This is a genomic window from Kosakonia sp. WA-90 (genome assembly GCF_039871955.1).
Taxonomy (GTDB): Bacteria; Pseudomonadota; Gammaproteobacteria; order Enterobacterales; family Enterobacteriaceae; genus Kosakonia; species Kosakonia oryzendophytica.
This window is the reverse complement of sequence record NZ_JBDPLJ010000004.1, coordinates 172,434-230,104: the sequence shown is the minus strand read 5'-3', so window position 1 is coordinate 230,104 and position 57,671 is coordinate 172,434. Positions and strand designations below refer to the sequence as shown.

The window sequence follows — 57,671 nt, the reverse complement described above, 5'->3', positions numbered from 1 at the left end:
TTATTGAACAACGCGCTGACCCGTATATTCTCCGCCATGACAATGTTTACTACTTTATCGCCTCGGTGCCGGAGTATGACCGGCTGGAAATCCGCCGCGCCAGTACGCTGGAAGGGCTACGCCAGGCGGCCGGTGTGGTGGTATGGCGTAAACCGCAGACAGGGCCAATGAGCGAGCTTATCTGGGCACCGGAGCTGCATCATATTGATGGGAAATGGTATCTCTATTTTGCCGCCACATGGACGAAAGCGCTTGATGAGCTGAACATGTTCCGACATCGCATGTTCGTCCTGGAGTGTACCGACGCCGATCCGCTAACCGGTCGGTGGGTTGAGAAAGGTCAGGTAAAAACGCCGTTTGATACCTTCGCGCTGGACGCGACCACCTTTGTCCATCAGGGGAAACGCTGGTATCTGTGGGCGCAAAAAGCGCCGGATATTGCGGGTAATTCGAACCTCTATCTGGCGGAAATGGAAAATCCGTGGACCCTCAAAGGCGAACCGGTGATGTTAAGTAAACCGGAGTTCGACTGGGAGTGCAGGGGTTTTCTGGTGAATGAAGGCCCGGCGGTACTGTTCCACGGCGACAGGCTCTTTATCAGCTACTCCGCCAGTGCCACCGATGAAAATTATTGTATGGGACTGTTATGGATTGATATCGCGGCCAATCCACAGGATCCGGCCAACTGGCATAAAGCGCCGCAGCCGGTATTCAAAACCAGCTATGAAAACCATCAGTATGGCCCCGGGCATAACAGCTTTACACAGACGCCGGAAGGGGAAGATGTGCTGGTATACCACGCACGCAATTACACCGACATCGAAGGTGACCCGCTCTACGATCCAAACCGCCATACCCGCCTGAAGCTCGTTCGTTGGCAAGAAAATGGGATGCCTGACTTCGGCATCCCACCTGCGGACCATGCATGATACGACGGCGCGCTGACTACATCAGCGTGCCGTAAATGGTCAACAGTGCCACCACAACCACCAGCACCAGCGACGTTTTCTTCGCCATCGACACAGCCGCTTTTGGCGTTTCAACTTTATCCAGATGCGGCTCGCGCGCCAGTGAGAATTGCGCAAGGCGGGTCAGCACCTGATACTGCGATGTGTGGCGATCGCCAAGGGAGGCAAACCAGGCAGGCAAGGCTTTCTCGCCATGCCCCACCAGCGCGTACACCACCCCCGCCAGACGTACCGGCACCCAGTCCAGCACATGCAGGATCGCATCAATCCCGGATTGTTGACGCTCAGTTGGCGTCTGATAACGCGCCAGCCATGATTGCCAGGCGCGTAAAAAGGCATATCCCGCCAACAGCACCGGCCCACAGGAAGCCCCGACGATCAGCCAGAACAGCGGCGCAAGATAAAAACGGAAGTTGATCCATACGAGCGCGTTTTGCAGCTCGCGCAAAAAATCACGCTCATCACACCCCGGGGGCACACCGTGGATTAACGTCAATTCATTGGCCATCGCGTTATGGGCGTGGCTGTCGTTACGCGCCGCAGCTTTAAGATAGGCGTGGTAATGCAATCGGACTTTCCCTGCCCCAATGCACAACAGACTAATAAGGATCCACACCACCAGCAGCGGAACATTGAAAAACAATCCCGACAGTGCACGCAGGATCAAAAAGGTAACCAGCATCACCAGTGCCGCCATCAGCAGCGTTCTTAACATCGAATAGTGTGTTACCCGCCGGAACAGCCCTTCCAGACGGTGATCCAGTTGCCAGTGTTCTCCCAGTTTAAACAACCGTTCTGCTGCCAGCACCAGCAGCATGGTGAATAACGTCATGGCATCTCCTTTTCTGACAAACCGGCGACCAGCGCACGAAATCTCGCCCAGTCAAAAGCCGGTCCGGGATCCGTCTTGCGCACAGGGGCAATATCACTGTGCCCGGTCATATTGTCGGCAATCGACGGGTAAAGCTCAATCACCGTTCGTGTCACTTCCGCCAGTTGCCGATATTGCGCATCGGTATAGGGCAGCGTGTCCGTGCCTTCCAGCTCAATGCCAATCGAGAAATCATTACAGCGTTCCCGCCCCTGCCAGGATGAGACGCCTGCATGCCAGGCGCGTTTATCAAAAGGCACATATTGCACAACCTCGCCATCACGGCGGATCAGGCAATGTGCGGAAACACGCAGGTGAACAATCTCAGCAAAAAAGGGATGGGCGTTGGCATCCAGAGTGCCGGTAAACAGCGCATCTATCCACGGGCCACCAAACTCGCCGGGAGGCAGGCTAATATTATGTACCACCAGCAATGAAGGTTGCTCATCGTCCGGGCGGCAATCAAAATGGGGAGACGGTACATGCCGCGCTTCCACCAGCCAGCCCTTGCGTAGCTGCATAAGGAACTCCTTTTAGAGGATGGTGCTGAAACACGCTTCAGAGTAGCATGTTTGCGCTGTGTACCGTAATGGCATCCCCTAACAAGACATAGCCTAACTTTGTGATTCGTTACCTTTTTTGGAGTTTATCATGCCGCCTCGCCGCTATAACCCCGACCTTCGACGTGACGCACTGCTCAAACGTATCGAACTGGATATCCCTGTCGCCGTCGCCCAGGCATTGCGCGAAGATTTGGGCGGAGAAGTCGATGCGAATAATGACATTACCGCGCAATTGTTACCGCCAGAAAACCGCTCGCATGCGGTGATCATTACCCGCGAAGACGGCGTTTTTTGCGGAAAGCGTTGGGTAGAAGAAGTATTTATTCAACTGGCAGGCGATGATGTGACGCTTACCTGGCACGTTGCCGATGGCGACACTCTTCATGCCAATCAACCCTTATTCGAACTTGAGGGGCCGTCCCGGGTGTTACTGACGGGTGAACGCACCGCTCTCAATTTTGTGCAAACCCTGTCAGGCGTCGCCAGCGAAGTTCGCCGCTATGTCAAATTGCTGGACGGCACAAAAACAGAGTTGCTGGATACGCGTAAAACCCTGCCGGGCCTGCGCACAGCGCTAAAATATGCCGTCCTGTGCGGCGGTGGTGCCAATCACCGTCTTGGTCTTTCCGACGCCTTTCTGATCAAAGAAAACCACATTATTGCCGCGGGTTCCGTACGCCAGGCAGTGGAAAAAGCCTTCTGGCTGCATCCGGATGTGCCGGTAGAAGTGGAAGTAGAAACCCTCGAAGAACTCGACGATGCGCTCAAAGCGGGTGCCGATATCATCATGTTGGATAACTTCGATACCGACCAAATGCGTGAGGCCGTGAAGCGCACCAACGGCGAAGCACGGCTGGAAGTTTCCGGCAATGTGACGCAGGAAACCCTGCGTGAATTTGCTGAAACTGGCGTTGACTACATCTCTGTAGGCGCACTGACCAAACATGTGCGCGCCCTCGACCTGTCGATGCGTTTTCGCTAATCCCACTTGCATAACTAAACGGGCCGCAGGCCCGTTTTTTTGCGCCCTTCCTCTCAAACAATGTGTTGCGCTCTGCAAGCCTGTCAAAAAAGCAGGAAGGCGCTTTCCCGAAGTCCCTTTTGCACCTCGCCGTCCCCGTAACGTGCTGACAAAGTAGCGGCTCTACACAAGGAGCCAGAGATGAACAAACAACAAGGATTTACTTTAATCGAGCTGATGGTGGTAATCGGCATTATCGCCATCCTGAGCGCTATCGGCATTCCCGCTTATCAAAATTACCTGCGTAAAGCTGCACTGACTGACATGTTGCAAACCTTTGTTCCTTATCGCACCGCCATTGAGCTGTGTGCGTTGGAACGCGGCGGCATTGACAATTGTGATGCCAGCAACAATGGCATACCAGCCCCGACCACCACGCGTTACGTCGCCGCCATGAGCGTTGCAAAAGGCGTGGTCTCACTGACCGGACAGGAAAGCCTCAACGGACTCAGCGTAATCATGACGCCGCAATGGAGCGATGCCGAGGGTATGAAGGGATGGGCGCGAAGCTGTAATACAAATGCAGACAGCGCATTGCAACAGGCCTGCGAAGATGTTTTTCGCATCGGACGTCCGTAAGGAGCCGTGATGAAACACGATAAACTGATTGCGCTCTGTCAGCGTCATAACGCCGCATTGCTCAATTGCGCAGACGACGTTCTGACCATTGCCGTGGTGGATAATCCCAGCCCCATGTTAATGGAATCACTCAGCTTTGCCGTCCAGCAACGAGTCGATATCCGTTGCTGGACGCAAGATCAAATGGACAAGCATCAACAAATGGCAGTGCAAACTCACACCCCGGCACAGGGGGAAGAAAGCAGTGCCGCAGCGGAAATTCTCGATCAAACCCTGAAACAGGCGTTGATCTTACGGGCATCGGATATTCATTTCGAGCCCGGAGAAACCTGTTATGCCATACGGTTACGCGTCGACGGCGTTTTACACCCGCTCTCTCCCCTTTCCTGCGATTTAGCCGCAACGCTGACCGCAAGGCTGAAAGTGCTTGGCAATCTTGATATCGCCGAACGTCGCCTGCCGCAGGATGGACAGTTCAGTGTGGAACTCTCCGGGCAATCGATCTCATTTCGTATCGCAACGTTGCCTTGCAGACACGGTGAAAAAGTGGTGCTACGTCTGTTGCATCAGGTTAGTCAGGCCCTGGATCTGGCTGCACTCGGTATGACGGATGCTCAACTGGCACTCTTTACCGCAGCGTTGGCGCAACCTCAGGGGCTGTTGCTGGTGACAGGCCCGACCGGCAGCGGAAAAACCGTAACGCTCTACAGCGCGCTGCAAAAACGCAACAGACCGGAGGTCAACATTTGCAGCGTAGAAGATCCCATAGAGATCCCTCTGGATGGGCTGAATCAGACGCAAATCAATCCTCGCGCTGGGCTGACATTTCAGGGCGTACTACGCGCCCTGCTGCGCCAGGACCCGGACATTATTATGGTTGGTGAGATCCGTGATGGCGAAACAGCGGAGATTGCTATCAAAGCATCGCAAACCGGGCATCTGGTTTTATCGACATTGCACACAAACTCCACCAGCGAAACGCTGGTGCGTATCCAGCAAATGGGGGTGGCACGCTGGATGATCTCCTCGGCGCTATCACTGGTCATCGCCCAGCGGCTGGTACGTAAACTTTGCCCCCATTGCCGGAAACTGACCACGGAAAATACCCGACTCCCCGGCAACCTGTGGCCTCGACCGTTACCTCGCTGGCGCGCAGAAGGGTGTGATCGGTGCTATCACGGCTTTTATGGGCGAGTCGCCTTGTTTGAAGTGCTCCCCATTACCCGCGATGTCCGCCAGGCCATTACCAGTGGTCAAAGTGCGGCCGAAATCGAACAGTGCGCCCGTGCGGAGGGAATGACGACGCTGTTTCAGCATGGCTGCCTGGCGGTGGAACAAGGATTGACGACGCTGGAAGAGTTGGTGCGCATATTGGGTTTACCAAATGACGACTAAATACCTCTGGCAATGGTCCGGAATCGATAACGCAGGGGCATTACAACAGGGTGCGCACTGGAGCGAAAATCGTAATGCCGCAATGCAAACACTCTATCACCGGCAGATCCATCCCCTGACACTCAAGCGCAGGCCGGTAAGACGTTCACTGTGGCGTGCGGAACATGGCTGTACGCTCCTGCGCCAGCTTGCGACATTGTTGCAGGCGGGGCTCACCTTACCGGAAGGCTTGTTGTTGCTGGCACAGCAACATCCAGCCAGGCAATGGCAGGCATTGTTGCACCATCTGGCGCAGGCGCTGGAACAGGGAGAAACCTTTTCAACAGCGCTGCGCCAGTGGCCAGAAGTTTTTCCTCCACTCTGGGCAGCGATGGTCCATACCGGTGAGCTAACAGGAAAGCTGGATGAGTGCTGTTTTAAACTGGCCAGCCAGCAACAGGCACAGCGAGCGCTGGCGTTGAAAGTAAAAAAGGCGCTGCGTTATCCGCTCATTATTCTTTCTCTGACCGCGGCAATCGTGGTGGCAATGGTGTATCTGGTTCTGCCGGAGTTCTCGGCTATCTACCAGACGTTCAATACCCCCTTGCCTGCGCTGACGCGGGGAGTCATTGCCAGCGCTACACTGATGCAGCAAGGCGCTCTGCCATTATCAGCACTTACGTTGCTGGTGGTATGTACGATGACCTTGCTGCGCCGTCAGATGAAATGGCTGCACTACCGGCAGCGTCTGCTGCTCCGCTGCCCTGTTGTCGGTAAACTGGTGCGTGGACAACGGCTGAGTCAGATATTTACCGTGCTGTCACTCACACAACGTTCTGGAATCACCTTCTTGCAAGGGCTGGAAAATGTCAGGGATACCTTAACCTGCCCTTACTGGCGAGACGTGCTGCAACAGGCACACCAGGATATCACCCTCGGTGCGGCTATCTCTACGGCGCTGGCAAAAAGTGGCAACTTCACCCCGTTGTGTATTCAGTTGATCCATACCGGGGAGATCTCCGGGGCGCTGGATACCATGCTGGAGAATCTGGCGCGGCATCATAGTGAACAGACGCAGCATCAGGCAGATGAGCTGGCTTCCGTATTAGAACCGCTGCTACTGGTGGTGACGGGATTAATTATTGGCATGCTGGTGGTAGCCATGTACCTGCCTATCTTTCATCTTGGCGATGCGATGGGCGGTACAGGTTAATGCAGGCGCAGCACAGTGCGCCTGCAACCCCATTACAGGCTGTTGAAAACGCGGTTTTCCTGTTCCTGAACGCGGATAAAGGTCGTGCGTTTGGTCAGCTCTTTCAGGCGGGAAGCACCGACATATGTACAGGCTGAGCGCAGGCCGCCAAGAACATCACGCGCGGTGTTCTCCACCGGGCCGCGTAACGCGAGTTTGACGGTTTTGCCTTCCGCCGCACGGTAACCTGCAACGCCGCCAACGTGGCGATTCATTGCAGACTCTGAACTCATGCCGTAGAACAGCATGAATTTCTCGCCGTTTTCCTCCACGATGGCGCCGCCACTCTCTTCATGGCCCGCCAGCATACCGCCGAGCATCACAAAGTCTGCGCCGCCGCCAAACGCTTTTGCTACATCACCCGGTACCGTGCAGCCGCCATCGCTGACAATCTGTCCGCCAAGGCCATGCGCGGCATCGGCACATTCGATCACTGCGGATAATTGCGGGTAGCCGACCCCGGTTTTGACACGTGTGGTGCACACTGAGCCCGGACCAATGCCAACTTTGACAATATCCGCACCGGAAAGGATCAGCTCTTCACACATTTCACCGGTCACAACGTTACCCGCGCAGATAGTTTTATCCGGCCAGGCCTCACGTGCTTTGGCAACGAATTGCACAAAGTGCTCAGAGTATCCGTTCGCCACGTCGATACAGACAAAATTCAGCGACGGATGCAACGCAAGGATCTGCTTTGTCTTGTCGAAATCGGCGTCTGATGTCCCGGTTGAAACCATGACATGACGCAGTACGTCAGCCGGTTCACGCTGGATAAAGGCTTTCCAGTCTTCAACGGAATAGTGTTTATGCACGGCGGTAAGGATGTCGAACGAAGCCAGCGCTTTCGCCATTGCAAAGGTGCCAACGGTATCCATATTAGCGGCAATAACCGGTACGCCAGACCAGCGCATTCCTGAATGTTTGAAGGTAAATTCGCGCTCCAGCTCAACATCGGAACGGCTTTTAAGGGTGGAACGTTTAGGACGGATAAGAACGTCTTTGAAACCTAACTTCAGATCTTCTTCAATACGCATGTGCGGATTCCTGGGGTTAATGGCGAAAGTACAAACTCACAACTCCAGTGACGCTATCATACGCGCTAATAAGGGCCGCGCAAGACTGCGAAATTCTCTTTTTTTACGCTACAATCCTATAAATTTACCTGGTGAACAGGCAAGATTAGGCGAACGGGTTTTAATGTCGTTTGGTTAAATCACAACCTGTTGATTAAGCTCGTAAACATATTTAATCTTTTGCGTTTTCCCGTATTCAGGACGGTCGCGAAAAATAGTATTGCGGGCAGAATAAAGATCGCAGATTGTGATATGCGACAGACTATTTTGGGATTAGGCGTAATGGGGTATACGGTTGCATTAACCGGCGGTATTGGCAGCGGTAAAAGCACCGTCGCGAATGCCTTCGCAGCGCTTGGCGTTAATGTTGTCGACGCGGATATTATCGCCCGTCAGGTAGTGGAACCTGGCTCTCATGCATTAAGCGCTATTGCGGAACATTTTGGCGCTGACATGATCCTCGCGGATGGCTCGCTCAATCGACGTTTATTACGCGAGCGTATTTTCGCTTCTCCGGCGGATAAACGTTGGCTGGATGAGTTACTCCATCCGCTTATTCACCAGCAAACACAGAGTAAGATTGCCCAGGCGACATCACCTTATGTGTTGTGGGTCGTGCCGTTGCTGGTGGAAAATCAGCTGCATCACAAAGCCGATCGGGTTTTGGTTATTGACGTCTTACCAGAAACACAGATTTCACGCACCATGCAGCGTGATGGCGTCAGCCGCGAACATGCTAAAAATATTCTCGCGGCCCAGGCCACTCGCGAAGCGCGACTTGCCGTCGCGGATGATGTTATTGACAATAATGGCGCACCGGATGCGATAGCATCGGATGTTGCCCGCCTGCACACCGCATATCTGGCGTATGCCCGGCAGGCCGTTTCACAGGAAAAACCGTAATGCACACCCACATCCTTTTTGAACATCCGCTTAACGAAAAGATGCGTACCTGGTTGCGTGTCGAGTTTTTACTGCAACAGCTTTCTGTCCATTTACCGCTGAGTGACCATGCCGATGCGTTACACTTTTTCCGTAACATTGGGGATTTACTGGATGTGTTTGAACGCGGTGATACCCGCACCGAGCTTCTGAAAGAGCTGGAGCGCCAGCAGCGTAAATTACAGGCATGGAGTGATGTTCCCGGTGTGGATCTGAGCCGAATTGAAGCTGTCCGCCAGCAATTAAAAGCAAGCGGAGCCGTTCTGATGAGTGCACCGCGTATTGGCCAACAATTGCGCGAAGACCGTCTGATAGGTCTGGTACGCCAGCGTCTGAGTATTCCCGGTGGATGCTGCAGCTTCGATTTGCCGACGCTGCATATGTGGCTGCACCTGCCGCAGGAAATGCGGGATGCGCAAATCGCGGTCTGGCTGGACAGCCTGACGCCGCTGACGCAAACCCTGACGTTGATCCTCGATTTGATCCGCAATGCCGCACCGTTCCGCCGTCAGACCAGCCTGAACGGTTTTTATCAGGATAACGGCGATGACGCCGATTTGTTGCGTCTGCAATTGTCCCTGGAAGAGCAGCTATACCCGCAAATTTCCGGCCATAAGAGCCGCTTCGCCATTCGCTTTATGCCGCTGGACAGCGAGCATGGTGTGGTTCCCGAGCGTCTCGATTTTGAACTGGCCTGCTGTTAAGGAGTGAAAATGTCTGAAGAAATCACCGTAAACTGCCCAACGTGCGGAAAGCTTGTTGTCTGGGGAGAGAGCAGCCCGTTTCGCCCGTTCTGCTCGAAACGTTGCCAGTTGATTGATTTGGGCGAGTGGGCAGCAGAAGAGAAACGTATCCCCAGCGAGGGCAATCTGTCGGACAGCGACGACTGGAGTGAAGAACAGCACTAAGCACTGTTGCCTGCTGGCGCTTGCCTGGCAGGCAACATCAGGGTCAGCCAGCCAGTAGCCTGGCTATCACCGGCTCGTTTGCCGGGGGAAATTTGTCAGCATCAAGGGAGTGTTGTGCAACCCAGTGACCCGGCTGTCCCTCTTTACCCCATGGCTCTCCTTCCCAGCTTTCCACCAACCAGAACCACAGGGTGATGTGGCGATCGGGGAACTGATATTCCAGCTTATCAAACAGTTCGGCCTGAAGTGGCGTAATACCGACTTCCTCCTGAAGTTCGCGGATCATTGCCTGCTCCGGCGTTTCACCCGCTTCAATTTTTCCGCCAGGAAATTCCCATTTATTCGCCATATGCGCATCGGCAGCGCGCTGCGTAATAAAAATTTCCCCTTGCGGGTTACGAATGATCCCAACAGCGATGTTCAGTATTTTCATGATGCAGACTCCATAAAAAAGGCGCAGAGTTCTGCGCCTTTTTATTATTTTCAATGCGTTATGCCAGACGGCCGTGGCACTGTTTATATTTTTTACCGGAACCGCAAGGGCAAGGATCATTACGCCCCACTTTGCGTTCGCCCGTCTGCGCGGCAAGTGCGGCGGCAGCTTCAGTCTCATCATCCTGATGACTTAACTGTTGCATTTGCGCCAGACGCTCGGCTTCCTGACGGCGCTGCAGTTCCATGGCCTCGACTTCCTCCGGCATCCGCACCTGGACTTTGCTGAGCGTACTGATCACTTCATATTTCAGTGACTCCAACATCGCGGCGAACATCGCGAAGGACTCGCGTTTATATTCCTGCTTCGGATCTTTTTGCGCGTAGCCGCGCAGGTGGATGCCCTGACGCAGATAATCCATCGCGGCCAGGTGCTCTTTCCACAGCGAATCCAGCGTTTGCAGCATCACGCCTTTCTCGAAGTGACGCATCATTTCAGCGCCAACCACCTCTTCTTTACGCTGATAGGTTTCAATGGCGCTTTGTAGGATACGCTCACGCAGCGTCTCTTCGTGCAGATCCGGTTCTTTATCCAGCCAGTCAGCGATAGGCAGGTCGAGATCGAAATCATTTTTGAGGCGTTCCTGCAGGCCAGGAACATCCCACATTTCTTCGAGCGACTGCGGTGGAATATGACCATCGATGGTGGCTTTGAAAACATCTTCACGAATGCTGGCGATGGTTTCACTGACATCGGTTACATCCAGCAGTTCGTTACGCTGGGTGTAAATTGCACGACGCTGGTCGTTAGCAACATCGTCATATTCCAGCAGTTGCTTACGAATATCGAAGTTACGGCTTTCCACCTTGCGCTGCGCATTAGCAATGGCCTTAGTAACCCACGGATGCTCAATCGCTTCGCCCGGTTTCATCCCCAGTTTACGCATCATGCCAGAGACACGATCGGAGGCGAAAATACGCATCAAGGCATCTTCCATCGAAAGATAGAAACGGGAGGAACCCGCATCCCCCTGACGGCCAGAACGACCGCGCAACTGGTTATCAATACGACGAGACTCATGACGCTCAGTACCAATAATGTGTAAACCACCAGAAGCCAGTACCGCATCATGGCGCACCTGCCAGTCGGCTTTCACTTTGGCGATTTGCTCTGCGGTTGGCTCTTCGATTTCAGCCAGTTCCGCCTGCCAGCTTCCGCCCAGCACAATATCGGTACCACGACCTGCCATGTTGGTGGCAATGGTGACAGCGCCAGGGTAACCCGCCTGCGCCACAATATCCGCCTCTTTGGCGTGGAATTTGGCGTTCAGAACGTTGTGCTTGATGCCCGCTTTGGTCAACTCATGGGAAACCACTTCGGACTTCTCAATCGAGATCGTACCAACCAGCACTGGCTGGCCATTTTGGGTGCGTTCTTTAATGTCTTCGATGATGGCCTGGATTTTTTCCGCTTCGGTCATATAGACCAGATCCGCCATATCTTTACGGATCATCGGACGGTTGGTGGGGACCACCACGGTATCGAGTTTATAAATCGAACTAAATTCAAACGCTTCGGTATCTGCTGTACCGGTCATACCCGCCAGTTTTTCATACAAACGGAAGTAGTTCTGGAAGGTAATGGACGCCAGCGTCTGGTTTTCGTTCTGGATATCCACACCTTCTTTCGCTTCCACCGCCTGATGCAGACCATCAGACCAGCGACGCCCCTGCATGGTACGGCCGGTGTGTTCGTCGACGATAATGACTTCGCCGTCTTTCACAATGTAATCCACATCGCGGGTGAACAATGCGTGTGCACGCAGTGCCGCAGTAACGTGGTGCATCAGCATGATGTTGGCAGGAGAGTACAGTGACTCGCCTTCGTCCATGATGCCTTCTTTGACCAGCAGCTCTTCAATCAGCACCAGACCGCGTTCGGTCAGTGTAACCTGACGCGCTTTTTCATCTACAGAGAAATGGCCTTCACCCTGGAAAGTGTCAGAGTCTTCTTTTTCCTGACGAACCAGATGCGGGATGATTTTATTGACTTTTTTGTACAGCTCGGAGCTGTCTTCTGCCGGACCGGAAATGATCAGCGGGGTACGCGCTTCATCGATAAGGATGGAGTCCACCTCATCCACCAGCGCATAGTGCAGTTTACGTTGCACACGCTCTTCAGGGCTGAATGCCATGTTATCGCGCAGGTAGTCAAAGCCGTATTCGTTGTTGGTACCGTAGGTGATATCGGCAGCATAGGCTTCACGTTTGGCAACAGCAGGCATGTTCGGCAGGTTGATACCCACGCTCATACCCAGGAATTCAAACAATGGGCGGTTGTTCTCAGCGTCACGCTGAGCCAGATAGTCGTTGACGGTAACCACATGGACACCTTTGCCACTCAGGGCATTAAGGTAAGCTGGCAGGGTTGCCGTCAGGGTTTTACCTTCACCGGTACGCATCTCTGCGATGCAACGCTCGTTGAGAACCATGCCGCCCAGCAGCTGCACATCGAAGTGACGCATGCCAAAAACACGTTTACTTGCTTCGCGCACCACGGCGAAAGCTTCCGGGATCAGGCTCTCAACGCTTTCGCCTTTTTCCAGGCGCGCACGGAATTCTGCGGTTTTGGCTTTCAGCTCATCATCGCTGAGCTTTTCCATTTCCGGTTCCATGGCATTGATTTGGGCCACGACTTTACGCATACGGCGCAGTGTACGATCGTTACGACTACCGAAAACTTTAGTTAATAATTTGATAAGCATAATAAAAATCTCAAACGCCCCGCTCTGCGGAGCTAAAAAAATGAATAAAGGACTCTTTTTTTAGCTGAGGCGATGAGGGCCGGCACGAATACCCTGCACCTGACCTAACCAGGTGGAGATACGGAACGTGACGTCAGGTATAGCGGCTGTCTGGATTGCCAGGTGAACAATCGCCGGCGGTTTGCCTTCCTGATTCAGTAACGCGCTGAGCGTATCTAATAAAGCGAGATGGTGGGCCTGAATCGGCAGTGGCTCTTCCGTTGCAACCGGCAGTGTTTGAGGTGCCATGGCAAACGAAAGATGACGAATAACGGTGCGGATGGCATGTTGATGCCAGTAATCGACAGTAAAATTAGGACGGCGATTAGCTTCCAGCAGAGCAAGACTGGTGAAATTAACCCTGCCGGTGCTGTCGTGATTACGGGTGGTTTCACGTGGGGTTTGCGTGGGCTCGGCGCTACCAGCAAGCGCAGGCAAGCCAAGGCTCGCCGCGACCATCCCTAATAAGAGATGCGGCCAAAAATAGCGTCTACCAAATTGTCGCCAGCGCGTCAGTATTCCGCTCACTTGCTCCACCCAAAAATAACGCTTACCCGAATTAGCTTCTGTATGTGTCCTTTTGCGCACGGATTTTACCACTAAAGCCGCCTGTACCGCAGCAGTATTCCGGTGCCTGACGGATAAAAGTGGTTACGAAAACAGCGATCGCGCCGCAAGAGTTCTGATCAGAATGGAAGGGAATCAAAAGAGGGGTGTTGATAGCATACAAATAAAAACGACTGGTCTCCCTGACCGGAGAGAGTGCCAGGTTAACCAGTCGATTTTTGCAGTTATGGCGTTATGCCAGAACCGTAGACGGGGCTTTGAACGCCAGCGGCAATTCTGCTTCGTCTTCGAAAGTCACATATTCCCAGGCTTCCTGTTTTGCCAGAACAGCCTGCAACAGTTTGTTGTTCAGTGCATGACCGGATTTATACGCCGTAAACGCACCAATGATGTTGTGACCACACATGAACAGGTCGCCAATTGCATCCAGCATTTTGTGGCGAACAAATTCATCTTCGAAACGCAGACCGTCTTCGTTCAATACGCGATAATCGTCAACTACGATGGCACAATCGAAGCTACCGCCCAGGCACAATCCACGGGACTGGAGGTATTCGATATCACGCATGAAACCGAAGGTGCGCGCGCGGCTAATCTGGCGCATAAATGCGTCGGCAGAGAAGTTCATCGCGTAGCGCTGCGTGCTTGCATCAATCGCCGGGTGATTGAAGTCGATGGTAAAATCGAGAGAAAAACCATTGTGCGGTTTAAACTCAGCCCATTTATCGCCGTCTTCAACACGTACGGTGTTTTTGATGCGCACAAATTTCTTGGCGCTGTTCAGCTCTTCGATCCCTGCATCCAGCAGCAAGTAGACGAACGGTGCAGCACTGCCATCCATAATCGGAATTTCCGGCGCATCGACTTCAACAACAATATTGTCGATACCCAGCCCCGCCAGAGCAGCATTCAGATGCTCGACGGTCGAAATCCGCACGTCATGCTCGTTGACCAGACAAGTACAGAGCATAGTATCACGCACAGATTTAGCATCAGCCGGAAAGTCTACCGGTGGATTCAAGTCAGTGCGACGATAGATGACCCCGGTATTTGCCGGCGCAGGGCGCAACGTCAGGGTGACTTTCTTGCCGGTATGCAAACCGACACCAGTCGCCTGAACGATACGTTTAAGTGTCCTTTGTTTGATCATCGTTTAATCTCGCCTAATTACCAATCCAACCAAAGTGTATAACACAATCGGTGGGCCAGTTTAGCACAAAGAGCGAAGAAGCCCAACTTCCAGCAAATTCTTAGTCCGCTTGCTTACGCAGAAACGCTGGAATATCCAGATAATCCGGCTCTTTAGTGGTCTGCGGCGCATTGTCATTTACCACTTTCGCGGATTTCTGCTCCTGCTGCATCGGCTGCATGCCGTGCTGCTGGTAACGATCCATCACAGGCTGTTGCGCTTGTTTGTTTGTCACCAGCGTGATTTCCGGACGTTTGTCCATACCGATACCGGTCGCAACCACAGTCACGCGCAGTTCGTCGTTCATATCCGGATCAAGAGAAGTACCGATAACCACAGTCGCATTATCCGAAGCAAAGGCACGGATAGTATTACCCACAGTTTCGAACTCATCCAGACGCAGGTCAAAGCCCGCGGTGATGTTAACCAACACGCCACGCGCGCCAGACAGGTCGATATCTTCCAGCAGAGGGCTGGAAATCGCCATTTCGGCGGCTTCTTCCGCACGGTCTTCACCGCTGGCAACGCCGGAGCCCATCATCGCATAGCCCATTTCGGACATCACTGTACGCACGTCTGCAAAGTCAACGTTCATCAGACCCGGACGCGTAATCAGCTCTGCGATACCCTGCACCGCACCTTTCAGCACGTCATTAGCGGCACCGAAAGCATCCAGCAGAGAAATGCCACGACCCAGCACTTTCAGCAGCTTATCGTTCGGAATAGTGATCAGCGAGTCAACATGCTTCGACAGTTCAGTAATACCCTGCTCCGCGAATGCCATACGCTTCTTGCCTTCGAAGTTGAAAGGCTTGGTCACCACAGCAACGGTCAGGATACCCAGATCTTTTGCCACTTCGGCGACAACGGGCGCGGCACCAGTACCGGTCCCGCCGCCCATGCCCGCAGCGATAAAGACCATATCAGCGCCTTCCAGTGCAGCGCGCAGCGCTTCACGGTCTTCTTCTGCCGCGTTACGGCCAACTTCAGGGTTTGCCCCAGCGCCCAGACCTTTGGTGATACCACCACCGATCTGGATGGTTTGACCTACCGCCGTTTTACGCAACGCCTGCGCGTCGGTATTCACTGCGAAGAATTCAACACCCTCAATGCGCTCGCGCACCATATGTTCCACGGCATTACCGCCGCCGCCACCGACGCCGATGACTTTAATCACCGCGTCGTTGGTTAATTCCATTGGTTCAAACATAGTTTCTCTCCGTCTTGTGCCTGTCGCCTGAGACCGTTAATTTTCGGCGGTCTCTGAAAAAAATTAAAACTCTTTTCGCAGCCAGCTATTGATTCTTTTGAACCACGAGCCAACTGACACACGTTTTTCTACTTCCGCTTCACCACTCAAATGGGTCTCTTTCCCGTAATGAAGCAGCCCAACCGCCGTTGAATAGTAAGGCTCCTGGGCATAATCGGTTAAGCCAGTAATATTGAGCGGCGCACCAATACGCACCTGCGTATGGAATACGCGCTGCGCGCAGGCCGCCAGCCCTTCAATTTGCGCCGCACCGCCGGTCAATACAATCCCCGCCGCCAGGTGATGTTTCACCCCTTGCTGGCGAAGCTGTTCTTGCAACTGTAAAATTTCGTCGTTCACCAGATTGAGCAGTTCGGTATAGCGCGGTTCAATAACATCCGCTAACGTCTGACGCTGCAGACTACGCGGCGGACGTCCGCCCACGCTCGGCACCTCAACGCTCTCATCTTTACCCACCAGCGAACCCAGCGCGCAACCATGACGAACCTTGATCGCTTCTGCATCGCTTGGCGGTGTACCGAAAGCGTAAGCAATATCGCTGGTAACCACATTCCCTGCGTAAGGGATCACTTTGGTATGACGCAGCGCACCGCCAGTGTAGACCGCCATGTCCATTGTACCACCGCCGATATCAACAACGCAGACCCCCAATTCACGCTCATCTTCCGTTAACACGGAGTAGCTGGAAGCCAGTCCTGCGAAAATAAGTTGGTCAACTTTTAATCCACATCGTTCAACCGCTTTCACGATGTTTTTCGCCATGTCGTTGTGGCAAGTAATCAAATGCACCTTTGCTTGCATACGTACGCCAGACAGACCTACCGGGTTTTTGATGCCTTCCTGGTAGTCAATGGCATACTCTTGCGGAATGACATGCAAAACGCGGTGTTCATCACGTACACGTACCGACTTAGCGGTATGCACCACGTTTTCAACGTCTTCCTGCGTCACTTCTTCTTCTGAAATCGGCACCATACCAATTTCATTCTGGCAACTAATATGTTTCCCCGACAGCGCAAGGTAGACCGAGGAAATCTGGCAATCGGCCATCAGTTCAGCCTGATCGATGGCACGTTGCACGCACTTCACCACCGACTCCAAATCGTTTACGCCACCTTTGTCCATCCCACGGGACGGGCAACTTCCCACGCCAATGATATTCACAATGCCATCGGGCAGAACTTCCCCTACTAAAGCGGCTACCTTCGCGGTGCCAATCTCCAGTCCAACTACCAGTTTTCTGTCCGTCGCCTTGATCATTGTTGCTCTGCCTGTGCCTGATTCTGTTGTGCCTGATTTTGCTGCTGATTCGGTTCCTGAACAGGGGCCGCTTTCCAGCCTACAGCCGCGCCTGAGTCATAGCGTAAATCCACGTAGCTTATCTCTTTGCCATCCGTTTGCGCCTGCTGCTGAAGAACCGGGTAGAGTTCAACAAAGCGTGCCAGCCGTTTCATCGTATCGCCACGGCCCAGGTTAAGCTTGATGTCATTATTCAGCGTTAACTGCCATGAACGCCGTGCGGTCATCGCCGCTTCTTTCAACGTGAACTTATCCTTTGCCAGCACTTGTCCCATATCGCGGTAGCCCTGTAAAACTTCGCTTTCGCTGCCTTCGGGACCGTACAACATCGGTAAAACTTGTTTACTGGTTCGTTCGGCCGGCACGCTGAAAGAATTGCCGTCCACATCAACCATATGCTGATCATTCCACCGTGCTATGGGTACATATTCAACCAGATGAATCTTCAATTCGTCCGGCCACTGCTTGCGAACGCTTGCCTGTTTTATCCAGGGCAGACGCTCTATCTGGCTCTGAATAATGTTTACGTCTTGCGTCATAAAGGTGCCTGGCGCGCCCAACGCCAGAATCGTCTGGCGAATATCATCATTGCGCGTGTAATGGCGATCGCCCGTCACTACCAGTTTCGACAATGGCAACCGCTGCGCATCGTCCATCCAGCCCAGCACCACCCAGCCGCTAACAAACACGGTGCACAGCACCGCCAGCAGGAACACAATGCCTGCAAGACGCGTTCCATTGTTCCGTCGGGAAGCCGATAGCGCTTCCTCGTCACGGTTTCGCGTGTTCAGCGCAGCCTGAGACATATCACTCCGCCAGATCCAGAATGCGAACCACAAGTTGCGAGAAGGTCAGCCCAGCCTGTCGCGCCGCCATCGGCACCAGGCTATGACTTGTCATCCCCGGCGAGGTGTTCGCTTCCAGCAAGTAAAACTGACCGTCGCCATCCAGCATCGCATCAATTCGCCCCCACCCGCGACAACCTAAAACACGCCAGGCTTTAAGCACCAGGGACTGTAAAACCGCTTCACGCTCCTCTTCCAGACCTGATGGGCAGAAATATTTCGTCTCATCAGAGAGATACTTCGCCTCATAATCATAGAAGATTCCCGCCGGTTGAATGCGGATCGACGGTAAAATTTCATTTCCGAGTATCGCCACGGTAAATTCGGGTCCACTCAGCCATTTTTCGATCAGAACGTCATCATCATGTTGAAATGCAAGCGCTAAAGCTGCATGCAAATCATCACTGTTGTCGACTTTGGACATTCCAACGCTGGAGCCTTCGCGGCTGGGCTTGACAATAACGGGTAACCCCAGTTGGTCAATGCGTTGAATATCATCATTTTTTAGGCCTATTTCGAACGCATCACGCGTGATGTCAACAGAAGGCGCAACCGGCAGCCCCGCCCCTTGCCACAGCAGCTTGCTGCGTAATTTATCCATCGAAATCGCCGATGCCATCACGCCGCTACCGGTATAGGCCACACCGGTCAGTTCCAGTAACCCCTGCAGCGTACCGTCTTCACCACCGCGACCATGCAACGCGATAAACGCTTTGCTATAGCCCATCTCTTTCAGGCGAGTGACATCGACATCGCGCGGATCAACACCATGCGCATCCACGCCGCCTTCACGTAAGCCGCTAATTACCGCAGCACCGGAATTGAGCGAAACCTCACGCTCCGCGGAGGTGCCGCCGAGCAAAACAGCGACTTTCTCAGCCATTACTCTCCTCCGGGGTCTGCGGCTTCAGTTTACTCTCCGCCAGACTACGGGCGATTTTGCCGATATTGCCGGCGCCCTGGATCAGGATCAGATCGTTACCCGTCAGCACCGGTGCCAGCATTGCCGCAACCTGGCTTGGATCAGATACCAGAATCGGATCGATCTTGCCGCGACCACGAATCGTACGGCACAGCGAACGGCTATCCGCACCCGGGATCGCCGCTTCACCCGCCGGATACACTTCCAGCATCAGCAGCGCATCGACCTGTGTCAGCACATTGGCAAAGTCGTCATACAGATCGCGGGTACGGGTATAACGATGAGGCTGAAATACCATCACCAGTTTTTTATCCGGCCAGCCCGCACGCGCTGCTTTAATGGTGGCATCCACTTCGGTCGGGTGATGGCCATAGTCGTCAACCAGCATGGCGGTACCCGGTTTGCCATTCACACCTTCCAGCGGGAATTCACCCAGGAAGTCGAAACGACGCCCGGTTCCCTGGAAACTTTCCAGTGCACGCAGAATAGCCTCGTCTTCAATACCTTCTTCTGTCGCCACGGCAACTGCGGCGGCGGCATTCAGGGCGTTGTGACGGCCCGGCGCATTTAGCGTTACACGCAGTTCCGGCTTATCCTGACGCACCAGCGTAAAGTGCCCCTGCGGCCCAATCTGGCGATAATTCTCAACGCGAACATCCGCATCGTCGCTAAAACCGTAGGTCGTTGTCTGGCGGCCCACGCGCGGCAGCAGTTCACGGATCACCGGGTCATCAACACACATCACTGCACGGCCATAGAACGGCAGGTTGTGCAGGAAGTTGATAAACGTCGTTTTCAAATTTTCAAAGTCGCCCTGGTAGGTATCCATATGGTCGGCTTCGATATTAGTGACAATGGCCACCATCGGTTGTAAATGCAGGAAAGAGGCATCGCTCTCATCTGCTTCGGCAATCAAATAACGGCTGTGACCCAGGCGCGCATGTACCCCGGCGGCTTTTACCAGCCCACCGTTGACGAACGTTGGGTCCAGACCCGCTTCTGCGTAAATACTTGCCACCATCGCAGTGGTGGTGGTTTTACCGTGCGTCCCGGCAATGGCGATACCATGACGAAAACGCATTAACTCCGCCAGCATCTCCGCACGGCGGATCACTGGAATACGCGCCTCGTGTGCAGCAACGATCTCCGGGTTATCGGAAGAGATGGCGCTGGAGACGACCACAACGCTGGCATCACTCACGTTTTCCGGGCGGTGATTGAAATAAATAGTGGCGCCAAGTGACGTCAACTGTTGCGTTACCGGGTTCGGGGCCAGATCGGAACCGCTGATCTGATAGCCTTCGTTGGCCAGGACTTCGGCAATACCACCCATGCCGGCACCGCCAATGCCAACGAAGTGAATGTGCCGGACGCGACGCATCTCGGGCACGATTGAACGCAGTTTCGCCAGTTCTTGTGTATTCATTCTCTAAACGCCATCGACTACTTCAAATTCGCGCGGCGCAACAGGCGCCGCCAGTATTTAGGCCTGTGCTGCCAGGCTCACTTCATGCGCCACTCGTTCGGTGGCATCCGGAATGGCCGCCGCACGCGCGCGCTCTGCCATATCCAGTAATGCTTCGCGGTTCCAGCTTGCGAGGATCGCCGCCACCGCGTCAGCGGTGAATTGCGGTTGTTCCAGAATCTTCGCCGCACCGGCTTTTTCCAGCGGCAGCGCATTCCAGTATTGCTGCCGATCTTTATGCTGGAACGGCACAAACAACGCCGGTAAACCCGCAGCAGCAATTTCACTGACCGTCAGCGCACCGGAACGGCAAACCACCACATCCGCCCACGCGTAGGCTTGCGCCATATCGTCAATAAATTCCGTTACTTTATGCTGAGGCGCCCCGGCAGAGGCGTAAGCCTGCTCAACCTCCTGCTGTGCGCCCTTACCGCTCTGATGCCAGAGGGTCACCGATTCACCCAGCTTTGCCGCCACCTGCGGCATGGTCTGATTCAGTACACGCGCACCTTGCGAGCCGCCGACAACCAGTACACGCACCGGACCATCTCGCCCCGGTAAACGCTGCTGCGGCAACGGAAGCGCCAACACATCAACGCGAACCGGATTCCCCACCACTTCCGCTTTCGGGAAAGCGCCAGGAAATGCCTGCATCACCTTGGTGGCAATTTTCGCAAGCCATTTGTTGGTCAAACCGGCAATGCCGTTTTGCTCATGCAGCACCACCGGGATCCCCAGCGACCAGGCCGCCAGGCCGCCAGGGCCTGAAACATAACCGCCCATCCCCAGCACTACGTCGGGTTTAAAGCGCTGCATAATCGCGCGCGCCTGACACCAGGCGTTGAAAATACGTACCGGCGCCAGCAATTGCGCCTTGATCCCTTTGCCACGCAGGCCAGAGATACGGATAAAGTCGATCTCGATCCCATGTTTAGGCACCAGATCGGCCTCCATGCGATCCGCGGTTCCAAGCCAGCGTACTTGCCAGCCCTGATCCATTAAATGGTGCGCGACCGCAAGCCCGGGGAAAACATGCCCGCCGGTGCCGCCTGCCATCACCATTAACCGCTTCGGTTGACCACTCATCGCAAACCTCGTGTAAACGCCTGGGCTTTTTCCAGACGCGTTTCATAATCTATTCGCAGCAACAGCGTAATCGCCATCGACATAATTAATAAGCTGGAACCGCCATAGCTGATCAGCGGCAATGTTAACCCTTTGGTCGGCAGCATACCTGCGGCCGCACCTACGTTAACCAGAGCCTGGAAGCTAAACCAGATACCAATAGAGCACGCCAGAAAACCCGAGAAACGGTGGTCGATATCCAGCGCTTTACGCCCGATGGACATGGCGCGGAAAGCGACGAAGAATACCATTAAAAGTGCCAGCACCACACCGATATAACCGAGCTCTTCGCCGATAATGGAGAAGATGAAGTCGGTATGCGCTTCCGGTAAGTACTCCAGTTTCTGTATCGAATTGCCCAGCCCTTGCCCCCACAGTTCGCCGCGACCAAACGCCATCAACGACTGGGTTAACTGATAACCACTACCAAACGGATCTTCCCACGGGTTCCAGAACGACGTCACGCGGCGGATACGATACGGTTCTGCAAGGATCAACAGCACTACTGCCGAAATACCCATACCGATAATGGCGATAAACTGCCACAACTTCGCCCCTGCCAGGAACAGCATCGCCAGCGTCGTAATAAACAGCACCACCACAGTACCCAAGTCCGGCTGCGCCAGCAGTAATACTGCCAGCACGAGGATCACCCCCATCGGTTTGAGGAAGCCGCGCAGGTTGTTACGCACTTCATCGACTTTACGCACGAGGTAGTTCGCCAGATAACAGAACAGCGACAGCTTGGTGAACTCCGCAGGCTGAAAACGCATCAAACCAAGATCGATCCAGCGCGACGCACCGTTAATCGAGCTTCCCACAACCAGCACCACCAGCAACATAATGATCGCCGCGATCAGCATCACAGAGCTGTACTTCTGCCAGAACTCCATCGGTAACCGCAACGTGATGATCGCCGAGCAAAATGCAAGAAACAGGTACAACGCATGGCGTTTCGCAAAGAAAAAGGGATCGTTAGTGAGACGTTGCCCCACCGGCATTGACGCCGAGGTCACCATCACAAAACCGATAGCCGCCAGGCCCAGGGTCAACCACAGCAACGTGCGGTCATACATCACCAGGCTGTCGGTATCTTTCTCTCTGGATCCCATCACCCAGCCTTTTAATGCCGCAAACAGCCACGCCAGGATCCCAAATCCTGGCAGGCGCGGCATTCGCGGGCGGGGGAGAGTTAAACGCATCAACCTAACTCCTGCGCCAGACGGGTAAAGACATCGCCCCGTTGTTCAAAATTCTTAAACTGATCCAGGCTGGCGCACGCCGGTGACAGCAGTACCATATCGCCAGGTTGCACACGCGTAGCGATAAGGCGCATCGCCTGATCCATCGTATCGGTTTGATCGGCGATCTCCGGTCGCAACGCTGCCAGCTCCGCACCATCACGGCCGAAGCAGTACAAACGCACGCGATCGCCACCGAGGTAACGCTTCAACGGCGAAAAATCGGCGGATTTGCCATCACCACCCAGCAACAGATGCAGCGTACCGTCAACGTGCAAACCGTTCAGCGCGGCTTCGGTGCTCCCCACATTGGTGGCTTTCGAGTCGTTGATCCAGCGCACCCCGTTATGATCCAGCGCCAACTGGAAGCGATGCGCCAGACCGGTAAATGTCGTCAGCGCTTTCAGGCTACTGGCACGCGGTAAACCTGCGGCATCGGCCAGCGCCAGCGCAGCCAACGCGTTGGTGTAGTTGTGCTGCCCGGTCAGTTTCATCTCTTTAACGTTCAGGACTTTTTCACCTTTTACCCGCAGCCAGGTTTCCCCCTGCTGGCGGTTCAGATGATAATCGCCCACATCCACGCCAAAACTGACACAGCGCTCGTCCGCGCCGCGAATCGGCATGGTGAGTGCATCATCCGCATTGACCACGCACACCTTCGCGTTTTCATAAATACGCAGCTTCGCGGCGCGATACTGCTGCAGACCAAACGGATAGCGATCCATATGATCTTCCGTCACATTCAGTATGGTTGCCGCTACAGCCTGCAGACTGGAAGTGGTTTCGAGCTGGAAGCTGGACAACTCCAGGACATACAGCTCACGCGCTTCATCCAGTAGCATGAGTGCAGGCAGACCAATATTGCCGCCGACGCCAACATTAACGCCGCCCGCTTCGGCCATCTCACCCACAAGCTTCGTTACAGTACTTTTACCGTTGGAACCGGTAATGGCCACCACCGGCGCTTGTGCTTCGCGGCAGAACAGTTCGATATCGCCAACGATCTCAATACCCGCGTCCGCCGCCGCACTCAAAGAAGGGTGAGCCAGCGCGATGCCGGGGCTTGCGACGATCATATCCGCCGCCAGCAGCCAGTCATCGTTGAGACTACCAAGATGGCGCTCCACCTCTTCGGGCAGCTTGTCCAGCCCCGGCGGTGAAACACGCGTATCCATCACCCGCGGCGTCACGCCGCGCGCGAGGAAAAAGTCCACGCAGGAAAGACCCGTCAGGCCTAAACCGATAATGACGACTTTTTTACCCTGGTAATCTGCCATGATTAACGTACCTTCAGCGTTGCCAGGCCAATCAGCACCAGCATCAGCGAAATAATCCAGAAACGCACAATCACGCGCGGCTCTGGCCAGCCTTTCAGTTCATAGTGGTGGTGAATCGGTGCCATACGGAAAATGCGCTGCCCGCGCAGCTTAAAGGAACCCACCTGCAAAATGACCGACAGTGTTTCCACCACAAATACGCCACCCATGATCACCAACAGGAACTCCTGGCGCAGCAGCACAGCGATAATGCCCAGCGCGCCACCCAGTGCCAGCGATCCCACATCGCCCATAAAGACCTGAGCCGGGTAGGTGTTAAACCACAAGAAACCCAATCCTGCGCCAACAATCGCCGTACAGACGATAACCAATTCCCCGGCGTGGCGCAGATAAGGAATATGCAGGTAGTTCGCAAAGTTCATGTTGCCGGTTGCCCAGGCCACCAGCGCAAAACCACCGGCAACAAAGACGGTGGGCATGATCGCCAGGCCATCCAGACCATCTGTCAGGTTGACCGCATTACCCGTGCCGACAATCACAAAGTAGGCCAGCGCGATGTAGAGCAAGCCCAGTTGCGGCATAACATCTTTAAAGAACGGCACCACCAGTTCGGTCGCTGGCGTATCTTTGCCAGCAAGGTACAAAGCAAAGGCCACACCCAGTGCGATGACTGACATCCAGAAATATTTCCAGCGCGCGATAAGCCCTTTCGTGTCTTTGCGCACGACTTTGCGATAATCGTCGACAAAACCAATTACGCCGTAGCCCACCAACACAACCAGCACGCACCAGACGTACGGGTTAGACGGATAAGCCCACAACAGCACGGAAACAACGATGGCGGTAAGGATCATGATGCCGCCCATCGTGGGAGTGCCACGTTTGCTGAAGTGTGACTCCGGGCCATCGTTACGTACAACCTGTCCAAAAGAGAGTTTTTGCAGGCGGGCAATCATACGCGGCCCCATCCACAATGAGATGAAGAGCGCGGTCAGCAGGCTGACAATGGCGCGAAACGTCAGATAAGAAAAGACGTTAAAGCCTGAATAATATTTGACCAAATGTTCGGCCAGCCACACTAACATGTCCCGTTCTCCTGTAATTCGCGTACCACCTCTTCCATGGCGGAACTACGTGAACCCTTAACCAAAATGGTCAAAATTTGTTGTTCGGCAATCAGCGTTTTTAAACGCGCCACTACTGCCGCTTTATCGTTAAAATGCTCGCCAACGCCGCTGGCGGAACTTAATGCCTGACTCAACGTTCCCACGCTCAGTACTTTGTCGATACCGACAGCTTTTGCCGCTTCACCAACCTGAATGTGGCAGGCCTTACTCTCATCACCGAGTTCAGCCATGTCACCCACCACCATCACGCGGTAGCCAGGCATTTCGGCCAGCACATGTGCTGCCGCGGTCATTGACCCGACATTGGCGTTATAAGTGTCATCCAGCAGTAACTGATTTTCGCTTAACTGCACCGGGAACAGGCGACCAGGTACGGCTTTCAGATTCGCCAGCCCTTTCTTCACCGCATCGAGACTTGCGCCAACCGCCATCGCCAGCGCGGTCGCCGCCAGTGCATTGGCAATGTTGTGGCGGCCCGGCAACGGTAGCGTGATGTCAATGCTGCCGCCCGGCGTTTGTAACGTGAATTCCGTACCGTGAGAGGTCACATGAACGTTGGTCGCGGTAAAATCACTGTTCGCCGCATTCGGCGAGAAGCGCCAGACTTTGCGTTCGCCGATGATGCTCTGCCAGTTCAGCCAATCGTTGTTATCGGCATTCATAATGGCAATGCCGTTGTCCGGCAGCCCGGTGTAAATTTCACCTTTGGCCTTTGCCACGCCCGCCAGCGAACCAAAACCTTCCAGATGCGCCGCCGCCAGGTTATTCACCAGTGCCGCTTCCGGGCGGGTCAGTCCTACGGTCCAGGCGATTTCGCCCTGGTGGTTAGCCCCCAGTTCAATCACCGCGTACTGATGCTCTTTGGTCAAACGCAACAGCGTCATCGGCACGCCGATATCGTTGTTGAGGTTCCCCGCGGTATAGAGGGTATTCCCGCATTCGCTGAGAATGGCTGCGGTCATCTCTTTTACCGATGTCTTGCCGGAAGATCCCGTCAGTGCGACAACGCGAGCCGGAACCTGCTGGCGAACCCATGCCGCCAGTTCGCCAAACGCCTGCCGGGTATCCTTCACCACCAGTTGCGGCAGGTCAGTATCCAGTTTCCGGCTGACCAACAGCGCGCCAGCACCGCCCTCTTTGGCTTTATCAGCAAAGTCATGGGCATCAAAACGTTCACCTTTCAGCGCTACAAACAGGCAACCCGGCGTTAATTTGCGGGTATCACTGGTCACCGCATCAACGGTGACATCCTGACCGTGTAATTCTGCCTGTAGAATGTGGGCAAGCTGGCCAAGCGTTACGCTAATCATGCCACTACCCCCAGCAAACGTGCGGCCGTCACGCGGTCGGAATAATCAAGACGACGCGTACCGACAATCTGGTAATCTTCATGGCCCTTACCAGCCAGCAACACCACGTCGTTTTCTTTGGCCTGCATAATGGTGTTGGTCACCGCTTCTGCGCGACCTTCCACTACATGGGCGCGGCCTGCGTCCAGCATCCCGGCAAGAATGTCATTAATAATGGCCCGGGGCTCTTCCGTGCGCGGGTTGTCATCCGTCACCACGGGCACATCCGAAAATTGTTCCGCAATGGCGCCCATCAGTGGTCGTTTGCCTTTATCGCGATCGCCGCCGCAGCCAAACACGCACCACAGTTTGCCGGTGCAGTGCAGGCGTGCCGCCTGCAGCGCTTTTTCCAGCGCATCCGGCGTATGGGCATAGTCAACGACAACCGTCGGTTTGCCCGGTGCGCTGAACACTTCCATACGCCCACAAACCGGCTGCAGTTGGGAGGCCGTTTTCAGTAAGTCATGAAGCGGATAACCCAGCGCCAACAGCGTTGCCAACGCCAGCAGCAAATTGCTGACGTTAAATGCGCCCATCAGACGGCTTTCAATTCCGCCTTCACCCCATGAGGAATCAAAGCGGATCGTGGCACCGCTGTCGTGATACTCCACCGCCACGGCTTTCAACCAACGGCCATGGCAGTTCGGGTTGATATGATCTTCCATCGATACCGCGACCGCATCCGGCAGATTCGCCAGCCAGCGGCGCCCCACTTCGTCATCGGCGTTTACGATCGCCTGACCATAGTGGTGCGAGGAAAACAGCAGCCATTTCGCCGCTTCGTACTGCGTCATATCACCGTGATAATCGAGATGATCGCGGCTTAAATTGGTAAACACGGAGGCGACAAATTTCAATGCGGCAACGCGATGCTGCACCAAACCGTGTGATGAAACTTCCATCGCCGCAAGGGTTGCCCCTTGTTGCGCAAGGCTGGCAATCACGTGCTGCACATCCACCGCAGAGCCGGTGGTATTTTCCGTTGGGCTGACTTTGCCCAACAAACCGTTACCCACGGTCCCCATCACCGCACTGGTTTCACCCAGTAACTGACTCCATTGCGCCAGCAGTTGTGTGGTGGTGGTTTTACCGTTGGTGCCGGTTACGCCAATCAGGCGTAATTGTTCAGAAGGCTCACCGTAAAAACGGCCCGCCAGCGCAGAAAGGCGCTCATTTAACTGGCTGAGATAAATGACCGGCACGCCGTGCATTTCACGAATTTCACCGTCATTTGCTTCGCCTTTCGCTTCAGCAATAATGGCAGCAACACCTTGCGCAATCGCCTGCGGGATATAACGACGCCCGTCCGCCTGATGACCGACCACCGCCACAAAGAGATCACCCGATGCAGCCACACGGCTGTCGAGCGTCATCTCCCGCAGTGCTCGCTCCGGCGCACCAGGCACCCACGGAGCGAGAAGGTCGCGCAAATTACGATCTGCCACCTGTTCCCTCGCCTTGATTAATTACAAACTCACTTTTCTCGCCCGTGGTCAGCGCATCCGGCTCAATGTTCATGGTGCGCAGAACGCCGCCCATGATGGCACCGAAGACCGGCGCAGACACGGCGCCACCGTAGTATTTACCCGCTTGCGGATCGTTAATGACCACCACCAGCGCAAAGCGCGGGCGGCTGGCTGGCGCGACGCCAGCGGTGTAAGCAATGTATTTATTGATATAGCGACCATCCGGACCGACTTTTTTGGCTGTACCGGTCTTGATAGCGATGCGATACCCTTTGATGGCTGCCTTCACCCCGCCGCCGCCTGGCAGCGCAACACTCTCCATCATATGCACCACAGTGCGCACAATGGGCTCGGCAAAGACACGTTCGCCCGGCACGGGCGGATCAACTTTGGTAATCGACAGCGGGCGATAGATGCCATAGCTGCCAATCGTTGCGTAGACACGCGCTAACTGTAACGGCGTTACCATTAGCCCGTAGCCAAAAGAGAAGGTGGCCCTCTCTATGTCAGACCACCGTTGTTTTTGAGGAAATAAGCCACTGCGTTCCCCGACCATCCCCAAATTGGTCGTTTTTCCCAGTCCAAAACGTGAGTAAGTATCTACTAACGCTGAGGAGGGCATCGCTAACGCCAGTTTTGACACACCAACGTTACTCGACTTCTGTAGTACCCCGGTGAGGGTCAATTCGCTGTAACGCGCCACGTCTTTGATTTCATGGCCGTTAATACGATAAGGCACGGTATTTAACACCGTGTTCGGGTTCACCACACCGCGCTGCAACGCGGTCATTACCACCATGGGCTTAACGGTGGAACCCGGTTCGAAGACGTCGGTGATAGCGCGGTTGCGCATGGCATCCTGCGCCGTACCAGTGAAGTTATTCGGGTTATACGAGGGGCTATTCGCCATCGCCAGCACCTCACCGGTGTTAACATCCACCAACACCGCGCTACCGGACTCTGCTTTGTTAAAAGCCACCGCGTTATTCAGTTCACGGTAGACCAGCGCCTGCAAGCGCTCATCGATGCTCAGTGCCAGGTTATGCGCAGCCTGGCTGTCCGTTGAAGAAATATCTTCGATAACGCGGCCATAGCGATCTTTACGCACAATACGTTCGCCCGGTTGCCCGGTTAACCACTTATCAAAACTTTTCTCGACCCCTTCAATCCCCTGGCCGTCAACGTTGGTAAAGCCAATGAGGTGAGCGGTTACTTCCCCGGACGGGTAGTAACGGCGAGACTCTTCCCGCAGGTGGATGCCCGGCAGCTTGAGTTTTTTGATGTAGTCGCCCAGATCCGGGTTGACCTGGCGGGCCAGATAGATAAAACGCATTTTGGGGTTGGCATTAATGCGCGCAGCGAGTTGATCGAGCGGCATGTTCAGCGCGTCGGAAAGGGCTTTCCAGCGGTTATCCAGCGTAACGCCGCCAGCATCGTGTAATTCTTTCGGATCGGCCCAAATGGCTTTCACCGGCACACTTACCGCCAGCGGACGACCGGAGCGATCGGTAATCATCCCGCGCGATGTCGCGACTTCCTGAACGCGCAGGGAACGCATGTCCCCTTCACGCACCAGCATATCCGGGTTGACGATTTGCAAATACGCGACCCGGCAAAGCAGGAATCCCAGCGCCAGTAAAATGCAACCGCAAAGCAACGCAAAACGCCAACTCACAAAGTTGGCCTGTTCTTCCTGGCGTTTCGGTTTAAGCGTCTTCGCCGCTGCTTTCATGCGTCGCGTGATTCCTTATTCGTCACTATTTCTGTACCACGATATTTTCCTGGGAGGGATCGACATGCTGCATTTGCAGCTTTTCCGTCGCGATCCGTTCAACCCGGCTGTGATCGCCAAGCGCGTTCTCTTCCAGGATCAGGTTACGCCACTCGATATCCAGCGCATCGCGTTCGAGAACCATCTGCTCGCGCTGCGCGGTTAATAAGCGTGTGTGGTGAGAGGTGGTCACCACCGTCACCGCCGTCATGATGATGCAAATGAACAGACAGAGTGGCAGTTTCCCAAATCGCAAAAGATCGTCGCCGATCACGCCAGGCAAAGCATGGCGCTCGTTGCTTCCTAACGATCCTTTCATTTTGCTCAGGGTCTCTGTCACTCTGCCGATCATGCGTTCGTCCTCTCTGCAATACGCAGAACTGAACTACGGGCACGTGGGTTTTCAGCCACTTCTTCTTCACCCGGCATCAACTTTCCTAATGCTCGCAACTGACGGCCACCCAGTTTCCTGAGTTGCTCTTCGGTCATCGGCAACCCGGCAGGAACCTGCGGGCCCCGGCTTTGTTCACGCATAAAGCGTTTTACAATCCGGTCTTCCAGCGAATGGAAGCTGATAATCGAAAGCCGCCCTCCCGGGGCCAGCACGCCGAGCGAGTTTTTTAGCGCCTGCTCGATCTCCTCCAGTTCACTGTTCACCCAAATGCGCACCGCCTGGAAGGTACGGGTCGCGGGATGTTTGAACTTGTCTTTCACCGGTGTCGCCGCCGCAACCACTTCCGCCAGCTCCTTTGTGCGGGTCATCGGATCAACGCGGTTACGCTCAACAATGGCGCGGGCAATACGCTTGGCAAAACGCTCTTCGCCAAAGGTCTTCAACACCCAGGCAATATCGGCTTCTTCAGCGGTTTGCAGCCATTCGGCTGCGGACTGGCCACGCGTAGGATCCATACGCATATCCAGCGGCCCATCACGCATAAAAGAGAAACCGCGTTCAGGATCGTCAAGTTGCGGTGAAGAAACGCCAAGATCGAGAAGAATTCCATCGATCTTGCCAATAAGGTCGCGCTCGCTGACATAATCAGCAAGCGCAGAGAAAGGTCCATGAATGATGGAGAAGCGAGGATCATCAATGGTTTGAGCTACAGCAATCGCCTGCGGATCGCGATCGATCGCCAGCAAGCGTCCTGCCGCTCCCAGACGGGAGAGGATCAGGCGCGAGTGACCACCGCGACCAAAAGTGCCATCGATGTAAATGCCATCCGGACGAATATTCAGGCCATTAACGGCCTCATCCAGCAGCACCGTCGTGTGTTTAAAATTTTCCATCATCTTTACAGAGACAAATCCTGCAATCGATCCGAAAGCGCTTCGGAACCCGATTGCTCAGCGTCGATATCTTCCTTGACCTGTTGATACCAGGTCGTTTCGTCCCACAGCTCAAATTTATTGAACTGCCCGACCAGCATCACTTCTTTGGTCAGCCCGGCGTGTTGTCGCAAAACAGGTGCGATCAATAAACGCCCAGCGCTATCCATCTGGCACTCGCTGGCGTGTCCCAGCAATAAACGTTGTACGCGCCGCTCAAGCGGATTCATGCTCGACAGACGCGACAATTTTTGCTCGATAATTTCCCATTCGGGCAGAGGGTAAAGCAGCAGGCATGCGTGACGGATGTCAATGGTACACACCATCTGACCGGAAGCATTCTCCTGCAGCAAATCCCGATAACGGGTCGGAACGGATAACCGCCCTTTGCTGTCGAGATTGACTAACGTCGCGCCACGGAACATGTCCGGTTCACCCCCAGGTGATCTTTTTCACCACTTTATCCCACAAAATCCCACCAAGGGAGTTTACGGAGCGGAGGAAAAGCTTGTCAAGCCAGCGCAAAGGCTAACCAGAGCAAAAGATCCCTTATTCGCAGTGAATATCTGCGTTGGTGAATTACTGCTCAGCTTACGAGGCAAATTAACGTCATGAATATTTGCAAGAAAAAAAACAGAATATGCGCACCGGCGTTTAAAACCATTCAATTTCTGCGCGCGAAATATAAAGTGTCAGTTTGCGACGCGGGCGGCATTTTAAGACATATTGACGCACCTGAACAGTGCCAGTTACGTGCGGCTGCACTTAGCGTGGCGGCAGATGAGAGATGGTAAAATCTGTCTGCCAGAAGCGGTTGTTAATTCGGCAATTGCGCTCTTTTTTCAGATGTAACAATTTAATACAGAAATCATGTTCAGTTACTTCTCAATAACACATAAAAATTGGATTTAAAGAAACAACCTGAATAAATAAAAAGCCACCTGATAAAAAATAAGGATTTATCTTAGGAAGATGAAAAGCAATAAAATGATTAAAGACAGGCACCAAAACAAAAAAGGCAGCTGCCGCTGCCTTTAATGTCGATGATTAAACGCGACTTAATATCCCGCGACGGTAGAGATTGCGGCGGATGCGGCTCAGACCTGCTTTCGGTTTGCGCGGCTCGTCGAGGCTTGCCAGCACAATTTCCAGTACACGCTCAGCCACATCACGATGACGCTGCGCAACAGCAAGCACCGGGCATTGCAGGAAATCCAGCAGTTCGTGATCGCCAAAGGTCGCAATGGCTAAATCAGACGGCAGTTTACCGTCGCGGCGTAAGGTCACATCCAGCACGCCCTGCAATAACGCAAACGAAGTGATAAACAGCGCTTGTGGCATCGGGTTCGTTTCCAGCCATTTTTCGAACAACTGAGCCGCGGCTTCCCGCTCGTAGCTATTAGCGTAGAGATACTGCACCTCGCGCGGATCGTCTTTCCAGGCGGTGCGGAACCCTTGCTCACGCAGGAAGCTGACCGACAGCTCGGGCAGCGCGCCCATGTACAGCACGCGTTCAGCCGGGAATTTGCGCAGTTCTGCCGCCAGCATTTCTGAATCGTCCTGATCGGCACCTACCACGCTGGTGAAGTGTTCACGATCCAGCGCACGATCCAGTGCGACAATGGGGAAAGAGTCATTTGCCCAGCGCTGATAGAAAGGATGCTCCGGCGGCAGCGAAGTGGAAACGATGATCGCATCCACCTGGCGCTGCAGGAGATGTTCAATACAGCGCATTTCGTTATCAGGTTGATCTTCCGAACAGGCAATCAGCAACTGATAACCACGCTGACGGGCCTGCCGTTCCAGATAGTTAGCAATACGGGTGTAACTCGTATTTTCGAGATCGGGGATAACCAGCCCAATAGAGCGAGTACGTCCTGCTCGCAACCCAGCCGCTACCGCATTCGGGTGGTAGTTATGCTCACGAACGACGGCCATGACTTTTTCAACGGTTTTGTCGCTGACACGATATTGCTTCGCCTTACCATTGATGACGTAGCTTGCCGTGGTTCGTGAGACGCCAGCTAGCCGGGCGATTTCATCCAGTTTCACAATTTCCCCTTAAAATAGTGCACTCCATAACCTTTTTAGGGATATAGGCTAATTTCCATAACATCTAAGCGCAGAATAGGCACTGCGGCAACCGCTTTCGTCTCTGGTTCCATCTGATTTCGCAAAAAAAAGGCCCGACACCGGATGTCAGGCCTTTAAATGCTGAAGGCTAATCACGCTTAACGCATGATTTTATCACCGCGTGACAACCCCACCACGCCGGAGCGTGCAACCTCAACGATTTTTGCCACGTCACGAATGGTCGCTAAAAATGCGTCCAGCTTATCGCTGGTGCCGGCAAGCTGAACCGTATAAATAGAAGGCGTAACATCAATGATCTGACCGCGAAAGATCTCTGCATTGCGCTTCACTTCTTCGCGCCCGTAGCCGCTGGCCTGGATCTTCACCAGCATGATCTCACGCTCAACGTAAGCCCCCTGCCCCAGCTCATTCACACGCAGGACATCGACCAGTTTATGCAGTTGCTTTTCAATTTGTTCCAGCACTTTCTGATCGCCGACGGTCTGGATCGTCATGCGCGACAATGTGGGATCGTCCGTGGGCGCAACCGTCAGGCTTTCAATGTTATAGCCACGCTGTGAGAACAGACCAATCACGCGCGATAACGCACCTGACTCATTTTCCAGTAAGACAGACAGTATCCGCCGCATAATCAGGTCCTCTCCGTTTTGCTTAACCACATCTCATCCATGCCGCCACCGCGGATCTGCATCGGATAAACGTGTTCACTACCGTCAACGGTAACATCAACAAATACCAGGCGATTATTCTTCACCTGCTCCAGCGCCTGCGCGAGCTTTTGTTCCAGCTCTTCCGGACGCGTAATATTGATACCTACGTGACCATACGCTTCCGCCAGGCGAGCAAAATCCGGGAGCGACTGCATGTAAGATTGCGAATGGCGACCAGAATAGATCATATCCTGCCACTGCTTCACCATCCCCAGGTAACGGTTGTTGAGATTCAGCACCAGCACCGGCAACTCATATTGCAGCGCCGTAGAAAGCTCCTGAATATTCATCTGGATGCTGCCGTCCCCGGTGACACAGATGACCATCTCATCCGGGAAGGCCATTTTTACGCCAAGCGCCGCAGGCAAACCAAAGCCCATAGTGCCCAGCCCCCCCGAATTGATCCAGCGCCGCGGCTTATCAAAGCGATAATAGAGCGCCGCAAACATCTGGTGTTGCCCGACATCGGACGTGACATACGCATCGCCATGAGTTAAACGCCAGATGGTTTCGATCACCGCCTGCGGTTTGATACTCTCACTTTGCGTGTCATATTTCAGGCACTGTCGCGCACGCCACTGATCGATGCGCAGCCACCAGTCGCGAATATCATCTGGCGATTGCGGATAGGTCTCTTGTTCCAGCAACTCCAGCATTTGCTCCAGCACCAGCCGCGCATCCCCCACGATAGGCACATCCGCCTGCACCGTTTTAGAAATAGAGGTAGGATCGATATCGATATGCAGCACTGTGGCTTCCGGGCAATATTTTGCCAGGTTGTTGGTTGTGCGATCGTCAAAACGTACGCCCACCGCAAAAATAACGTCGGCGTTGTGCATGGTCATGTTAGCTTCATAGGTGCCATGCATACCCAGCATGCCAAGCGACTGACGGTGCGACGCCGGGAAAGCGCCCAACCCCATCAAAGACGATACCACCGGTAAATTGAGCTTTTCCGCAAGCTGGCGCAGCTGAGTTTCACAGGCGGAATTAATCGCGCCACCACCAACATAGATAACCGGCTTTTTAGCTGCGCTCAGCGTTTGTAAGGCGCGTTTGATTTGCCCTTTATGCCCCTGCGTAGTGGGGTTGTAGGAACGCATGCTGACCGACTCCGGCCAGACATAAGGCAGCTTGTTAGCCGGATTCATGATGTCTTTCGGCAAATCGACGACCACCGGCCCCGGCCGGCCACTGGCCGCCAACCAGAACGCTTTCTTTAATACTCCGGGGATGTCTTCGGTTTGCTTAACCAGGAAACTGTGTTTCACTACCGGGCGGGAAATCCCCACCATGTCGCACTCCTGAAAAGCATCATAGCCAATCAAAGAGGTCGCCACCTGCCCGGACAGCACCACCAATGGAATCGAATCCATATACGCCGTGGCAATACCGGTGATAGCGTTTGTCGCCCCCGGACCGGAAGTCACCAGCACCACACCGACTTCCCCCGTGGCTCGCGCCAGTCCGTCAGCCATGTGTACTGCAGCCTGTTCATGACGTACTAATACATGTTCTATACCGCCAATAGTATGCAGGGCATCGTAGATATCGAGGACCGCGCCTCCGGGATAACCGAACACCTTCTTGACGCCTTGATCGATAAGCGATCGGACGACCATCTCGGCTCCAGACAACATCTCCATGGTTTGCCTCCAGGCTTTCGTTTGTCGATTGACAGCGAAAATCATTTCCGCACTGTCGCACTGTACAGAACAGGAAGTCCCTGCCTTCTGATTATGAATGGCAGTTACCATAACCGCTCAAAATCTGGCAAGCAATCAGCAAACCGTCGCCGCCCACCCGCCGGAAAAGAGGAAAAACGAAGTCCACAAACAAGAATTGGTGGAAACCTCTGTGATAAGCAAAGACGATGACCATTCATCATCCGAACCGCAGCATGTTCAGTAATTCATGCATTTTTAACGCGAACACCGACGCCACTACAGACGAAAATCAGGACAAAATACTGGCAGTGAAAATCAAGGCAGAATAAACCAGGCGTTTAAAGCCTGGTTTATTGAAGGCATGTCAGCGGCGGCAGACAGAGACGAGCACCTCTTCCATCCACTGATGGCCTTTGTCACGCCCCGCCGCTTCGTGCCAGGAGAGGTAGCACGTTCGGCTTTTCAGCCGAAGAGGCAACGGAAGCGCCTGTAATTCCAGACTCGCAGCAAATTCATCCACGAGCCAACGCGGCGCAATGGCCACCAAGTGGGTTTGTGAAACCACGTTTAACACGCTGGTCAGCGCCATCCCTTGATAAGCAATGCGGCTTTGCTTTTCGGGCGTGTCATACCAGGGCTGGCTAAAAGAAGCATAGCGTTCGAGGGAAACAACGGCGTGCTGCTCATTAAAAACGTCCGCTTCTGTGATGATTGCATCAATTCGCGGATGCTTTTTACTGACAACCAGCACCATGTCATCTTTAAAAAGCGGTACACAGGAAAACTCCGGGCGACGAAATTCTTCGTAGCCGACCACAAATTCAACTTCCTGGTAACGCAATTGATGTTCAGTATTGTGATTAAGCGCAGACTTGAACACTAAATGAATATTGGGGGCGAGTTTCTGAACATTTTTGTAAATTATGGATGTTAAAAAATTATCAAGCGGACTGCAGACACAAAGATTAAACACGCGTTCGCTGGTCACCGGTTCAAAACCGGAGCCTGGTAACTCATTTTGCACCAATTGCAAGGCCTGTCGAATGGAGCCAAAAAGCTGAAACGCGCGTGTAGTCGGCTGGATCCCCCGTCCATAACGAACAAAGAGCTCGTCATTAAACATCAACTTAAGCCGTGCAACGGCATTACTCACCGCAGGTTGTGACATACCGAGCGAATGCGCTGCCCGGGTGATGTTTTGTTCTTGCATCACCGCGTCAAAGACGGTGAGTAAATTCAGATCAACGGAACGTAACTGTGGCTTACCTACCTCACTAATCTTATGGTTATCAACGACTTTCCCTGGAGTGTTGCATGCTGTCGTCATGATAAGCTCCCTTCGCTTGTATAATAATAATATTCAGGAAGATGATTTATCATGCATATAGCATTATTAGAAGTGAGCCACAGCAAATTAGGATTATATAAAGCCCGATAGCTAAGTGCACAAAACAAATAAAAAAAAGCAACAACAATATTATCTATTCCGAATGCGAATTAATACCTCTGAATTATAAAAGCAACGTAACTATCATCATAAAATAATTGACAACGCTATCGCTTATGTCCAATAAAATTAATGCTCATTTTATTGAGTACAATTAAGTTAAACAACTATTATGACGCACGCCACCATTTCATCTCAGGAAGTCCTGTTTCCGCGGCTCCGTGGATCATGTCAATCCGATAATGACAATAAAACTGGCCTTAACATACAACCAGTAATTTTGTTTTTCTTTTTTCACGCAGAATAATTGACTAACCAGCCATAAAATAATCCGAGTCAACCAAGGGCCATTTTTAGCGGCAAGGGTTGACATTGTTCGGCGTATCCAGTACCACTAAAAGCATATCGCATTCATCTGGAGCATGATTCATGATTCGCAACGTCGGTTTCGCTGGTCTACTACTACTAAACGCATCTCTCGTGCGCGGTAGACCGGTGGGCGATATTCAGAGTTGAATCGTCTTCCAGTTTAAGACTAAGAACCCGCGCCTTGGCGCGGGTTTTTTTATGCTCGTAGCGAGGCGACCTAAGAGAAAAAGGACCTAAACCATGAGCCAGCAAGTCGTTATTTTCGATACCACATTACGCGATGGCGAACAGGCGTTACAGGCAAGCCTGAGCGTGAAAGAGAAGCTGCAAATCGCCCTGGCGCTGGAACGTATGGGTGTCGATGTGATGGAAGTCGGTTTCCCGGTTTCGTCCCCGGGTGATTTTGAATCCGTACAGACTATTGCGCGCCAGGTGAGAAATAGCCGGGTTTGCGCCCTCGCCCGCTGCGTAGAAAAAGATATCGATGTCGCAGCAGAATCGTTAAAAGTGGCGGAAGCATTTCGTATTCACACGTTTATCGCCACCTCCCCCATGCACATCGCCACCAAGTTGCGCAGCACGCTGGATGAAGTCATTGAACGTGCAATCTATATGGTAAAACGTGCGCGCAATTATACCGACGATGTTGAATTCTCCTGTGAAGATGCAGGCCGTACACCGATTGACGATCTGGCGCGCGTTGTGGAAGCGGCGATAAACGCAGGGGCAAAAACCATCAATATTCCGGATACCGTCGGTTACACCATGCCCTTTGAATTCGCCAACATCATCTCCGGCCTGTATGAACGCGTGCCTAATATTGATAAAGCGATTATCTCCGTTCACACCCACGATGACTTAGGTTTAGCAGTAGGCAACGCCATCGCGGCAGTGCATGCGGGTGCACGCCAGGTAGAAGGCGCAATGAACGGTATCGGCGAACGTGCCGGTAACTGTTCACTGGAAGAAGTGATCATGGCGATTAAAGTGCGCAAAGACATTATGAACGTGCACACCCGTATTAATCACCATGAAATCTGGCGCACCAGCCAGACGGTTAGTCAAATCTGCAACATGCCGATCCCGGCGAACAAAGCGATTGTCGGTACCGGCGCTTTCGCCCACTCTTCCGGTATTCACCAGGATGGCGTGCTGAAAAACCGTGAAAATTACGAAATCATGACCCCGGAATCCATCGGTCTGAACCAGGTACAGCTGAACCTGACCTCCCGTTCAGGTCGCGCGGCAGTAAAACACCGTATGGAAGAGATGGGCTACAAAGAAGCCGATTACAATCTGGATAACCTGTACGACGCCTTCCTGAAACTGGCGGATAAAAAAGGCCAGGTCTTTGATTACGATCTGGAAGCTCTGGCGTTCATTAACAAGCAGCAGGAAGAGCCAGAACATTTCCGTCTGGACTATTTCAACGTGCAGTCTGGTTCCAACGATATCGCCACCGCCTCGGTGAAACTGGCCTGTGGAGACGAAATCAAAACAGAAGCTGCCAACGGTAATGGTCCGGTCGATGCTCTCTATCAGGCCATTAACCGTGTCACCGAATACGACATTGAGCTGGTGAAATACGGCTTGAGCGCCAAAGGCCACGGCAAAGACGCACTGGGCCAGGTGGATATCGTGGTGAATTATAACGGCCGTCGTTTCCATGGCGTCGGTCTGGCGACCGACATTGTTGAATCCTCCGCCAAGGCCATGGTGCACGTGCTGAACAGCATCTGGCGTGCTGCGGAAGTTGAACAAGAATTGCAACGCAAAGCTCAGAACAAAGAGAACAACAAGGAAACCGTGTGATGTCGAAGAATTACCATATTGCTGTGTTGCCGGGCGATGGCATTGGCCCGGAAGTCATGGCGCAAGCCCTGAAAGTACTGGAAGCCGTGCGTAACCGTTTTGGCCTGCACATTACCACCAGCCATTATGACGTTGGCGGCATCGCGATTGATCGCCACGGGAACCCGTTGCCACAGGCAACGGTTGTAGGCTGCGAGCAGGCTGATGCTATTCTGTTCGGCTCTGTTGGCGGTCCGAAATGGGAAAACCTGCCCCCGGCGCAGCAGCCGGAACGCGGCGCGCTGCTGCCGTTGCGTAAGCACTTTAAATTGTTCAGCAACCTGCGTCCGGCCAAACTGTACCAGGGTCTGGAAGCATTCTGCCCGCTGCGCGAAGACATCGCAGCAAATGGCTTCGACATTCTGTGCGTGCGCGAATTAACCGGCGGTATCTACTTCGGTCAGCCAAAAGGGCGCGAAGGAACAGGCCAGCACGAAAAAGCGTTTGATACCGAGGTGTATCACCGTTTTGAGATCGAGCGTATCGCGCGTATCGCCTTTGAATCCGCACGCAAGCGCCGTAAAAAAGTGCACTCTATCGACAAAGCCAACGTCCTGCAGACATCATTGTTATGGCGCGAAATCGTCAACGAAATCGCAACGGAATACCCGGATGTTGAACTGGCTCATATGTATATCGACAACGCGACCATGCAGTTGATTAAAGATCCGTCCCAGTTCGATGTGCTGCTGTGTTCAAACCTGTTTGGCGACATTCTGTCTGATGAATGCGCCATGATCACGGGCTCCATGGGTATGCTGCCTTCGGCCAGTCTGAACGAACAAGGATTTGGTCTGTATGAACCGGCTGGTGGCTCAGCGCCGGATATCGCCGGTAAAAATATCGCTAACCCGATTGCACAGATCCTGTCGCTGGCGCTGTTACTGCGCTACAGCCTGGACGCTGACGATGCGGCTTCCGCCATCGAAAGCGCCATCAACCGTGCTTTAGAAGAAGGTGTACGCACTGGCGATTTAGCCCGCGGCGCTGCCGCCGTTAGTACCGATGAGATGGGTGACATCATCGCCCGCTATGTCACTGAAGGGGTATGATCATGGCCAAGAGCTTGTATGAAAAACTGTTTGACGCCCATGTGGTCTATGAAGCGCCAAATGAAACCCCGCTGTTGTATATCGACAGACATCTGGTGCATGAAGTGACGTCACCGCAGGCTTTTGATGGCTTGCGCGCTCATCATCGTCCGGTTCGTCAGCCGGGTAAAACCTTTGCTACCATGGATCACAACGTCTCCACGCAGACCAAAGACATCAACGCCTCCGGCGAGATGGCGCGCATCCAGATGCAAGAGCTGATCAAAAACTGTAACGAGTTCGGCGTTGAGCTGTATGACCTGAATCATCCTTATCAGGGCATCGTCCATGTGATGGGGCCGGAACAGGGCATTACCCTGCCGGGCATGACCATTGTGTGTGGCGACTCTCATACCGCAACGCACGGCGCATTTGGCGCGCTGGCCTTCGGCATCGGGACCTCTGAAGTTGAACACGTACTGGCAACGCAAACCCTGAAACAGGGTCGTGCGAAGACCATGAAAATCGAAGTGAAAGGCAAAGCCGCGCCGGGTATCACCGCGAAAGATATCGTGCTGGCGATTATCGGTAAAACTGGCAGCGCAGGCGGTACAGGGCATGTGGTGGAGTTCTGCGGCGAGGCGATCCGCGCCCTGAGCATGGAAGGCCGTATGACACTGTGCAACATGGCCATTGAGATGGGCGCAAAAGCAGGTCTGGTCGCCCCGGATGAAACCACGTTCAACTATGTGAAGGGCCGTCTGCACGCGCCGAAGGGCAAAGATTTTGACGACGCCATCGCGTACTGGAAGACCCTGAAAACCGATGAAGACGCGGTCTTCGACACCGTGGTAACACTGCAGGCGGAAGAGATTGCGCCGCAAGTGACCTGGGGCACTAACCCAGGTCAGGTTATCTCCGTCACCGACAAAATTCCCGATCCGGCTTCCTTTGCCGATCCGGTAGAGCGCGCCTCCGCGGAAAAAGCGCTGGCCTATATGGGCCTCAAACCCGGCGTTCCGCTGACCGACGTGGCGATCGATAAAGTCTTTATCGGCTCCTGCACCAACTCACGTATTGAAGATTTGCGGGCAGCGGCAGAAATCGCCAAAGGGCGCAAAGTCGCACCGGGCGTGCAGGCCCTTGTGGTTCCAGGCTCCGGCCCGGTGAAAGCGCAGGCAGAAGCCGAAGGCCTGGATAAGATTTTTATCGAAGCCGGTTTTGAATGGCGTTTGCCGGGCTGCTCTATGTGCCTGGCAATGAACAATGACCGCCTGAACCCAGGCGAGCGTTGTGCATCCACCAGTAACCGTAACTTTGAAGGCCGCCAGGGCCGCGGCGGACGCACGCACCTGGTGAGCCCGGCTATGGCGGCTGCCGCCGCAGTTACCGGCCATTTCGCTGATATTCGCAGCCTGCAGCAATAAGGAGACCACCATGGCAGAGAAATTTACCCAACATACCGGCCTGGTTGTTCCGCTGGATGCCGCTAACGTCGATACCGACGCCATTATCCCGAAGCAGTTTTTGCAGAAGGTCACCCGTACAGGATTTGGCGCGCATCTGTTCAACGACTGGCGTTTTCTCGATGATCAGGGCCAGCAGCCGAACCCGGAGTTCGTGCTGAATTTTCCGCAATACAAAGGCGCATCGATTTTACTGGCGCGCGAAAACTTTGGTTGCGGCTCCTCACGTGAACACGCACCGTGGGCGCTAACCGATTACGGTTTCAAGGTGGTTATCGCCCCGAGCTTTGCCGACATCTTCTATGGCAATAGCTTCAACAACCAGTTGCTGCCGGTTACGCTGAGCGATGAAGAGGTGGATACCTTGTTCAAACTGGTGCAAAGCAACCCCGGCATTACGTTTGAGGTTGACCTGGAAGCGCAGGTGGTAAAAGCAGGCGACAAGTCTTACAGCTTCACGCTTGACGCCTTCCGTCGCCACTGCATGCTAAACGGTCTGGACAGCATCGGCCTGACGTTGCAGCATGAAGACGCTATTGCCGCATACGAAAACAAACAGCCTGCTTTTATGGGCTAAATGAACCGCCATCCGGTGTAATACCGGATGGCGTTTTGCTCGATACGCAGGTCTGCCAGCCACTCACACATCTTTGACCCGACTGGTGAGCAGCAACGCCGCCACTGAAATCGCTGCAATCCCTGCATACACCGAGCCATGACCAAAACGTTGCGCCAGCGCGCCCTGGATAACGCCCGCCAGGATAACACCGGTTGAGATGCTGTTGGTGAATAACGTCGTTGCCGCACCTGCGCGTCCCGGCATCAGATCCTGAAACCACAACATACCAATCCCGGCAACAATGCCAATAAACACCGCGTTAAACAGTTGCAATACCAACAATGCCGTCTGGCTATGAAAAAACAGTAATCCCATATAGAACAGCACGCCCGCCGCGACCGCAGTCACCATCATGCGCCGCTTGCCCACGCGTTTAACCACATAACCCGCCAGGATCATCGCCGGGATCTCCAGCCCAGCCGCCGTTCCCATCAGGATCCCGGCCAGCTTGTCCGGCAGACCAAGCTCAAGGCTTATCCACAGCGGCATATCAATAATGTACATGGTATTGCAGGTCCACATCAGCGTGGAGGCGATAAACAACATGCGTACGTTTTTATCACGCCAGCCCCCTACCTGCGTTACCGCCACGTCGGCTGGCTGCGCAATACGCGTGACCGAAGGCAACCAGAAAGCAATTAACACCAGGCTAATCACAAATAGCCCGGCAGCAATGGTGAACATGGCGGTAAAGCCGTAATTTAACGCCAGCATAAACGCCAGCGGCGGGCCGATGACCCAGGCCAGGGAAAGTTGCGCACGCATGACCGAGCTGAACATCACCACTTCCTGCGCGGAGCTGTCTGCGTACTCACGGGCCAGCGCAAAAAGCTGTGGCATGGCGGTATTAGCCAGTGAGGCCAGCAATACACCGCAGGTAATTAATGTCAGATAATGGCGGTTAAACGCGAAGAGCAATGCATTGCCAACCGCCATCAGGCAGCAAAAGAGGATCAATTTCCGGCGATCGCCCTGGCTGTCGGAGCGCTTTGCCAGCCAGAGGCTCACCAGGATCCCGGCAATCGCATTGACGGTATAAAAGAGTCCAACCCAGAAAGGCTCCGCACCCACTTCGCGGCTTAGAAACAGGCTGAGCGTCGGTGCCTGCACAGCCCCGGCAACTCCCATCATAAATGCGACGATCATAAAAGCGACATACACACCGTTCAGGCGGCGTCCCATCGTCATCAACCAGAGCATGAGCAATTCCTTGTCAAAGGCGAAAAAAGCGTTGAAATAATAAATGAAAAAAGCCAGCAAAAAAGATTTTGCTGGCGCAGGTGATTAGCACCTAATACTCAGTCACACATGATGGCCGCGAATCAGCCTTTCCGGATCGGCGTTGTCACGTCCCACTGCATCAATTCTTCCAGCATTTTCAGGCGCAGCCTTGCGCTCTGACAGGCGAGCCAGCATGCATCCTGCGTGGCGAGAAAATAGTCCAGATAAAATCGCCGTGTGGATGATCCTTTCATAATCACCTCCTCGCTTTCATCACGGAGAATTATTGGCTTAATATAGGGATTAATAAATTGCTGAGTTTCTGTCAGGAGTTCCCCTTTTATGTCGTCCGGTCGCCTGCAACAACAGTTCATCCGTCTGTGGCAATGCTGCGATGGAAAATCCCAGGAAACAACGCTCAATGAGCTGGCGGATCTGCTCAGCTGCTCGCGGCGACACATGCGTACGCTGCTGAATACCATGCAGCAACGCGGGTGGCTAACGTGGGATGCGGAAGCCGGACGCGGCAAACGATCGCGCCTGACTTTCCTCTATACCGGCCTTGCGCTGCAACAGCAGCGCGCCGAAGACCTGCTGGAGCAGGATCGTATCGATCAGCTTGTGCAACTGGTGGGGGATAAAACGGCCGTTCGTCAGATGCTGGTCTCTCATCTCGGTCGCAGCTTCCGTAGCGGTCGACATATCCTGCGCGTGCTCTATTACCGGCCACTGCGCAACCTGCTGCCCGGAACGGCTTTGCGGCGTTCTGAAACCCATATGGCGCGGCAAATCTTCAGTGCACTGACGCGTATAAATGAGGAAAATGGGGAACTGGAAGCGGATATTGCCCACCATTGGACGTTAATATCACCTCTGCACTGGCGCTTTTATTTACGCCCCGGCATCCATTTTCATCACGGCCGTGAATTAGATATGAGCGATGTGATTGCCTCGCTCCAGCGTGCAACCGCGCTGCCGCTTTACTCCCACATTCGCGAAGTGCTCTCACCCACGCCGTGGACGCTGGATATTCATCTCACGCAACCGGATAACTGGCTCCCCTGGTTAATGGGTTACGTCCCGTCGATGATCCTGCCGCGTGAGTGGAACACGCTGGGCAATTTTGCCAGTCAGCCGATTGGCACCGGTCCTTACGCCGTCACGCGGAATACCAGCAATCAGTTAAAGATCCATGCTTTTGACGATTACTTCGGCTTTCGCGCCCTGATTGATGAGGTCAACGTCTGGGTTTTACCGGACCTGGCCGATGAACCGACCAACGGCCTGACACTGGAGGGACCGACCGACGGCGAAAAAGCCGTGGAAAGCCGCCTCGAAGAGGGCTGCTACTATCTGCTGTTCGACGCCCGTTCCAGCCGAGGCGCCAACCCTGAAGTCAGAGAATGGGTCAGCAAGATTCTCTCGCCGACCAATCTGTTGTGGCATGCCAACGAACAATACCAACGTTACTGGTTCCCGGCATATGGCCTGCTGCCACGCTGGCATCATGCGCGCCCCGGCAGTGGAGAGAAACCCGCAGGACTGGAAACCCTGACGTTGACGTTTTATCGCGAACATAATGAACACGAAGCCCTCTCCCGCACCATGAGTACCTTACTGGCGCAGCAAGGTGTGAAGCTGATCGTTCAGGAAGTGGATTACGAGGAGTGGCACCGCGGTGATGCCGACAGCGATATCTGGCTCAACAGCGCCAACTTTACCTTGCCGCTGGATTTCTCGGTGTTTGCTAACCTGTATGAGGTCCCGTTAGTACAACACTGTATTCAGCGTGACTGGCAGGCGGATGCCGCACAGTGGCGCAAAGGGGAAATGAATCTTGCCGTCTGGTCGCAGCAACTGCTGGCCAGCAAAGCCATTGTGCCGCTTATTCATCACTGGTTAATGATCCAGGGCCAGCGTTCCATGCGCGGTCTGCGTATGAACACCTTAGGCTGGTTCGATTTTAAATCCGCCTGGTTTGCGCCGCCGGATCCATAAGGCTTTCGCATTTTTTACCAAATCATTACAATAGCGGCGTTCTCAACGGGGTGCTGCGCCACAGGCGCGTGCTGAGAAAATACCCGTCGAACCTGATCCGGATAACGCCGGCGAAGGGATTTGAGGCTATTACTCAAAATCCTTTGCCACCCATTTTGAGGTGCAAAGTGTTAAAAAAATCATTGCCATTCCTGCTGCTGATCGCAGCGCCTGTTTTTGCCAAACCTGTACTGACCGTCTACACCTACGACTCATTCGCTGCCGAGTGGGGGCCGGGTCCTGCGGTCAAAAAAGCCTTTGAAGCCGACTGTAACTGTGAACTGAAATTCGTGACGCTGGAAGATGGCGTTTCGCTGCTTAACCGCCTGCGCATGGAAGGTAAAAACAGCAAAGCCGACGTGGTGCTGGGGCTGGATAATAACCTGCTGGAAGCCGCAACGCAGACAAACCTGTTCGCCAAAAGCGGCGTATCCACTGATGCGATCAGCGTCCCTGGCGGCTGGAAGAACGAAACATTTGTCCCGTTTGACTATGGCTGGTTCGCCTTTGTTTACGATAAAAATAAGCTGAAAAACCCACCGAAAAGCCTGAAAGAGCTGGTCGAAAGCGATCAAAAATGGCGCGTGATTTACGAAGATCCCCGCACCAGTACGCCTGGTCTGGGTCTGCTGTTGTGGATGCAAAAAGTCTATGGCGACAAAGCCCCGGAAGCCTGGCAGAAACTGGCGGCGAAAACGGTCACCGTCACCAAAGGCTGGAGCGAAGCCTACGGTCTGTTTTTGAAAGGGGAAAGCGACCTGGTGCTGAGCTACACCACCTCGCCGGCTTACCATCTGATTGAAGAGAAAAAAGATAACTATGCGGCGGCGAATTTCAGCGAAGGTCACTATTTGCAGGTAGAAGTTGCCGCACGCACCACCGCCAGCAAACAGCCTGAACTGGCCGGGAAGTTCCTCAAATTTATGGTTTCGCCCTCTTTCCAGAACACCATTCCCACGGGCAACTGGATGTATCCGGTGAGCAATGTCACGCTACCTGCCGGTTTTGAAACGCTGGCGAAACCACAAACCTCTCTCGAATATAGCCCGCAGGATGTCGCTGCACAGCGCGCGGGCTGGATTAATACATGGCAACGCGCCGTCAGCCGCTAATTGCAGGCTGGCTGCTCCCCGGTGTCACCGCCGCCACCCTCCTGGTGGTGGTGGCGCTGGCAGCATTTTTCGCACTCTGGCAAAACGCACCGGCGACTGAACTTATCGCTTTCCTGCGGGACAGCTACTTGTGGCATGTGGTGCGTTTTTCCTTCTGGCAGGCATTTCTCTCCGCCCTGTTTTCGGTCGTCCCGGCGATTTTCCTTGCCCGCGCGCTCTACCGACGCCGCTTTCCTGGCCGACTCGCACTGCTGCGCCTGTGCGCAATGACGCTGATCCTGCCGGTACTGGTCGCCGTGTTCGGTATCCTCAGCGTGTATGGTCGCCAGGGCTGGCTTGCCGCACTCTGCCACACGCTTGGGCTGGAATGGACCTTCTCGCCGTATGGTTTGCAGGGCATTTTATTAGCCCATATTTTCTTTAACATGCCGATGGCGTCGCGTTTGTTGCTGCAGTCGCTGGAACAAATCCCCGGTGAGCAGCGGCAACTGGCAGCACAACTGGGCATGCGCGGCTGGTCCTTTTTCCGCTTTGTGGAATGGCCATGGCTGCGCCGCCAGATCCCGGCGGTTGCCGCGCTGATTTTTATGCTCTGTTTCGCCAGTTTTGCCACGGTGCTGTCGCTGGGCGGTGGGCCGCAGGCGACCACCATTGAGCTGGCTATCTATCAGGCATTAAGTTTCGACTTTGATCCCTCCCGTGCCGCGATGCTGGCGCTGATCCAGATGGTCTGCTGCCTGGGCCTCGTGCTGCTCAGTCAACGCTTGAGCAAAGCGATTGCCGTCGGAAGCCATCAGATCCAGGGCTGGCGTAACCCGGAAGATCGGCTGTTTAGCCGGATAACCGATATCACCCTGATCGTCCTGGCGCTGTTGCTGCTTCTCCCTCCGTTACTGGCGGTGATTGTTGATGGCTTCAACCTGAGCTTACTCAGAGTGCTGTCTGAACCGGTACTGTGGCAGGCGGTGTGGACCTCCCTGCGCATTGCGCTGGCTGCAGGGATAGTGTGTGTTGTGCTGACCATGATGTTGCTGTGGAGCAGCCGCGAGCTACGCGCACGTGAGCGGCGGCTCGCCGGGCAAGCCATGGAGTTGAGCGGGATGCTGATTCTGGCAATGCCGGGGATCGTCCTGGCGACCGGCTTCTTTTTGCTGTTCAACAGCAGCATTGGCGTCCCCACTTCTGCCGATGGCATCGTTATCTTCACCAACGCGCTGATGGCGATCCCTTACGCCCTGAAAGTGCTGGAAAACCCAATGCGTGATGTGACAGCGCGTTATAGCGTACTATGCCAATCGCTGGGCATGCAGGGTTTACAGCGCCTGAGGGTGGTAGAACTGTCAGCGCTGAAACGCCCGCTGGCGCAGGCGCTGGCCTTTGCCTGCGTGCTCTCCATTGGTGATTTTGGCGTTGTGGCGCTGTTTGGCAATGACGACTTTCGCACCTTACCGTTTTATTTGTATCAGCAAATCGGCGCTTACCGCAGCCAGGATGGTGCCGTCACCGCACTGCTTTTGCTGCTGCTCTGTTTTGCACTCTTCACCGTAATTGAAAAACTTCCGGGCCGCCATGCTAAGACTGATTGATGTCACCTGGCTTTACCAGCATCTGCCGATGCGCTTCACGCTCTCCGTCGAACGGGGGGAGCACATCGCTATTCTCGGCCCCAGCGGTGCCGGGAAAAGTACGTTACTGAATCTGATTGCCGGGTTTCTGACCCCGGCCAGCGGCACGTTGATGATAGAGGGCATCACGCACACGTCGACGCCGCCATCACAGCGCCCGGTATCCATGCTGTTTCAGGAAAATAACCTGTTTACCCACCTGACCGTGCGCCAGAACATCGGCCTTGGGCTTAACCCGGGGCTGAAACTGAATCACAATCAACAGGAGAAACTGGCCACGATTGCCGCCACAATGGGACTGGAGACACTGCTGGATCGACTGCCAAATCAGCTCTCCGGCGGCCAGCGTCAGCGCGTGGCGCTTGCCCGTTGCCTGGTGCGCGAACAACCGCTGCTGCTGTTGGATGAACCCTTCTCCGCCCTCGATCCGGCGCTACGTCAGGAGATGCTGGCTTTGGTGCAGGATGTGTGCCGTCGTCAGCAATTAACGCTACTGATGGTCTCGCACAGTGTTGAGGACGCTGCGCGCATTGCTGAGCGTTCGCTGGTTATTGCCGATGGGCGTATCGCCTGGGATGGGAAGACCACCGACCTGCTGAGCGGCAAACCGGCGGTCTCTGCATTACTGGGCATTCACGGTCAGTAACCGCGGATCACTTTGCCCAGAATGTTGAGGTAAACCGGCATCAGCGGGTGTTCCATCAGCGTGAAAACAGCGATCGCCGCTGCGCCCATCATCCCCGGCCCCAGCCAGAGTAGACGCTGGCGCGGCAGGTATGGGGTTAAACGATCGATCCCGGCTTTACCCGAGCGCCACAGACGCCAACACAGCCAGAACGCCAGCCAAAGCAGCAGTGCCGCCAGCAACAGCAACCATTTGAAATGGCCGCTTTGCATCTCCGCAGGAATATCGATTGCAGCCCCTGCCAGAATGCCGGGCAGGAAGTAAAAAGGGGGCCACAGCAGGCAACCGATAATGTTCGGCGGCAGGAATTTACTGACCGGCAGATCCAGCATACCCGCCACCATCGGCACCAATGGGCGCGTCGGCCCGACAAAACGCCCCACCAGAATGGTGAACAGGCTGTGCTGATGCAGTGCGTGTTCGGTTTTATCGAGCAGCGCTTTGTTCTTTTTCATAAACGACCAGCGGTGCAACGGGGCTTTGAAACGCCAGCCCAGCCAGTACGAGATCCAGTCGCCCAGCAGACAACCGACAATGCCCGCTAACCATGCCTGCCAGAAATTGACTTCGCCGCTGCCAATCAGCGCGCCCAGCGCCGCCATCATTACCGTGCCGGGCAGGATCAGCCCGACCAGCGCCAGCGACTCGAAAAAGGCCACCAGCGCAATCGCCGCCAGGGAGTATGTGGCGGATTGGGTAATAAAATGTTCCAGCAGTGCTTCCATAACCTGTCCTGTTCAGCAACGAAGGCCGGATTCTCCGGAGGAGAGCCGGAAGCGTCAAGCCTTCAATTATCTGAAAATTTTACAGGCTATATCCTTTTTCAGAACCTACCATTGCCAATCTTTACGAATTATTCACATCCTGCACGGAATTCGCTTGGGCTGGCTCCGGTGCATTTTTTAAACACCCGGGAAAAGTAGAGCTGATCATCAAACCCGACATTACGCCCGACGCTGGCAATCGGCATGCGCGTCGTGCTGAGCAATAGTTTCGCCTGACTGATGCGCTGATCCTCACGCCAACTCAGCACACTCACCCCGAGTTGCTGGCGAAACAGATGCGAAAGTCGCGAAGGCGACAGGCAGACATGCTGCGCAACGCCTGCAATATCAAAATGGTTATCAGCCAGATGATCGCTGATGTACTGGCAGGCATCGCGCACACGGTTATCCAGCGGCGGATGCAACGATTCGTTGATCGCTTCCATTCTGCGCAACAGCAGTTGTTCCAACAGGTTGATCGCAAGATGCTCCGCATAGCGACCGGCGCTTTGCCCGGCATCGATAATTTGCGCGAAAAGCTCGCGAAAACGCGCCATATTCGGCTCATCCGGGCGGTAAAAACCGGTTTGGGCAAATAGCGTCGGCCAGCTTAACCATTCGTGCCAGTAGGCACGCGGGCGGAAGTAAACCCACTGGTGATACCATTCAGAGGCATCCGGATGACGACCATAATGGTGAATTTCTCCAGGCGGAAAGAGCAACATATCACCCGGGCGACAGATAAACTGTTTACCGTGGTTTTTCACAATCCCTTCACCGCGCACGGTGAGGTTCAGGATAAAGCCTTTCATCCCCAACGGACGATCGATAAAAAAATCGAGATAACCGCCCGCCTCTATGGGTGTCAAACCTGCCACCAAATGCGCATTAAACGAGTAGCCAGGCAGCAGTGGATCATTTTGTGATTCAGCCATAAACGCAATACTCCCGTGCTCGGCAAAGAAACCAATTGTCCATATTGATAATCCCTTCACTTCTCCGCCATCTGCGAACAAATGGTGTAAACCCGGTGATGACTTAATCCCGCCAGACAAAAGCGATTACGCCTTTTCGACGCCCTCACGCAGGGTTAAAAGGGATAACGAAAGTGTCTATAAAGGTGGCAGAAATGTCCACATCGAATTTTTGCACGGCGTCACACTTTGCGATGCCATAGCAATTTAGTCCATAAGATTAGCGGATCCTGCCTGACGGTTTTTGCCGCCGCTCACTATGTTTTTGCTAACGGTTATTCTTATGGAGCAACACAATGGCAATCACAATTGGCCTCGATTTCGGCAGCGATTCAGTACGTGCGCTGGCGGTAGACTGCACATCCGGGGCGGAGCTCGCCACCAGTGTGGAATGGTATCCACGCTGGCAGGAAGGGCGCTATTGCGACGCACCGCATAACCAGTTCCGTCACCACCCGCGGGATTACATTGAGTCGATGGAAGCCGCGCTCAAAACAGTGCTGGCGGAATTAAGCGATGCTCAGCGAGCGGAAATCAAAGGCATTGGTGTGGACAGTACCGGTTCAACACCGGCACCCATTGATGCTGAAGGGCGTGTGCTGGCGCTGCGACCCGAATTCGCCGACAACCCGAACGCCATGTTTGTGTTGTGGAAAGATCACACTGCCGTTGAAGAAGCAGAAGCGATTACCCGCTTGTGCCACACACCTGGTAGCACGGATTACTCCCGTTATATTGGCGGTATCTACTCCAGTGAGTGGTTCTGGGCAAAAATCCTGCACGTAACCCGCGCCGACAGTGCTGTCGCCCAGGCGGCTGCATCATGGATTGAGCTCTGCGACTGGGTTCCCGCCCTGCTCTCTGGCACCACACGTCCGGAAGCCATTCGTCGCGGCCGCTGCAGCGCCGGGCATAAATCCTTGTGGCATGAAAGCTGGGGTGGTCTGCCTCCGGCATCGTTCTTCGACGCGCTGGATCCCATCATCAATAAACATCTGGACTGGCCGCTGTTTCGCGAAACCTACACCGCAGATTTACCGGTCGGCACACTGACCGCTGAATGGGCGCAACGCCTCGGGCTTTCCGAATCCGTAGTGATCTCCGGCGGAGCGTTCGACTGTCATATGGGCGCCGTTGGCGCAGGGGCACAACCGAACACGCTGGTAAAAGTGATTGGTACGTCAACCTGCGACATTCTGATCGCCGACAAACAGAGCGTGGGCGATCGCGCAGTAAAAGGCATTTGCGGTCAGGTCGACGGCAGCGTGGTTCCGCAGTTTATTGGTCTGGAAGCCGGTCAATCTGCCTTTGGCGATATTTACGCCTGGTTTGGTCGCATCCTTGGCTGGCCGCTGGAACAACTGGCGCTGCAGCATCCGGAACTGAAAACGCACATCAAAGCCAGCCAGAAACAGCTTCTGCCCGCACTGACTGACGCATGGGTGAAAAATCCTTCTCTTGAACATCTGCCGGTGGTGCTCGACTGGTTTAACGGTCGGCGCACACCTAATGCCAACCAACGCCTGAAAGGCGTCATTACTGACCTCAATCTGGGTACCGATGCGCCTGCGCTATTTGGTGGCCTGATTGCCGCAACCGCCTTTGGCGCGCGCGCCATTATGGAGTGCTTTACCGAACAGGGGATCGCCGTTGACAACGTCATGGCGCTGGGCGGCATTGCACGCAAAAACATCGGCGTAATGCAGGCCTGCTGCGACGTGCTCAACCGTCCGCTTCAGGTGGTTGCTTCCGAGCAATGTTGCGCATTGGGCGCGGCAATCTTTGCGGCCGTAGCGGCGGAAGTCCATGCGGATATCCCGTCGGCGCAGCAGAAGATGGCCAGCGCTGTCGAAAAAACCCTGCAGCCTTCACCGCAGGCGCAACAGTTTGAACAGCTCTATCGTCGTTATCAGCAGTGGGCGAAGAGCGCCGAACAGCACTATCTCCCTTCAGCCGCGACAGTCTCGCAGGCCGCTTTAACTCATTAAGGACAAGATCATGACTATTTTCGACAATTATGAAGTGTGGTTCGTCATCGGCAGCCAGCACCTGTACGGGCCGGAAGCCCTGAAACAGGTGACGAAGCATGCCGAACAGGTGGTCAACGCCCTCAATGCCGAAGCGAAATTACCCTGTAAGCTGGTGCTGAAACCGCTGGGAACCTCGCCTGATGAGATCACTGCCATTTGCCGCGACGCTAACTACGACGACAAATGCGCCGGGATGGTGGTGTGGCTGCATACCTTCTCTCCGGCCAAAATGTGGATCAACGGCCTAGCCATCCTCAACAAACCGCTGTTGCAATTCCACACCCAGTTCAACGCTTCCCTGCCGTGGGACAGCATTGATATGGACTTTATGAACCTTAACCAGACCGCGCACGGCGGCCGCGAGTTCGGCTTTATTGGTGCGCGTATGCGTCTGCAACACAGCGTTGTGACTGGCCACTGGCAGGACAAACACGCCCATACGCGTATCGGCGCATGGATGCGTCAGGCCGTATCCAAACAGGATACCCGTCATCTGAAAGTGGTGCGTTTCGGCGATAACATGCGCGAAGTGGCGGTGACCGAGGGCGATAAAGTCGCGGCACAAATCAAGTTCGGCTTTTCAGTCAATACCTGGGGCGTGGGTGATTTGGTGCAGGTGGTTAACGCCGTCAGCGATGGTGATATTAACGCGCTGGTGGATGAGTACGAAGGCAGCTATCGCCTGACCCCGGCGGCACAGGTTCATGGCGATAAACGTCAGAACGTCCTGGATGCTGCCCGTATTGAACTGGGGATGAAACGCTTTCTTGAAGAGGGCGGCTTCCATGCCTTCACCACCACGTTTGAAGATCTGCATGGCCTGAAACAGTTACCGGGTCTGGCGGTACAGCGTCTGATGCAACAAGGTTACGGTTTTGCTGGCGAGGGCGACTGGAAGACCGCTGCGCTGTTGCGCATCATGAAAGTGATGTCCGGCGGGCTGGCAGGCGGTACCTCCTTTATGGAGGATTACACCTATCACTTCGAAAATGGCAACGACATGGTGCTGGGCTCCCACATGCTGGAAGTCTGCCCAAGCATCGCCACTCATGAAAAACCGATCCTTGATGTGCAATATCTTGGTATCGGCGGCAAAGCCGATCCGGCACGTCTGATCTTCTCTACCCAAACCGGCCCGGCGATTAACGCCAGCCTGATCGATCTGGGGGATCGTTTCCGCCTGCTGGTGAACTGCGTGGATGCGGTGAAAACCCCGCATGATCTGCCGAAACTGCCGGTCGCTAACGCATTGTGGAAAGCGCAGCCGGACCTGCCTACCGCATCGGAAGCCTGGATCCTCGCCGGTGGTGCGCACCATACCGTCTTTAGTCAGGCGCTAACCCTCGATGATATGCGCCAGTTCAGCGAACTGAACGATATTGAGCTGACCGTCATCGATAACGATACCCGCCTGCCGGCATTTAAAGATGCCCTGCGCTGGAACGAAGTTTATTACGGTTCAAAACGTTAAATCTTCGCGCTTACGCCCGGTGACGCTTCATTCACCGGGCTGACAAACCCGCAGGCCGGATAGGCGCAGCGCCATCCGGTAATGTTTTCAGGAGAGGAGTATGCTCGAAGATCTCAAACGTCAGGTGCTGGAAGCCAACCTGGCGCTGCCAAAACATAACCTGGTCACCCTAACCTGGGGCAACGTCAGCGCCGTCGATCGCGACAAAGGCGTGCTGGTGATTAAACCCTCTGGCGTTGATTACAGCGTGATGACCGCCAATGATATGGTGGTGGTCGACATCACCACCGGAGAAGTGGTCGAGGGGCAGAAAAAGCCGTCATCGGACACGCCCACCCACCGCTTGCTGTATCAGGCTTTCCCGACAATTGGCGGCATTGTGCACACCCATTCGCGGCATGCCACCATCTGGTCGCAGGCGGGTCAACCGATCCCGGCGACCGGTACCACGCATGCTGACTACTTCTATGGTGAAATCCCCTGCACGCGCAAGATGACTGATGAAGAGATTAACGGCGAATACGAGTGGGAAACCGGCAATGTGATCGTCGAAACCTTTGAAAGGAAAGGGATCGATCCGGCGCAAATGCCCGGTGTGCTGGTGCATTCCCATGGGCCATTTGCGTGGGGCAAAAATGCCAACGATGCCGTGCATAACGCCATCGTGCTGGAAGAAGTGGCCTACATGGGCATTTTCTGCCGTCAGCTCGAACCCCGCCTGCCGCCGATGCAGCAGACCCTGCTGGATAAGCACTATCTGCGCAAACATGGCGCCAAAGCCTATTACGGGCAATAACTGTATAAAACCACAGCTTATCACACCGAACCAGGCTATAATCTTGCCTGGTTTTGTTTTATGAGAGAACGCTGTGGCGCAAGCGCGAGAAGGCTTTTTATTAACCCGACACTGGCGGGATACCCCCGGCGGCACCGAGGTGGAGTTCTGGCTGGCGACAGACAGCGGCCCGCTGCGCGTGGTCTTGCCGCCGCAGGAATCGGTCGCGTTTATTCCCGCCGCCCATGTGGAAAAAGCCAAACTCCTGCTGCGCAGTGAAAACCACTGGCGCTTAACGCCCCTGACTCTGTCGGACTTCCACCGTCAACCCGTATATGGCCTCTACTGCCGTGGTCATCGCCAGCTCATGCGTATCGAAAAAGCGCTGCGCGAGGGCGGCGTCATCGTGTATGAAGCCGATGTGCGCCCGCCTGAACGCTTTCTGATGGAACGCTTTATTACCGCGCCAGTGTGGGCCGATGGCGAGAGTCAGGGAACGGCGCTGGTCAATGCACGCCTTAAACCCAACCCGCACTACCGCCCGACGCTGAAATGGGTCTCGCTGGATATCGAAACCAGCCGCCATGGCGAGCTTTATTGCATCGGCCTTGAAGGCTGTGGGCAGCGCACGGTCTATATGCTCGGGCCAGAGAATGGCAACCCAAAGCAGGTGGATTTCGATCTGGAGTATGTCGCCAGTCGCCCGCAATTGCTGGAAAAGCTTAATGCCTGGTTTGCTCAACACGATCCGGATGTGATCATCGGCTGGAACCTGGTGCAGTTCGATCTGCGGGTTTTGCAAAAAAGCGCTGAACGTTATCGTGTCCCGTTGACGCTTGGCCGTCAGGGCAGCGAACTGGAGTGGCGAGAACACGGCTTTAAAAATGGCGTCTTCTTTGCACAGGCCACCGGCCGGTTGATTATCGACGGTATTGAAGCGCTGAAGTCCGCCTTCTGGAATTTCTCGTCTTTCTCCCTGGAAGCCGTATCGCAGGAACTGCTCGGTGAAGGGAAAGCCATTGATAACCCGTGGGATCGGATGGATGAAATCGATCGACGCTTTGCCGAAGATAAACCGGCGCTCGCCATCTACAACCTGAAAGATTGCGAGCTGGTCACGCGCATTTTCCATAAAACCGAGATCATGCCATTTCTGTTGGAACGTGCGACAGTCAACGGCTTGCCAGTTGACCGACATGGTGGTTCAGTCGCCGCATTTAGCCATCTCTATTTTCCCCGTATGCACCGCGCAGGTTTTGTGGCACCCAACCTTGGCGAGGTGCCGCCGCAGGCCAGTCCCGGCGGCTATGTGATGGATTCACGTCCCGGACTGTATGACTCGGTACTAGTGCTCGATTATAAGAGCCTGTACCCCTCGATTATCCGCACTTTTCTGATTGATCCTGTCGGCCTGGTCGAAGGCATGGCGCATCCGGATAACGTCCACAGCACAGAGGGCTTTCTGGGTGCCTGGTTCTCGCGAGAGAAACACTGCCTGCCGGAAATCGTCGGGCAAATATGGCGCGGGCGGGACGACGCCAAACGCCAGGGCAACAAGCCGCTCTCACAAGCGCTGAAAATCATTATGAATGCCTTTTATGGCGTACTCGGCACCAGCGCCTGTCGTTTCTTCGATCCTCGCCTGGCCTCGTCGATCACCATGCGCGGCCATGCGATCATGCGTCAGACCAAAGCGCTGATCGAAGAACAGGGTTATGACGTGATTTATGGCGACACGGACTCGACCTTTGTCTGGCTCAAAAAACCGCACAGCGAGGAAGAAGCCGCGCGCATTGGTAACTCGCTGGTTGAACAGGTAAATACATGGTGGGCTGAGCATCTGCGAGCACAGGGATTGGAGAGCGCGCTGGAACTGGAGTTTGAAACCCATTTTTGTCGTTTTTTAATGCCGACGATTCGCGGCACCGAACTGGGCAGTAAAAAACGTTATGCCGGTTTGATTCAGGAAGGCGACAACCAGCGCATGGTGTTTAAAGGACTGGAAACCGTGCGCACCGACTGGACCCCGCTGGCGCAACAATTCCAGCAAAGCCTTTACCTGCGCATTTTTCGTCATGAGCCTTATCAGGATTATGTGCGCGAAACCATCGCCAGCCTGATGGCGGGCGAACTGGATGCACAACTGGTCTATCGCAAACGCCTGCGCCGAGCGCTGAAGGATTATGAACGCAACGTACCGCCGCATGTTCGCGCCGCCAGGCTGGCGGATGAAGAAAACCGTAAACGCGGCCGTCCTGCGCAGTATCAGAACCGAGGTACCATCCATTATGTCTGGACCACCAGCGGCCCTGAGCCAGTGGACTATCAGCATTCGCCGCTGGATTACGATCACTATCTCAGTAAACAACTTCAACCGGTTGCGGAAGGAATTCTCCCTTTCATTGACGACGATTTTGCTACACTACTGACAGGGCAACTGGGATTATTTTAAAGCCACACAATTCAGTCTATACGAACGTGGTGTCATCCAGTACCATAGCGCCCTTCCTGTTCCTGGACCCAAATTTATGCCCGCCTGCCCTAAGGCGGTGACGAACTATTGCCTGAAATTTGAGATATAGAGTTCATTTATGCCCTTTACACTTGGTCAACGCTGGATTAGCGACACGGAAAGCGAACTCGGACTTGGTACAGTCGTCGCAATGGATGCGCGCACGGTCACTCTGCTGTTCC

The 57,671-nt window shown here is 54.3% G+C and carries 51 protein-coding genes and 1 riboswitch (2 of these 52 cut by a window edge); of the genes, 21 read left to right on the top strand and 30 right to left on the bottom strand.

Translation table 11 applies throughout. The annotated features are described in order from the left end of the window. Positions 1 to 929, top strand: partial view of a family 43 glycosylhydrolase gene (locus tag ABGA49_RS09960; RefSeq protein ID WP_347665502.1) — the 3' portion only. The gene continues 22 nt to the left of window position 1, outside the view; 929 of the gene's 951 nt are visible here — the last part of the coding sequence; its start codon lies beyond the left edge, outside the window; the stop codon is at positions 927 to 929. 16 nt (positions 930 to 945) lie between these two features. Here the strand turns inward: ABGA49_RS09960 and ampE are convergent, their stop codons facing one another. Both ampE and ampD read right to left on the bottom strand, forming a co-directional pair. Then, positions 946 to 1,800 carry a beta-lactamase regulator AmpE gene (gene ampE, locus ABGA49_RS09955; protein WP_061497658.1) on the bottom strand — a complete coding sequence of 285 codons (855 nt, stop codon included), beginning with the start codon at positions 1,798 to 1,800 and terminating at the stop codon, positions 946 to 948. Then, positions 1,797 to 2,360, bottom strand: coding sequence for a 1,6-anhydro-N-acetylmuramyl-L-alanine amidase AmpD (ampD, locus tag ABGA49_RS09950; protein ID WP_061497660.1), 564 nt, complete (start codon positions 2,358 to 2,360; stop codon positions 1,797 to 1,799). The genes ampE and ampD overlap by 4 nt, the downstream gene beginning before the upstream one ends. Positions 2,361 to 2,490: 130 nt before the next feature. Between ampD and nadC the strand changes: the two genes are divergently transcribed. The 4 genes from nadC (at position 2,491) to hofC (ending at position 6,589) form a co-directional block, all read left to right on the top strand. Then, the gene (gene nadC / locus ABGA49_RS09945; RefSeq protein ID WP_061497663.1) at positions 2,491 to 3,384 is read left to right on the top strand and encodes a carboxylating nicotinate-nucleotide diphosphorylase; all 894 of its coding nucleotides are present in this window, start codon (positions 2,491 to 2,493) and stop codon (positions 3,382 to 3,384) included. Between the two features lie 180 nt (positions 3,385 to 3,564). After that, positions 3,565 to 4,002 (top strand): prepilin peptidase-dependent pilin, encoded by a 438-nt coding sequence (gene ppdD / locus ABGA49_RS09940; protein WP_347665501.1) that lies wholly within the window; start codon positions 3,565 to 3,567, stop codon positions 4,000 to 4,002. 9 nt (positions 4,003 to 4,011) lie between these two features. Beyond that, positions 4,012 to 5,397, top strand: a complete 1,386-nt coding sequence (gene gspE, locus ABGA49_RS09935; RefSeq protein ID WP_347665500.1) for a type II secretion system protein GspE — start codon at positions 4,012 to 4,014, stop codon at positions 5,395 to 5,397. Further along, complete coding sequence (gene hofC / locus ABGA49_RS09930; RefSeq protein WP_347665499.1) at positions 5,387 to 6,589, top strand: protein transport protein HofC; 1,203 nt, start codon at positions 5,387 to 5,389, stop codon at positions 6,587 to 6,589. The genes gspE and hofC overlap by 11 nt, the downstream gene beginning before the upstream one ends. 32 nt (positions 6,590 to 6,621) lie before the next feature. On the opposite strand, the gene ABGA49_RS09925 is transcribed toward hofC, so the two are convergent. Then, positions 6,622 to 7,665 (bottom strand): GMP reductase, encoded by a 1,044-nt coding sequence (locus tag ABGA49_RS09925; protein ID WP_061497671.1) that lies wholly within the window; start codon positions 7,663 to 7,665, stop codon positions 6,622 to 6,624. Between the two features lie 321 nt (positions 7,666 to 7,986). On the opposite strand from ABGA49_RS09925, the gene coaE reads away from it, so the two are divergent. The 3 genes from coaE to yacG are packed head-to-tail and all read left to right on the top strand — an operon-like array spanning position 7,987 to position 9,554. After that, a complete protein-coding gene (gene coaE / locus ABGA49_RS09920; RefSeq protein WP_061497673.1) occupies positions 7,987 to 8,607 on the top strand; it encodes a dephospho-CoA kinase in 621 nt (206 codons plus the stop codon). After that, on the top strand, positions 8,607 to 9,350 hold the full coding sequence (gene zapD / locus ABGA49_RS09915; RefSeq protein ID WP_088237387.1) for a cell division protein ZapD: 744 nt from the start codon (positions 8,607 to 8,609) through the stop codon (positions 9,348 to 9,350). The genes coaE and zapD overlap by 1 nt, the downstream gene beginning before the upstream one ends. Positions 9,351 to 9,359: 9 nt before the next feature. Further along, positions 9,360 to 9,554: a DNA gyrase inhibitor YacG gene (gene yacG / locus ABGA49_RS09910; protein ID WP_061497677.1), complete on the top strand. Its 195-nt coding sequence runs from the start codon at positions 9,360 to 9,362 to the stop codon at positions 9,552 to 9,554. A 43-nt stretch (positions 9,555 to 9,597) separates the two neighbouring features. Here the strand turns inward: yacG and mutT are convergent, their stop codons facing one another. From mutT to leuO, 23 genes are all read right to left on the bottom strand, one after another. Beyond that, positions 9,598 to 9,987 carry an 8-oxo-dGTP diphosphatase MutT gene (mutT, locus tag ABGA49_RS09905; protein ID WP_061497680.1) on the bottom strand — a complete coding sequence of 130 codons (390 nt, stop codon included), beginning with the start codon at positions 9,985 to 9,987 and terminating at the stop codon, positions 9,598 to 9,600. 58 nt (positions 9,988 to 10,045) lie between these two features. Continuing rightward, positions 10,046 to 12,751, bottom strand: coding sequence for a preprotein translocase subunit SecA (secA, locus tag ABGA49_RS09900; RefSeq protein ID WP_088237384.1), 2,706 nt, complete (start codon positions 12,749 to 12,751; stop codon positions 10,046 to 10,048). A gap of 60 nt (positions 12,752 to 12,811) precedes the next feature. After that, the gene (gene secM / locus ABGA49_RS09895; RefSeq protein WP_134318862.1) at positions 12,812 to 13,318 is read right to left on the bottom strand and encodes a secA translation cis-regulator SecM; all 507 of its coding nucleotides are present in this window, start codon (positions 13,316 to 13,318) and stop codon (positions 12,812 to 12,814) included. A 271-nt stretch (positions 13,319 to 13,589) separates the two neighbouring features. Beyond that, positions 13,590 to 14,507 (bottom strand): UDP-3-O-acyl-N-acetylglucosamine deacetylase, encoded by a 918-nt coding sequence (gene lpxC / locus ABGA49_RS09890; RefSeq protein WP_061497686.1) that lies wholly within the window; start codon positions 14,505 to 14,507, stop codon positions 13,590 to 13,592. A 100-nt stretch (positions 14,508 to 14,607) separates the two neighbouring features. Next, complete coding sequence (ftsZ, locus tag ABGA49_RS09885) at positions 14,608 to 15,756, bottom strand: cell division protein FtsZ (RefSeq protein WP_061497688.1); 1,149 nt, start codon at positions 15,754 to 15,756, stop codon at positions 14,608 to 14,610. Between the two features lie 63 nt (positions 15,757 to 15,819). After that, complete coding sequence (gene ftsA, locus ABGA49_RS09880) at positions 15,820 to 17,076, bottom strand: cell division protein FtsA (protein WP_061497690.1); 1,257 nt, start codon at positions 17,074 to 17,076, stop codon at positions 15,820 to 15,822. Then, positions 17,073 to 17,921: a cell division protein FtsQ gene (ftsQ, locus tag ABGA49_RS09875; protein WP_061497693.1), complete on the bottom strand. Its 849-nt coding sequence runs from the start codon at positions 17,919 to 17,921 to the stop codon at positions 17,073 to 17,075. The genes ftsA and ftsQ overlap by 4 nt, the downstream gene beginning before the upstream one ends. 1 nt (position 17,922) lies before the next feature. Next, a complete protein-coding gene (locus tag ABGA49_RS09870; protein ID WP_061497695.1) occupies positions 17,923 to 18,843 on the bottom strand; it encodes a D-alanine--D-alanine ligase in 921 nt (306 codons plus the stop codon). Beyond that, on the bottom strand, positions 18,836 to 20,308 hold the full coding sequence (gene murC, locus ABGA49_RS09865) for a UDP-N-acetylmuramate--L-alanine ligase (protein ID WP_061497698.1): 1,473 nt from the start codon (positions 20,306 to 20,308) through the stop codon (positions 18,836 to 18,838). The genes ABGA49_RS09870 and murC overlap by 8 nt, the downstream gene beginning before the upstream one ends. A gap of 57 nt (positions 20,309 to 20,365) precedes the next feature. Next, positions 20,366 to 21,433, bottom strand: a complete 1,068-nt coding sequence (gene murG, locus ABGA49_RS09860) for an undecaprenyldiphospho-muramoylpentapeptide beta-N-acetylglucosaminyltransferase (protein ID WP_347665498.1) — start codon at positions 21,431 to 21,433, stop codon at positions 20,366 to 20,368. Beyond that, positions 21,430 to 22,674, bottom strand: a complete 1,245-nt coding sequence (gene ftsW / locus ABGA49_RS09855; RefSeq protein ID WP_061497702.1) for a cell division protein FtsW — start codon at positions 22,672 to 22,674, stop codon at positions 21,430 to 21,432. The genes murG and ftsW overlap by 4 nt, the downstream gene beginning before the upstream one ends. Continuing rightward, the gene (murD, locus tag ABGA49_RS09850; protein ID WP_134318866.1) at positions 22,674 to 23,990 is read right to left on the bottom strand and encodes a UDP-N-acetylmuramoyl-L-alanine--D-glutamate ligase; all 1,317 of its coding nucleotides are present in this window, start codon (positions 23,988 to 23,990) and stop codon (positions 22,674 to 22,676) included. The genes ftsW and murD overlap by 1 nt, the downstream gene beginning before the upstream one ends. Positions 23,991 to 23,992: 2 nt before the next feature. After that, the gene (gene mraY, locus ABGA49_RS09845; protein WP_061497707.1) at positions 23,993 to 25,075 is read right to left on the bottom strand and encodes a phospho-N-acetylmuramoyl-pentapeptide-transferase; all 1,083 of its coding nucleotides are present in this window, start codon (positions 25,073 to 25,075) and stop codon (positions 23,993 to 23,995) included. Beyond that, positions 25,069 to 26,427, bottom strand: a complete 1,359-nt coding sequence (murF, locus tag ABGA49_RS09840; protein ID WP_061497709.1) for a UDP-N-acetylmuramoyl-tripeptide--D-alanyl-D-alanine ligase — start codon at positions 26,425 to 26,427, stop codon at positions 25,069 to 25,071. Before murF ends, mraY begins: the two co-directional genes overlap by 7 nt. Beyond that, positions 26,424 to 27,911 carry a UDP-N-acetylmuramoyl-L-alanyl-D-glutamate--2,6-diaminopimelate ligase gene (gene murE / locus ABGA49_RS09835; protein WP_134318867.1) on the bottom strand — a complete coding sequence of 496 codons (1,488 nt, stop codon included), beginning with the start codon at positions 27,909 to 27,911 and terminating at the stop codon, positions 26,424 to 26,426. The genes murF and murE overlap by 4 nt, the downstream gene beginning before the upstream one ends. Then, positions 27,898 to 29,664 carry a peptidoglycan glycosyltransferase FtsI gene (locus tag ABGA49_RS09830; RefSeq protein ID WP_061497713.1) on the bottom strand — a complete coding sequence of 589 codons (1,767 nt, stop codon included), beginning with the start codon at positions 29,662 to 29,664 and terminating at the stop codon, positions 27,898 to 27,900. Before ABGA49_RS09830 ends, murE begins: the two co-directional genes overlap by 14 nt. 25 nt (positions 29,665 to 29,689) lie before the next feature. Beyond that, the gene (gene ftsL, locus ABGA49_RS09825; RefSeq protein WP_061497715.1) at positions 29,690 to 30,055 is read right to left on the bottom strand and encodes a cell division protein FtsL; all 366 of its coding nucleotides are present in this window, start codon (positions 30,053 to 30,055) and stop codon (positions 29,690 to 29,692) included. Continuing rightward, positions 30,052 to 30,993, bottom strand: a complete 942-nt coding sequence (rsmH, locus tag ABGA49_RS09820) for a 16S rRNA (cytosine(1402)-N(4))-methyltransferase RsmH (protein WP_088237381.1) — start codon at positions 30,991 to 30,993, stop codon at positions 30,052 to 30,054. Before rsmH ends, ftsL begins: the two co-directional genes overlap by 4 nt. 2 nt (positions 30,994 to 30,995) lie before the next feature. After that, positions 30,996 to 31,454 (bottom strand): division/cell wall cluster transcriptional repressor MraZ, encoded by a 459-nt coding sequence (mraZ, locus tag ABGA49_RS09815; protein WP_061497719.1) that lies wholly within the window; start codon positions 31,452 to 31,454, stop codon positions 30,996 to 30,998. A gap of 622 nt (positions 31,455 to 32,076) precedes the next feature. Then, positions 32,077 to 33,081: a catabolite repressor/activator gene (cra, locus tag ABGA49_RS09810; protein WP_061497721.1), complete on the bottom strand. Its 1,005-nt coding sequence runs from the start codon at positions 33,079 to 33,081 to the stop codon at positions 32,077 to 32,079. 179 nt (positions 33,082 to 33,260) lie between these two features. After that, on the bottom strand, positions 33,261 to 33,752 hold the full coding sequence (ilvN, locus tag ABGA49_RS09805) for an acetolactate synthase small subunit (protein WP_007373137.1): 492 nt from the start codon (positions 33,750 to 33,752) through the stop codon (positions 33,261 to 33,263). A 2-nt stretch (positions 33,753 to 33,754) separates the two neighbouring features. Further along, entirely contained in the window at positions 33,755 to 35,479 is a 1,725-nt protein-coding gene (ilvI, locus tag ABGA49_RS09800; RefSeq protein WP_061497723.1) for an acetolactate synthase 3 large subunit, read from the bottom strand. 385 nt (positions 35,480 to 35,864) lie between these two features. Further along, on the bottom strand, positions 35,865 to 36,827 hold the full coding sequence (leuO, locus tag ABGA49_RS09795; protein WP_061497724.1) for a transcriptional regulator LeuO: 963 nt from the start codon (positions 36,825 to 36,827) through the stop codon (positions 35,865 to 35,867). 729 nt (positions 36,828 to 37,556) lie between these two features. Between leuO and leuA the strand changes: the two genes are divergently transcribed. The 4 genes from leuA to leuD are packed head-to-tail and all read left to right on the top strand — an operon-like array spanning position 37,557 to position 42,241. Then, entirely contained in the window at positions 37,557 to 39,128 is a 1,572-nt protein-coding gene (gene leuA, locus ABGA49_RS09790) for a 2-isopropylmalate synthase (protein WP_347665497.1), read from the top strand. Continuing rightward, complete coding sequence (gene leuB / locus ABGA49_RS09785) at positions 39,128 to 40,219, top strand: 3-isopropylmalate dehydrogenase (protein ID WP_061497727.1); 1,092 nt, start codon at positions 39,128 to 39,130, stop codon at positions 40,217 to 40,219. The genes leuA and leuB overlap by 1 nt, the downstream gene beginning before the upstream one ends. A gap of 2 nt (positions 40,220 to 40,221) precedes the next feature. Further along, a complete protein-coding gene (gene leuC, locus ABGA49_RS09780; RefSeq protein WP_061497728.1) occupies positions 40,222 to 41,625 on the top strand; it encodes a 3-isopropylmalate dehydratase large subunit in 1,404 nt (467 codons plus the stop codon). Positions 41,626 to 41,635: 10 nt separating this feature from the next. After that, entirely contained in the window at positions 41,636 to 42,241 is a 606-nt protein-coding gene (gene leuD / locus ABGA49_RS09775; RefSeq protein WP_061497729.1) for a 3-isopropylmalate dehydratase small subunit, read from the top strand. Between the two features lie 63 nt (positions 42,242 to 42,304). Here leuD and ABGA49_RS09770 read toward each other — a convergent pair whose 3' ends face one another. Then, a complete protein-coding gene (locus ABGA49_RS09770; protein WP_061497730.1) occupies positions 42,305 to 43,483 on the bottom strand; it encodes a sugar efflux transporter in 1,179 nt (392 codons plus the stop codon). A 122-nt stretch (positions 43,484 to 43,605) separates the two neighbouring features. Continuing rightward, entirely contained in the window at positions 43,606 to 43,758 is a 153-nt protein-coding gene (gene sgrT / locus ABGA49_RS09765) for a glucose uptake inhibitor SgrT (RefSeq protein WP_071890731.1), read from the bottom strand. Positions 43,759 to 43,846: 88 nt separating this feature from the next. Between sgrT and sgrR the strand changes: the two genes are divergently transcribed. From sgrR to thiQ, 4 genes are all read left to right on the top strand, one after another. Then, positions 43,847 to 45,502, top strand: a complete 1,656-nt coding sequence (gene sgrR / locus ABGA49_RS09760; RefSeq protein ID WP_061497731.1) for an HTH-type transcriptional regulator SgrR — start codon at positions 43,847 to 43,849, stop codon at positions 45,500 to 45,502. Between the two features lie 36 nt (positions 45,503 to 45,538). Continuing rightward, a riboswitch (TPP riboswitch) is annotated at positions 45,539 to 45,639 on the top strand. 30 nt (positions 45,640 to 45,669) lie between these two features. Then, positions 45,670 to 46,653 (top strand): thiamine ABC transporter substrate binding subunit, encoded by a 984-nt coding sequence (gene thiB / locus ABGA49_RS09755; RefSeq protein WP_347665496.1) that lies wholly within the window; start codon positions 45,670 to 45,672, stop codon positions 46,651 to 46,653. Beyond that, positions 46,629 to 48,239, top strand: coding sequence for a thiamine/thiamine pyrophosphate ABC transporter permease ThiP (gene thiP, locus ABGA49_RS09750; protein ID WP_347665495.1), 1,611 nt, complete (start codon positions 46,629 to 46,631; stop codon positions 48,237 to 48,239). The genes thiB and thiP overlap by 25 nt, the downstream gene beginning before the upstream one ends. Further along, positions 48,223 to 48,924: a thiamine ABC transporter ATP-binding protein ThiQ gene (gene thiQ, locus ABGA49_RS09745; RefSeq protein WP_347665494.1), complete on the top strand. Its 702-nt coding sequence runs from the start codon at positions 48,223 to 48,225 to the stop codon at positions 48,922 to 48,924. The genes thiP and thiQ overlap by 17 nt, the downstream gene beginning before the upstream one ends. Here thiQ and ABGA49_RS09740 read toward each other — a convergent pair. Both ABGA49_RS09740 and araC read right to left on the bottom strand, forming a co-directional pair. After that, positions 48,918 to 49,688, bottom strand: a complete 771-nt coding sequence (locus ABGA49_RS09740) for a DedA family protein (RefSeq protein ID WP_061497745.1) — start codon at positions 49,686 to 49,688, stop codon at positions 48,918 to 48,920. The genes thiQ and ABGA49_RS09740 overlap by 7 nt on opposite strands. A 128-nt stretch (positions 49,689 to 49,816) precedes the next feature. Continuing rightward, a complete protein-coding gene (gene araC, locus ABGA49_RS09735) occupies positions 49,817 to 50,662 on the bottom strand; it encodes an arabinose operon transcriptional regulator AraC (protein ID WP_061497747.1) in 846 nt (281 codons plus the stop codon). 335 nt (positions 50,663 to 50,997) lie between these two features. Between araC and araB the strand changes: the two genes are divergently transcribed. The 5 genes from araB to rapA all read left to right on the top strand — a co-directional run. After that, positions 50,998 to 52,689 (top strand): ribulokinase, encoded by a 1,692-nt coding sequence (araB, locus tag ABGA49_RS09730; protein ID WP_061497749.1) that lies wholly within the window; start codon positions 50,998 to 51,000, stop codon positions 52,687 to 52,689. Positions 52,690 to 52,699: 10 nt separating this feature from the next. Continuing rightward, complete coding sequence (gene araA / locus ABGA49_RS09725) at positions 52,700 to 54,202, top strand: L-arabinose isomerase (protein ID WP_061497751.1); 1,503 nt, start codon at positions 52,700 to 52,702, stop codon at positions 54,200 to 54,202. Positions 54,203 to 54,302: 100 nt separating this feature from the next. Next, a complete protein-coding gene (gene araD, locus ABGA49_RS09720) occupies positions 54,303 to 54,998 on the top strand; it encodes an L-ribulose-5-phosphate 4-epimerase (RefSeq protein WP_061497753.1) in 696 nt (231 codons plus the stop codon). A 73-nt stretch (positions 54,999 to 55,071) separates the two neighbouring features. Then, on the top strand, positions 55,072 to 57,429 hold the full coding sequence (gene polB, locus ABGA49_RS09715; RefSeq protein WP_347665493.1) for a DNA polymerase II: 2,358 nt from the start codon (positions 55,072 to 55,074) through the stop codon (positions 57,427 to 57,429). A 139-nt stretch (positions 57,430 to 57,568) separates the two neighbouring features. Next, a protein-coding gene (rapA, locus tag ABGA49_RS09710; protein ID WP_061497757.1) for an RNA polymerase-associated protein RapA crosses the window boundary here: on the top strand, positions 57,569 to 57,671 show its start. Its footprint extends 2,804 nt past the window's final position; only the first 103 of its 2,907 coding nucleotides appear in the window; its start codon is at positions 57,569 to 57,571; its stop codon lies off the right edge, out of view.

Excerpts from the sequence above, each read along its gene's own strand:
- yacG (WP_061497677.1), top strand. The coding sequence starts at position 9,360 with ATGTCTGAAGAAATCACCGTAAACTGCCCAACGTGCGGAAAGCTTGTT.
- ampD (WP_061497660.1), bottom strand. The coding sequence starts at position 2,360 with ATGCAGCTACGCAAGGGCTGGCTGGTGGAAGCGCGGCATGTACCGTCT.
- araD (WP_061497753.1), top strand. The coding sequence starts at position 54,303 with ATGCTCGAAGATCTCAAACGTCAGGTGCTGGAAGCCAACCTGGCGCTG.
- murC (WP_061497698.1), bottom strand. The coding sequence starts at position 20,308 with ATGAATACACAAGAACTGGCGAAACTGCGTTCAATCGTGCCCGAGATG.
- araB (WP_061497749.1), top strand. The coding sequence starts at position 50,998 with ATGGCAATCACAATTGGCCTCGATTTCGGCAGCGATTCAGTACGTGCG.
- sgrR (WP_061497731.1), top strand. The coding sequence starts at position 43,847 with ATGTCGTCCGGTCGCCTGCAACAACAGTTCATCCGTCTGTGGCAATGC.
- hofC (WP_347665499.1), top strand. The coding sequence starts at position 5,387 with ATGACGACTAAATACCTCTGGCAATGGTCCGGAATCGATAACGCAGGG.
- thiQ (WP_347665494.1), top strand. The coding sequence starts at position 48,223 with ATGCTAAGACTGATTGATGTCACCTGGCTTTACCAGCATCTGCCGATG.
- ABGA49_RS09770 (WP_061497730.1), bottom strand. The coding sequence starts at position 43,483 with ATGCTCTGGTTGATGACGATGGGACGCCGCCTGAACGGTGTGTATGTC.
- araC (WP_061497747.1), bottom strand. The coding sequence starts at position 50,662 with ATGGCTGAATCACAAAATGATCCACTGCTGCCTGGCTACTCGTTTAAT.
- mraZ (WP_061497719.1), bottom strand. The coding sequence starts at position 31,454 with ATGTTCCGTGGCGCGACGTTAGTCAATCTCGACAGCAAAGGGCGGTTA.
- ftsQ (WP_061497693.1), bottom strand. The coding sequence starts at position 17,921 with ATGTCTCAGGCTGCGCTGAACACGCGAAACCGTGACGAGGAAGCGCTA.
- gspE (WP_347665500.1), top strand. The coding sequence starts at position 4,012 with ATGAAACACGATAAACTGATTGCGCTCTGTCAGCGTCATAACGCCGCA.
- leuA (WP_347665497.1), top strand. The coding sequence starts at position 37,557 with ATGAGCCAGCAAGTCGTTATTTTCGATACCACATTACGCGATGGCGAA.
- murD (WP_134318866.1), bottom strand. The coding sequence starts at position 23,990 with ATGGCAGATTACCAGGGTAAAAAAGTCGTCATTATCGGTTTAGGCCTG.
- araA (WP_061497751.1), top strand. The coding sequence starts at position 52,700 with ATGACTATTTTCGACAATTATGAAGTGTGGTTCGTCATCGGCAGCCAG.
- mraY (WP_061497707.1), bottom strand. The coding sequence starts at position 25,075 with ATGTTAGTGTGGCTGGCCGAACATTTGGTCAAATATTATTCAGGCTTT.
- leuD (WP_061497729.1), top strand. The coding sequence starts at position 41,636 with ATGGCAGAGAAATTTACCCAACATACCGGCCTGGTTGTTCCGCTGGAT.
- leuC (WP_061497728.1), top strand. The coding sequence starts at position 40,222 with ATGGCCAAGAGCTTGTATGAAAAACTGTTTGACGCCCATGTGGTCTAT.
- ftsL (WP_061497715.1), bottom strand. The coding sequence starts at position 30,055 with ATGATCGGCAGAGTGACAGAGACCCTGAGCAAAATGAAAGGATCGTTA.
- murG (WP_347665498.1), bottom strand. The coding sequence starts at position 21,433 with ATGAGTGGTCAACCGAAGCGGTTAATGGTGATGGCAGGCGGCACCGGC.
- thiP (WP_347665495.1), top strand. The coding sequence starts at position 46,629 with ATGGCAACGCGCCGTCAGCCGCTAATTGCAGGCTGGCTGCTCCCCGGT.
- murF (WP_061497709.1), bottom strand. The coding sequence starts at position 26,427 with ATGATTAGCGTAACGCTTGGCCAGCTTGCCCACATTCTACAGGCAGAA.
- ftsW (WP_061497702.1), bottom strand. The coding sequence starts at position 22,674 with ATGCGTTTAACTCTCCCCCGCCCGCGAATGCCGCGCCTGCCAGGATTT.
- ftsA (WP_061497690.1), bottom strand. The coding sequence starts at position 17,076 with ATGATCAAGGCGACGGACAGAAAACTGGTAGTTGGACTGGAGATTGGC.
- ilvN (WP_007373137.1), bottom strand. The coding sequence starts at position 33,752 with ATGCGGCGGATACTGTCTGTCTTACTGGAAAATGAGTCAGGTGCGTTA.
- leuO (WP_061497724.1), bottom strand. The coding sequence starts at position 36,827 with ATGACGACAGCATGCAACACTCCAGGGAAAGTCGTTGATAACCATAAG.
- rsmH (WP_088237381.1), bottom strand. The coding sequence starts at position 30,993 with ATGATGGAAAATTTTAAACACACGACGGTGCTGCTGGATGAGGCCGTT.
- ftsZ (WP_061497688.1), bottom strand. The coding sequence starts at position 15,756 with ATGTTTGAACCAATGGAATTAACCAACGACGCGGTGATTAAAGTCATC.
- lpxC (WP_061497686.1), bottom strand. The coding sequence starts at position 14,507 with ATGATCAAACAAAGGACACTTAAACGTATCGTTCAGGCGACTGGTGTC.
- coaE (WP_061497673.1), top strand. The coding sequence starts at position 7,987 with ATGGGGTATACGGTTGCATTAACCGGCGGTATTGGCAGCGGTAAAAGC.
- ABGA49_RS09740 (WP_061497745.1), bottom strand. The coding sequence starts at position 49,688 with ATGGAAGCACTGCTGGAACATTTTATTACCCAATCCGCCACATACTCC.
- secA (WP_088237384.1), bottom strand. The coding sequence starts at position 12,751 with ATGCTTATCAAATTATTAACTAAAGTTTTCGGTAGTCGTAACGATCGT.
- zapD (WP_088237387.1), top strand. The coding sequence starts at position 8,607 with ATGCACACCCACATCCTTTTTGAACATCCGCTTAACGAAAAGATGCGT.
- mutT (WP_061497680.1), bottom strand. The coding sequence starts at position 9,987 with ATGAAAATACTGAACATCGCTGTTGGGATCATTCGTAACCCGCAAGGG.
- ABGA49_RS09870 (WP_061497695.1), bottom strand. The coding sequence starts at position 18,843 with ATGGCTGAGAAAGTCGCTGTTTTGCTCGGCGGCACCTCCGCGGAGCGT.
- sgrT (WP_071890731.1), bottom strand. The coding sequence starts at position 43,758 with ATGAAAGGATCATCCACACGGCGATTTTATCTGGACTATTTTCTCGCC.
- leuB (WP_061497727.1), top strand. The coding sequence starts at position 39,128 with ATGTCGAAGAATTACCATATTGCTGTGTTGCCGGGCGATGGCATTGGC.
- ABGA49_RS09925 (WP_061497671.1), bottom strand. The coding sequence starts at position 7,665 with ATGCGTATTGAAGAAGATCTGAAGTTAGGTTTCAAAGACGTTCTTATC.
- ABGA49_RS09830 (WP_061497713.1), bottom strand. The coding sequence starts at position 29,664 with ATGAAAGCAGCGGCGAAGACGCTTAAACCGAAACGCCAGGAAGAACAG.
- ilvI (WP_061497723.1), bottom strand. The coding sequence starts at position 35,479 with ATGGAGATGTTGTCTGGAGCCGAGATGGTCGTCCGATCGCTTATCGAT.
- nadC (WP_061497663.1), top strand. The coding sequence starts at position 2,491 with ATGCCGCCTCGCCGCTATAACCCCGACCTTCGACGTGACGCACTGCTC.
- ppdD (WP_347665501.1), top strand. The coding sequence starts at position 3,565 with ATGAACAAACAACAAGGATTTACTTTAATCGAGCTGATGGTGGTAATC.
- ampE (WP_061497658.1), bottom strand. The coding sequence starts at position 1,800 with ATGACGTTATTCACCATGCTGCTGGTGCTGGCAGCAGAACGGTTGTTT.